Origin of the sequence: Pseudomonas sp. AM8, from assembly GCF_036346475.1 — a bacterium.
Taxonomy (GTDB): domain Bacteria; phylum Pseudomonadota; class Gammaproteobacteria; order Pseudomonadales; family Pseudomonadaceae; genus Aquipseudomonas; species Aquipseudomonas marginalis.
Genome location: NZ_JAOTNX010000013.1, coordinates 1 through 53,230 on the forward strand (window position 1 = coordinate 1; position 53,230 = coordinate 53,230).

Consider the following 53,230-nt stretch of genomic DNA (forward strand, 5'->3'; position numbering starts at 1 on the left):
TGTGCTCGGTATGAACGCTGCGATGATGGAAGACTATCTGAAGTTCATCGCTAACCGTCGCCTGTCGCAGATTGGGTTGAAGGAAGAGTATCCGGGGACGACCAACCCGTTCCCGTGGATGAGTGAAATCATGGATTTGAAGAAAGAGAAAAACTTCTTCGAAACCCGTGTGATCGAGTATCAGACCGGCGGTGCGCTGAGCTGGGATTGATTAAAAAACGGCCCCTTTCTGGGGCCGTGTTGTTTCACTTGTCGATGTTTTTTATGCCCAATCAAACCATCAAGACCCCCTGCGTCGGCCTGTGCTCCACCGTTTACGGCGACCTGGTCTGCCGAGGCTGCAAGCGTTATCACCATGAAGTGATCCAGTGGAATGGCTACAACGCCGAGGAAAAGCAGGCGGTATGGCTGCGCCTTGAGCAATTGCTGGTGCAGGTGATGGCCAGCAAGCTGGAAGTGTTCGACCCGCAGCGCCTGCGCCAGCAACTGGAAGATCGCAAGATTCGCTTTATGCCGCACCAGTCGCCGTATTGCTGGGCGTACCAGCTGATTGCCCGGGGCGCGCGGGTGATTTCCAGGCTGGACGCCTATGGCTTGGCGTTGTTGCCGGAGTTTCGCGAACGCAGCCTGGCGGATTTGCGCGATGCCATTGACCGGGAGTTTTTCCTGCTGTCCGAGGCGCATTACGAGCGGTATATCGCCCCGGGGTTTATACGCGAAGTGTTCGGTCAGCCCCTCATCGCCAGCAGCATGTGACCGTCGTAGCAGCTGCCGAGCTGCCAGCGAGGCTGCGTCAGGCGCGCTGCCGATTCAAGCTCGAGTCGCGGCCTACGCAGCCTCGCCGGGGCTCGACAGCTACGGATTTACGCGGTGTTGTATCTACGGGGGGAATCAGCAGGTCCAGGAAGCTGCGCGATCCACCTGCAAGCCATACCGCTCAATCGCCTGCTGGCACACCTGCCGCTCAAGACTGCCCTGCTCCACCAACGCGGTAAGCGCCGCCAGCACGATGTGATGCCGATCCACCTCAAAGAAATCCCGCAGCGCCGCCCGTGTATCACTGCGACCAAACCCGTCGGTGCCGAGCACGGTGTAGCTGGAGTCCAGATAGGACGCAATCATCTGCGGTACTGCGCGTACGTAGTCGGACACGGCAACCACTGGCGCACCTGCCGGCAAGCAGTCATTCAGGTGACTGACGCGCTTGCCGGCCTGCGGATGCAGGCGGTTCCAGCGTTCCACTTCCCGCGCCTCCCGTGCCAGTTCGCTGAAACTGGTGACGCTGTACACCTCGCTCGCCACGTGCCAATCCTCAGCCAGTAACCGCGCGGCGGCCTGGGCTTCACGCAGCAAGGTGCCCGAACCGAGCAGGCGTACCCGGGCGTCGGCGGCGCCTTCCAGGCGATACAGGCCCTTGATGACCGCCGCCTCCACGCCTGCGGGCAGGCTTGGCTGCGGGTAGTTTTCGTTCATCAGGGTCACGTAGTAGAACTCGTCCACATCCTGTTCCAGCATCTGGCGCATGCCGTGGTCGAGGATCACCGCAAATTCACCGGCAAACGCCGGATCGTAGGCGCGGCAGTTGGGCACGGTGGCGGCGGTGAGATGGCTGCTGCCGTCCTGGTGCTGCAAGCCCTCACCGCCGAGTGTGGTGCGCCCGGCCGTGGCACCGAGCAGGAAGCCACGGGCGCGCTGGTCGGCGGCGGCCCAGATCAGGTCGCCGACGCGCTGGAAGCCGAACATCGAGTAATAGATGTAGAACGGCAGCATGCGCAGGCCATGCACCGAGTAACTGGTGGCCGCCGCCACCCAGGAACTGATGGCACTGGCCTCGCTGATGCCTTCTTCAAGAATCTGCCCGTCGGTGGCTTCGCGGTAGCTGAGGATCGAACCGATGTCTTCCGGCTCATAACGCTGGCCGACACTGGAATAGATGCCGATCTGCTTGAACAGGTTGGCCATGCCGAAAGTGCGCGCCTCATCCGCCACGATGGGCACGATGCGCGGCCCGAGCGCCTTGTCCTTGAGCAGGTTGGTCAGCATGCGCACGAAGGCCATGGTGGTGGACATTTCCTTGCCGTCGGCCGCCGTGGCGAAACCGGCGTAACCGCTCACGGGCGGGACGTTCACCGGTGCTGCGGCCTGGCTACGGCTGGGCACATAACCGCCCAGGGCCGTGCGCCGCTGATGCAGGTAGCGCAACTCGAGGCTGTCATCCGTGGGTTTGAAGAAGCTCAGCGACTCGGCCTGTTCATCGCTCAGCGGCAACTGGAAACGGTTGCGGAACGCGAGCAGCGCCTCGCGATCGAGCTTCTTCTGCTGGTGAGTGGTCATCTTGCCCTGCCCGGCCTCGCCCATGCCGAAACCTTTTTTGGTCTGGGCCAGGATCACCGTGGGCTTGCCCTTGACCCGGCGAGCCGCGTGATAGGCGGCATGGATCTTGACCATGTCGTGGCCGCCACGCTTGAGGCGGTCGATCTGCTCATCGCTCATGCCCTTGACCAAGCTGGCCAGCGCCGCGCTCTGGCCGAAGAAGTGTTCGCGGTTGTAGGCCCCGTCCTTGGCGGCGAAGGTCTGGAATTGACCGTCCATGGTGCTCGACAACGTGTTGACCAGGGAACCGTCGGCATCCTTGGCAAGCAAGGCGTCCCAGTCCGACCCCCAGACCAGCTTGATCACATTCCACCCTGCCCCCGCGAACAACGCCTCCAGCTCGTCGATGATCCGCCCGTTGCCACGCACCGGGCCGTCGAGGCGTTGCAGGTTGCAGTTAACCACCCAGGTCAGGTTGTCGAGGCCTTCGCGCGCGGCCAGGGTCAGGGCCGACATGCTTTCCGGCTCGTCCATTTCGCCGTCGCCGAAGACACCCCACACGTGACGCTCGGCGGTGTCCTGCAGGCCGCGATGCTGCAGATAGCGCATGAAGCGCGCCTGGAAGATCGAACTGATGGGGCCAATGCCCATGGAACCGGTGGGGAACTGCCAGAAGTCCGGCATCAACCACGGGTGCGGGTAGCTGCACAGCCCACGCGCTCCGGCCTTGGCGCCACCGAGTTCCTGGCGATAGTGGGCCAGGTCGTCCGCGCTCAAGCGCCCTTCAAGGAAGGCGCGCGCATAAATGCCGGGGGCCGAATGGGGCTGGTAGAACACCAGGTCGCCGCCAAAGTCGTGATTGCGGGCGCGGAAAAAGTGATTGAAACCCACCTCGAACAAATCCGCCGCACTGGCGTAACTGGCGATATGGCCACCGAGTTCGCCATAGGCCTGGTTGGCCCGCACCACCATGGCCAGGGCGTTCCAGCGTACCAGTGAGGCCAGGCGTTCTTCGGTGGCCAGGTCGCCGGGAAACGCCGGTTGCTGCTCGACGCTGATGCTATTGATGTAGGGCGTACCGTGGCGGGGTTTCCAGTCGATGTGCGGGGCGCTGGCGTCGCGGGCCAGCAGGTCGAGGATCTGCCGTGCGCGCTCAGGCCCGGCATTGGCTACCAGCGACGCCAGCGCGTCGCGCCATTCGTCGAGCTCTGGTTGATCCAGGGCTGTGTGATTCACTGCACTCGCGAAACCGTTCATGGGCACCTCCGGGCTTTTTTTCCAGTTTATGTCGGTGCTGGAGGATTTTTTGCCTGTTATCAGGCGCGGTTTACAGAATTTTGAGCATGAATCACTGCCCATGGGCTTTTTCCCAGCACGTTGTGCTCAAACAACCAGAAACCTCACCAGTGTGTTTAAAATGCCGCCCGCTCAATGACTGACGCTCAACGATGAACCCAGACGCACTCGCTACCCTGCACGCCCACCTGCTCACCGCCCTGGCCAACCCGCCGGCTGAAACACGGCGCCTGTTCCATGGCCGTGGCCGCTGCTGGCCGGGCCTGGAGCAATTGACCGTGGACTGGCTGCAAGGCGTGGTGCTGGTCGCGCTGTTCAAAGAGCCCGAAGCGCCCCACCTGGAGGGGTTGAAACAGCTGTTGATCGACTTCGACTGGGCCCAATCCGGCGCCCACAGCGTGGCGCTGCAACACCGCTACCTGCCGCAAAGCACCACGGAATGGCTGGTGGGCGCAGCCATCGACGAGCTGACCATCACCGAAGGCGGCCTGCGTTACCTGATCGACCTTGGCAAAAAGCAGAACAGCGGGCTGTTCCTCGACATGCGCTACGGCCGCAACTGGGTGCGCGAACAGGCCAAGGGCCAGCGGGTGCTCAACCTGTTTGCCTACACATGCGGCTTCTCGGTCGCGGCCATCGAGGGCGGCGCCAGCCACGTGGTGAACCTGGACATGGCCCGTGGCGCCCTGAGCCGTGGTCGCGATAACCACCGCCTCAACGGTCATGACCTGAGCAAGGTCACCTTCCTCGGCCACGACCTGTTCAAATCCTGGGCCAAGGTCACCCACAGCGGCCCCTACGACCTGGTGATCATCGACCCGCCGTCCTTCCAGAAAGGCAGCTTCCTGCTGACCAAGGACTACCAGCGCGTACTGCGTCGCCTGCCGGATTTGCTCACGGCCCAGGGCACTGTCCTGGCGTGCATGAACGACCCGGCCTTCGGCGAAGACTTCCTGATCGACGGCGTCACCCGCGAAGCACCGGGCCTGCGCTTTATTGAACGGCTGGAAAACCCGCCGGAATTTCCGGATATCGACGCGCAAAGTGGCCTCAAGGCGCTGGTGTTTCGCCAAGGCTGATGCCGAAACGTCCTACGCTTGCTACGCTATGGGATGCGCCGGGCGGTGAACCTTATGACCCCCTTCCCGGTCGATACCTGCATTCCCCGGCCAGACTCGACAGCGTCACGTTGTCGGCTGCCCCGTTTCACCTTTTGGAGAACCGCCCGTGATATCGACCCTGCATGTAGCCAGAATCAAAGCCTGGGGCGCCCACGGCTTTACCGCCACCGGTGTGGTATTGGCCTTCCTGGCCACCCTGGCGCTGCTGGAAAACTCACCCAAGGCCTGCCTGCTCTGGCTGGGCCTGGCCCTGGTAGTAGACGGCGTGGATGGTTCCCTGGCGCGACGGGTGAATGTCAGCACGGTATTGCCCAGCTTTGACGGCTCGGTACTGGACCTGGTGATCGATTACCTCACCTATGTGTTTATTCCGGCACTGTTTATCTACCGCTATATCGACCTGCCGGACTTTACCCACCTGTTCACGGTGTCGGTGATCCTGGTTTCATCGCTGTTCTGCTTCTGCAACGTGAACATGAAGAGCAAGGACAACTACTTCGTCGGCTTTCCCGCCGCCTGGAACGTGGTGGCCTTGTGCGTATACATCATCCAGCCGGACGCCTGGGTCACCTTGCTGACCGTGATCGGCCTGGCCCTGCTGACCGTGACGCCGATGAAGTTCCTGCACCCGTTCCGGGTCAAGCGCTTCATGCCGATCAATATCGCAGTGACCACCATCTGGTTGCTGTGCAGCTTTTTGATGGTGGTGGATTATCCCAACACCAACCCGTGGACGTTTGGGTTGTGGTCGGTGATGTCCGCGTATTTCCTCGGGATCTGCGTGTGGCGCACGGCGCTGGAGTGGATGGGGACTCACAAATAGGCAACTGACACACCGTGGGCAAAATGTGGGAGGGGGCTTGCTCCCGATGGCGGCCTGACAGCCGACCAGGATGTTGGCGTGGAATGAGTACATATCCGTTGCTGCGGTAACGGCCGCCTATGGTTACGCCCTTACGGCTTGTCACTTTTGGAAAAGCGCCAAAAGTAACCAAAAACGCTTCGCCCCACCACTCGGCACCTCGCCCAGGCTCGGTGTGCCCGTAATCCGACAGTGATGTGGGGGGCCGCCGCCCCGCGCCATCCATGGCGCGGGGCGGCTAAACCGGCATCCCTGCCGGTTTACCCCCCAAATCACTATCGGATTCCGGCCAGCGTGGTTAACGGGGCGCCTGAGATCAAGATCAAGATCTAAAGCAAGATCAAGAGCGGCTCGCTTCGCATCTGTAAGCGCGCATCGGTTTTGGCACCACTTGACGCATCACTTGGCACCAGCGGCGCCTGCCAGAACCATCAAACTTTAGCGGAATATTTGGCACTTAATAGCCGGGCGCCTTCCCTATCGCCCGCCAGTGGATCGTTGCCCCGAAGTTCATCGTGTCGTTAAACAGTCTGAACTGCGTGTTGCTGATCGCGTAAGCGCCAGCAGAGTTGGCATCTCCGTCCTCAGAATTAGGAGTGATTTTGTTACCAAAGCAGTTGTAGACCTCTGCGAAGGGTGTCGGAAAGTCTATTGGGCCACTTATGCCATCACCTCCAACACTCCCTTGCCCCCACTGTTCCAAAAGCCCTGTGGCGTGGTCCAGACGCCATCCATTCACCCCCATCAACGCCGTGTTTTTGTCTTGCTTGTGAGACAGCAGCTCGTCGACCTGAGCCTCTGTGTAAGCGTCCTCGATGCCGTAACCAGCAAGGCTTACAGCCTTTGCGGCCTTCGTTGCGAGGATGTTCGTCATCGTCGTAGCAAAGTTCGGATCATCGCCTAAAGCGGTGGCAAGCTCCCTCAATGTGTCCAGGGTGCCCGGCGAAGAGTCGACCAGGGCGGCAATTGCAGCCTGGACGAACGCGGCATTCGCGATCTGCTTGGTGTTCGCCCCAGGTGCGGGGGTTGGTGCTTCCGGTATACCGGTCAGTTTTGGCGAGTTAACCGGTGCTTTGAGCAGTAGCAGTTCGTCGGTCTCAGGCTTGGTGTAGTAGTTCAAGACGAGCTGCCGGACTGCCTTGAGCAGTTGGGTATTATCTTCAGCATTCAGGTTTGGTAGGTAAGCCAGAATGAAGTTGCACAGCTCTTCCTGGATGATGTTCAGCCACTCGGCCTTTACCGGAGTGGGCGGCACACCACCGGCTTCAGTTCCATAGCGGAACAGGCCTGCGGCGGTGCATAAATCGGTAAACGCTGAGATTCTTTCCATTTCATTGTCCGGTGGCTACACAGAGTGGCAGAGGCATTGCGAAAGCGGCCTACGGAAAAGCTGATGCTGCTGTGAACGTGTCATCGGCAAACCGCCCACCCGCGCCGAATGCTGCACTCCACAACGCTTCATCCAGCGCCTCGACCTGGGCGTATGTACGGCCCGACACCGTGAGGTCTTCACAATAGGCGCGATAAAAGATGTCCGACGGACACTGGTTGACCAACGCGCCACCCGAGCCGATGTTGCCGAATACCATCGCTGATGCGGCCGCCGAAACGGTGTCAGCGGCCCCCGCCTGAGCAGTCATGGCACAGAACCGGTTCGCCACAGAGTTGATTCCCCCGACGATCTTGCTACTGCCTGCCACCTTCGAGGTCGGGCCGGTGGATGCGAAGTAGCCCAGGTAACTGCCACCGGTACCGATCTCCATGAAGCGGTGGCCAGCTAAGGACGCACGGGTGCGTCGTGCCCACACTGAGATGTAGAACAGGTGGGTCTTGTTGGCGATCATGTAATCGCGGATCGAGGTGGCCAGGTTGATTTGGGCGCCTCGGCTGTTGTTGCTGTTGTTCACCTGGCTATAAATGCCCTGGAGACCCTTTTTACTCGTGCGCTCAAACAACGCGTCTGCAGCCTGCGAGTTATTAAGAAACGAGCCCGCCAGCGATGCGGCCGAGCCGCCTCCCAAGATTACGGCTGCCTCCGCATAGGCGATGTTGGGAATAGGAGTGCCGGTGATCGGTACGCCGGTGACCTGGCCTAGGCTGTGGCCCAGGTCAAACAGGTAGAGCGAACCCGCACTTAGCACCCCGTCAGCACGCAGAATAGGGAGCGTTGTATCGGTAAAGGTGACGCCTTCCAGTACTGTTTTTTGCCCGGCCATTACCAGGACCTCCGGTTGATTTCATAGGCGATACGACGGGCGATATGCCCATTGCTGATGGTGGTGTTGTGAATGATGTCTAGCCGCAGAGAACGGGGAACAACCCCCTTGGCCACGTCATCTAGATCGTCGGCGCTGCCGTTGTTGAACTGCATCAGCCATTCGCGGATTTTGATTACACGGTCGCCATACTCGGTGGTCGCCCAGTCCTCCAGTGCCACGCAGTTGTTATAGGTGCTGGTACCTACACCCTCACCAGTGGAGGCACCGGGTGTTGGATTGCCTCCGAGCGGTGGTGTGATGATCAGATAGCGCTTCTCGGCGGTTTTCTGCACGCTGACCATGGCGCGGATGTCGGACTTGATTTGCTCGATGTTGTCGAGGTTGTTGCGGCCCATCCAGATGATCTGGGTATAGAAGCCTTCACCAGGTACATCGGGCACGAAAGGTGACCTGGGCGAGCTGTATCGGGCCTCTCCGGCCGCATCCCTGGTGAACGTGTAAGCGTCTGATTCGTCGCCTGCCTCGCTGTGCTCGCAGGTCAGCGTGCCGTGGATGCCGCCTAACGTACCTTTCAGCGTGAAGGTTCCCGAGTTGGTTGCGGGGGTAGACAGTGGCAAGGTGCTCAAGGCGGTGACAGCCACCGAACCCGATGCCGGGATCTGGTTGCCCGTTACGGTCAGCAATGCACAACCGGCACCGAAACGTGCGGCAATCTGGCGGGAGGTTTGCCCGCCAATCCCGCCGTTGACGATTGTCCGCGCACTGATCAGTGGCGCCAGTTGCTCGCGCCAAGTGACCTGGCTGCTGTTTGCTGTCAGAGAGTCCCCCACGCACAGCAGGTCGACCAGCGGCTTGAGATACTCGATACCCGTCACATCAGGAATGTGTAAATCAAAGTTACCAACGGTTTTTCCGGCGGTGGTGATGCCCAAAGCGATGCGACCTACTGAATCGACGACAGCCCAGACGTAGCCGGATTCAGGACTCAGTTGAACGGCAATGTAGCCAGATAGATCGGCCCCCAGAGCCGCACGGAGAACCGCGCCAGTGCCGAGTAAAAACTTCCCAGTGACAGTGCCGTCGAGGCGTAGAGCCAGGCCTATTCGCCCCTGGGTGTCGGTCACCGCCCAGACATACCCCGTCTCAGGGTCGAGGGCTTTCGCAATGAACCCATCTAGGTCGAGGTTCAGGGTTGTTCGATTAACCGTGCCGTCCCTGAGTACGAACTTACCAACCATCGAACCGTCAATTTTGCAGCCCAACGCCATCCGACCGGCAGAATCGACTAACGCCCACACGTAACCCGACTCGACGCCCAGGCGGATAAATCTCAACTCCAGCTCGCTGAACGTGCCGCTTTCCACCGCTGCTGTTCGTGTACCCAGTTCAGAGACAGCCCCTAAGGACGGATCGTCAGACACATGCCGAGCCTCGGCCGCGCTGACGCGCACGTAGAGGCTACGAGACATCGCTGCCGAGGTAGGTTCTACATAGAAAGATTGGCCGTTCGCTGTTGCAGCTAAGCCAAGAGCAACTGTGGCATATACCTTGCCATCCGCCATTTGCGCGCTGAGGTCAGCTACCGCGTCTGGCATCGCCTCTTGATAGAGTCGGGCCTGCTTGGCAAAGGTCGGCACTGGGCCTGATTCCGTCAGCACATCCGTCTGTGCATCACCATTTAAGATTTTGCGCTGCAGCTCCGAGGCGGCTTGAGCTTTTGCAGCGGCCTCTGAAAGTTCGCCAGCATAGGAAGCCAGTGCCTCAATGCTTGTTTGATCAGCCATTGGATGTACTCATGTTGAGAGGCAGAACGTAATTCACCGCGTTGAAAATCTGGTCGGCCGCTTTGGTCACGACATCGACTACCTCATCGCCATATCCAAAAATCACATCGGTGTTACCTGGTCGACGCGTAGTGATTTGCGCCTCCATGGCGACACTTTGATAGGCGGTGAGTGGAGCCTCCACGCGCCAGGTAAATGGCCAGTCACCCGAATAAATTGGATCGCCGGCATTCAGCAGTCCGACCACAGGAACCCTGAACATCACCACGTCCGCCTCAACACCGTAGAGCGCGGCCAGGCGGATGAAATAGGGGATGGATTGACCGCCCAGATCCGCCATAGCGGCCTCGACCGCCTGTACTCGATCATCCATCGTGGCGCCGTCAGCCGGTGTGAGGTTGTAAACACGCTCCCAGTCGGTGATGTAGTCACCGGCCGAGGCCGGAAAAATAGCGCTCCCAACCGCTTCCAGTTCTGTCAGTGCATCGCCCAGGGCATCACTTTCGGCGGTCAGCTGCGCCATCAACACTTTGCCATTCGGGTCATATGCGACAGGCGGAAGTAATGCCTGAAGCTGCTCGATCAGTACTTCGCTCATGTCATCGGCTCTAGAGTGACGGTACCCAGACGAACCCAACGGACCATTGACGGGTCTTCGGAGGCAGAGATATTGGCCGCTGGCGTTACCAGGTCGAAGTCAACAACGCCCGCGAGACTGCTAACGGCGGCGGTAAGACGGATGCGGTAAAGAGTTTCAAGCGGGAGCAATGGATCAATGACGCCGGCAGCGGCAGATTCAACCGGGCTTTGCAGGTTGGCCAGCGTATACCCGCTATCTAGTGCCAAACGTAGTGCCAAATTGACCGTCAATACGGCTGGGGTGAATACCCAAATATCCGCGCCGGCCGGTGCTACCGACTCAAGGTAGGCCTGGCAGGCGGCGATAATGACAGCCGACGAAGGGCCACCCGCAGAAGTGATGACAACGTCAATGGCGTTACCACCCCGTCGCTTGGGGATCACCAGGACCGTTGACACGCCATCCACGGACAATGCCCAACGCCGATAGTCCGCTAGGTTTCCACCGCTGGGTGGGTTGCGCAGCACATCCAGGTAACGAGCTAACAGACTCTCTTGCTTTTCGTCGTCGGTTCCACCCTTGAGCGCGGACAAGGAGCAGGCGCTGTTGATACCTAATGGCGGGCTGGTCAACGTTGCTGGCCCCTCCAGCCCGTTAAGCGCTGAGCCCGTAGCTGTCGTTGTCACCGGCGCGTCCGCAGTGCCGGCAACTCCGAGGGTGACAGCAGCGGTGGTGGTCAGCACTGTGCCGCTGGCGGTATGACGAATCTGTGATGAAGCAGGCAAGGTCTTCCCGGCCGTGCCGACCACGGCAACGGTGCTGTCAGCAGCGGTGGCGGACTTGGGGTACACACCACGGGTAGACGCATGTTTCTTGAGTTCGTCAAAGTCAGCGCTGTCGGGGAAAATTTGCCGGGCAGTCCAGGATCCCTGTTGGTGAATGCCTTCGGCGACCGCCGCCACGGAACTGATGCGCACGTAATTGTCGCTGTCGCTGCCAATATCGGCGTCAGGCAAGAGCGAACGGATCTCGCGCAGGCCGCGCGTGCGAATGGTTTCAAATGAGGGGGCGTCGTACGCCATCAGATCACTCTCACGGAATGTTCAAAGGTCTGTCTACCGGCCGGAGCGGTGACCTCGATCAGCAAGCGTAACCAGCCGTCGTGCAATTGCTCGACAGTGATCTCAATAGCTGTGGCTCGCCCATCGTCTATCAAACCCTGCAGCGCTTCCTGGGCGTACTGTTTGGCAAGGCGACCGACACGAGCCTTGTCCTTTTCGCGGCGCAGCTCATGCAGTCGCGAGCCCAATGATGGATCAGCCCAGTAACTGCCCAACGGAGTCATAAGGCGCAGGTATACAGCGTTTGCCAGCGTCGAAATGCGCTGGCCTGTCAAATCACCTGAGGTTGGGTTTATGCCTGCGTCCATAGGGCAGTAGATTGCCTCCCGTGCGCGCGCAACGCAGTTTCAGCTCGACGAATTATCGCTATTGCCAATGCCATCACTGCTGCTGAGTGGGTGTTGGGCTATTGCCGTGCTGGTGTCCGTTATAGATCTCGCGGTCGGCCTGCATGCTTCGGGTATGGTCGATGATCTCGCCTGCAGACAGGATGTTTCCATCCGCCTGGACTTCGCCAGTAGTCTCAATACGTGGCGTTTCAAACCGCACCTTAGTACCGGCTTTGACCAGAAGTGTCTGGGTTTCAACTTCGATCACGCGGCCGCGCTTGAGGTGCACGTGGTCGCCTTCGTCCGAGTAAAGTGCGACCTCTCCACCAAGCACCTTCAAACGATAACGGCCATCCTCTGTCGCGATGACAACCGTGTGATTACTGTTGCCACCAACAGGAATGGCGATGTATTCCGCCCCCGGCAAAGGGGCCGAGGTGAAGCCGTAGTGCTGGAACAATTCGCCGGAAACAGACTCGCCGGCCAGACCCTGCATCTCAACACCGGTTATCGCGCTCTGGGTATCGCCGACAGCCACAGCGCGAAACGCTTGCCGGAAATTTCGCCGTTCACTCGCCGCCTGAGTTTTCATCAACCGCGCCAAACTTCTCATTCAGATCCCCCGGTTAGAGCCCGCGAATGTATTCGATGAAAGCGGCATCGGGGTTTGCCTTACCCTTATGTTTCTTGACAGGATTACCGTCCAGCACCCACATTTTGTCTTCACGAAACCGCAGCTCGGTAATTGCACCCTCAGTGCGGCTCAGCCGCAGTGTTCTCGCCATTAGAAAGTAGATGCCATCCAGTTCATGTGGCTCACTGCGGATGATGACGCGCTGACCTGGCGTCCACACACGGCCGTTTCCCGTGCGATGTCCTGCAACAATGGCGCGAGCCTCGAACCCTTCCAGACGGCTGTCTGCCAATAGCTTGCGGGCACGAGTGGTGGCCATGTCCTGGTTTTCACTGGAACTGTCGATGACCACTTTGGGACGAAAGATGCCACGGCGAGTCAGGGTTTCGTCCTGGATCACTGAGCGAAGGTGGGACCGTGTGGTATCCAGCCCATCGTTGGCATATTGACCGTGCTGGCCCAGGACAGTGATCTGGCTATAACGTCCGGCAATAGATCGATGAACAGACAAACGCTCCATATTGTTGCCCTGGCCATCCTCTCGCATTACCAGGGTCGCAACAGGAGCCGAGGTGTAGTCAGGACCACCGACGACCAATAAACCGTCAGGCTCAACCCATGGCCACAGACCGTTCGCCTCGGCCACCTGCAGGAGGGCCTCCCAGGCGGACTGGCCTGGCTCGATTTGGATACGACGACGAATCTTGGCGTTTTCAGCCCGGATCTCGACACGGGTAATGCCCAACGGCTTTACAACCTCTTTCACGATGTCCGCCAGGGAGGCTTCGCGCATGGCAACGAAGGGCGTAGAGCAATCGACCAGACCGGCAGCCTTGTCTCGTCCGACCACCCGAATGAAGATGCCCCGGCGCGAGACATCATGTTCAAAGTCATCGACTTGCCCTGTCAGAACCCGGTCCTTACCCAGCGTGAGTTCACAACTCGCGCCCTCGACCAATACCTTGGGCAACTTGATGGTGTCGCGCGTGAACAACTCCAGCTCGAACCCATCAGAGGGCGTCAGCAAGTCGGACTCGACTGACCAGCCATTCCAGGTTTCGTGCGAGAGACCGCCAATGGAAAGGCGTATGGACGCTTCAGTTTGCATAAGCTCTCATCACTGTGCCTGCCGCGATGCCATAGGGCGTGCGCAATGTTGGGTTGAGGCGCAGCAGCTCAAGCGCACGCGAGTTGTCGCCGTACCAGCGGTGAGCCAGTAAGCGCAGACTGGAGGTACTTTCCACCGTCCGGCTGAGCAGCGGTGGCCTTTGTAGAATCACCTGGCGCGCCCTGACCTGGATCAACGCCGCGATAGTACGAAGGTCTTCGATGACCGGGAGTGCTGTTTCAATATCATAGAGTCGGCGATGCAGCAGAATGGCTGCCTGGATCAAACTACGTACCAGGTTAACCAGGCGCTCCAGCTCCTCTGGGCTCAAGGTCAGATCATCCGCCTCGGCCTCGATCACCACGCCGATGGCCTGCGCGTTGGCCAACGCCAATTCGGTGATCACCAGTACGACCAGGGCATAACCTAAGGCCTCCACGGGATCTGCCGGCATGGCATCGGGCACCGAGCTTTCTAACGGTTCCTCACCTTGGCGCGCTGTTACCAATAAGACTGTGGCCATGCGCCCGACATCGGGTGGCAATGAAGTGGTACCGGGCATACTCGACGGTACGCTCGACCGACTGAGTAGTTCAGCCGAAGTACTCGGCGTACTGCTTTGAATAGCGGCTCGAATTTCAGTGGGTGTGCGACCCAGATCGAGCAGTGGATCGAAAGCCGAGGAAGTGTTCCCCGCCATCGACGCAACGCCGGAGACAACGCCCAGGATTTGCGAGCGCATCTGCTGCAATCGTAAGGTGATGCCGGGCAGACCCAAGGCTTTTTCGATTAGTCCCGTCCATCCACCGCCGATCCAGGACTGTACCTCAGACACCAACGAGTCCAGGCGGCCAAACAGATCGAGCACACCATCTTGCCAATTGGCGCTGTCTTCAATGTCGAGAGTGCCCACGTCGACGAACTCAAACTGGCGGGCGAAAAATGGCTGGCCAGGTGTGTGTTCCAGGAACTTAAGCGCGACTTCAGCGTAGTCCGGCCTGCTGGCTTGGTGGCTAACTTTGTAACCGCCACTTACAACCGTAACGCTGCCGTAGACCGGATGGATCAGCTCCCCCGGTCCACGGGTATCCAGCACCCTGAGCAACGCTTGCAACTGCAGCAGGTAGTTGACACCGTTGAACACGGCCCGCACGTCGAACTGGCGCGCTCCTCGCCCCAGATCCTCGACATCATCACCATCTACGTAAGGAACACCGTGGGTTCCCAGCGCACGTGCGGCCTCCAGATCTTCGTCCATGACCTCGATGGCGACGCCCTTGTATGAGCAGTCGAGCAGGTCCTCCGCCCAGGTCATTGCCCGCGCCTCACCTGGATGTCAGCGCGGCGCTCAACTTCAGCCTGGATATAGTGCGAATCCGTTCGCAGCTCAATGACCAACGGCTTATCGAGTAGCTGGCTGAGCCGTTCAGCGGCCGCAATCGTGCCCATGCCCGCGTCAATCGCTCGGCCAGCCACGCCAGAGGCCCAATTGTTGGCGCTATCGACTGAGCCGCCAGCAGCGGTCAATCCAGTATCTTGTTGCGCCAATCGACGTGCCTGGGTCGAGGCCCAGTCAGAGGTCTGGTTGGGGTTTTGGTTGAGCAATGAAATTCGGTTGCGGTAAAAGGCTTCCTGATAGGTTCGCTGACCGTCATCGAGCAGCTTGTTCTTGGCCGCTAAAGCCAACCGATCCTCATCGGTATTCTGGCCTGTCGAACCTCCGAGCTGCGTGAACTCATAAGCGAGGGCCAGAGGAGCCAAAAACTTAGGAACTTGTGGCGCGCGGAATCTTCCCTTACCTTTTCCACTTCCCCCACCTATATCAGGCAGATCATTGGCGATACTACCGAAACCTAGCCCAGCCGTAGGCCAGTTAGTTACAAAAACGGAAGTTACGCCGGTTGCTTCCTCCAGTACCTTGCCTACGGCAATATTTTTTAGTGTCTCTGGTCCACCAAGGAACTTATTCATTAAAGCCCCTGCGCCAGCTTTGGCACCACGCCCCGCATAGTAGCCACTCACAGCTGCCGCTGCGCCGCCGAAGAGCAGTTGCTCGCCGGACATGTTTAGATCATCTAATAGATAGCTGCCCAGGTCAGCGAAACCTTTGTTGAGCGGTCTAGCCATACGGTCAATGGCCTGGCCAAGTGTGGCTTTCATACGACTACCAACAGCTGTGGTACTGCCCAGGTTATCGGCAAGGTCTTTCTCAATGACCCCTTTTGCGTTATCAATATCGCCCGTGCTCTTAGCAAAATTCGCCAGACGATCACCAGTGAGAAATGCGTTTACCCCCTTCTGAGTGTCTTGGTCCATCTTGCCGAAAACAACGCCCATGAATCGCGCACGTTGTTTATCGGTGGTCAGTGCCCGGTACTTTTTCTGCAAATCCATAAAGACGTCTTGTGTATTTCTAGTCCCGCCTTTTTTATCGAAAAATTCCACGCCAGTATTTTTGGTAACGTCCTTTCTATAACTGTCGTTGGTGAATGCTCGAAGGGTCGATTGTGCCAATGTGCCGAGTCGATCAGGTTCCAGTTCTATAAGTGATAGCGTTTCAACAAATGAAAGAGACTGGGCCATGGTCATCCCAGCTCGTTTTGCGTCTTGGCCAACCTTCGGAAAAATACTTGATAAGTTCTCTAATTCAGCATTCCCCAATCGACCAGCCACAACCATCTTCTGAAGAATATCGAGCGCCGCATTCGGTTGGGACAGATCAATGTCGAACGCGCTAGCACCAGTGACCAACGCCTTGGCTAAGATTCCCGAATCAGCACCTGTGACTGCTGTGGCCTGGGCGATTGCCCCGGAACTTGCTTTGGCTTTGTCATAAGAAAGGCCGCTCGCAATAAGGGTGTCGAAACCAGTTTGCACTTGCTCTGGCTCAACGCCGTACGTTCTTGCAAGTCGCCAACTTTCGTTGCGCCACTCTTCTCGTTGCGCAACTGTCATGCCCGCTGTCTGTTGAGTACGAATTAACTGTCGGTCTCGCCGGGCGCTTGCGCTGAGGCCTGAGACCACGCCCAAACCGACACCGAACCCAGCCAGTTGCCCTTGGGCTGAGCTACCCAGCCCTTTGAGGCGATTAAATTCAGCACGCGTACTGGCAGCAATCGTCTTTAACATTCGGAGGTTGCGTGCGCCGTTTTGCGCCATACGCCGCATGCTATCGTCCGTACGTTCAACACTTCGGCGCAGTGGTTCAGTCCCCTCGAGGGTAGTGCGTACAAGTTCAGCCTTGACCTCACGCGCTGCCTGGCGACCAATTTGCCCCAATTGCTTGAGTTCGCCCTGAGACTGAATTACACCTTGGCGAAACACGGCTGAGCCCTGAGTAGCAGTATCGCGCATTGCCTGGCGGATGATTTTATAACTGGCGGCACCGGCCTGGCCCGTTTTAGTCAGTGCGCCTGTGGCTTTGGCACTGTCATCGGCGAGCGCTTTGGCACCGTCTTTCCCGGCTTTGCGCAAGTCCCGTTCAAGCGCCTGAATTTCACGACGACTGTTACCCGCATTGGCCTGAATGCGAAGTGCGACGCGCAGATCAGAACTCATCAGGACGACTCCAAGTGATGTGATGGGCAGTGAGAAGGCCCTTTAACGGGCCTTGGATGATGGGGGCTTCCCTTTGTTCTTTTGGCGCTTGCTGATGATTCTTCGGCCTGTTTTTTTGCCCTCAATCAGGCCAATGCGAGCATCGACCTCAGCCTTTGACATACGCCGGATCTCATCTAGGCGGTAGCCTCGCCCGACAAGGGCGTGCTCGATGGCTCTCCAACTGGCGTTGCCGCGCTCAGCGGCGTGAGCTTTTTTTCCAGTTCTAGGTCCGCTTCGCCAATGATGGCCAAGTCGACTTCCGTCAACGCTTCTCGCAACAGCTCGACGGTCAGATGTTCAAGGGGAATTTCTCCCAGGGACAGCAACTGGCGGCGGTAAACTTCCAGCGCAGCCAGTTGAAAAGGTCCGTTGGGATGTATCTCGTTGGCTGCGATCCAGTCACCGGCCATACCTGTGCGAAGAACGAAATTCTTATGCCGGACACCAGCATAGTAAACGCCGTTGCTCAGCTCACGGCTGATGGTCAAACCTTCCCATTTCTTATCAATCTGACTCACTACATCACTCCTCGTAATAGTTCAGGGCGACGATGGTCAAGTCGCGGGTGGCTTCGCCTTCGACCTGGTACTTGCTGCCCATCTCGACCAGGGAACAGCCTGTCCAAGTTTCCCGCTTGCTACCCCCGTCCTGCGGATAGATGGTGAGTTTGGCGTCAACCAGGGCACGCCAATCAGGTTCGCCAGTTTTCGGGATCGCCACGGAAATGCGCAGGTCGTGCTCTTCCATGCCCTTTGCCGTGCCCAGTGGTCGGCCTAATTTGTTCATTGTCTTGACGACAGTACGGCCGGTCTTGAGGCTGGGCTCTACGCTCACCACCTCATACTCGGTCCCGTTGATCTCCAGAACAATCTGTCCAACGTAATCATCTGACATTTACAATCTCCCCTTACAAGAGCAGGTCAATTCGGGCGGCAAACACATGCAGGCCATTGACCACATCGGCTGGAATACTCGAATTGAGTCGGCTGGCACTTTGAGTAGAGCGCTCGACGACCAGGCCAGTGGCATTGGCGTCTACCTCTTCGACGATCTCAAGCTCTTCCAGCTTTTTGAGCACGTCCAGCAGTTCGCCACGAACTGCCGCCGGGGTTTTGCTGGACAACTTCGAGCGGGGAAACCGCTGGCGAATTCGGTCGCGGCAAGCTTGGCGCACGTAATAGAGAGTGCGAATGGTCGTCAGATCGAGCATGGACACATCGTCTGCGCCTGCTGCAGACGTTGTGTAGGTGGTGACTGACCGGACGATTTGCACCACGTCGCCGGCGCCGACCTCCAGAGGCGTCACACCGTTGGCCAACGCCGCTTCTTGCTCGGTTCGACCTAGGCGATTAGCCACGGGGGGAACCGTAATCCCTGCCAGTGCAAGGGTGTTGAGTGGCCGGGCCGGGTCTTCTTCTGAAGCTATCACCGCCGCGTAAGCCGCCGCGACCTGGCGGGCTGTCGAGGTAGTTCCCGGCAGCACCGCCAACGAGATGGCCCCGGCGTTAAGGCTTTCGGCCAACGTCGTCGCGGCTGACAACGTGGTGGTCAACGCGCCTACACCGATGATGCTTTGCTGTTCAATCGAATCGGTATAGGTGTTGATGTGCGTGCGCAGGGCTGTCAAAGCGGCCTGACTGAACCACGCCGGCACCAGAATGGTGAACCGGCCTTGTGCGGTTGAAGCGAGCGCCCCTGAAATATCTGGCTCCGCATTACCGACGACAACCACGCCGACAATGGAAATGGCCACATAGCGATAGGCTTTGATAGCTGCGGCAACCATTTCGCCGGCCACTGCGCCTGCCAATGTTTTGGCTTCGAGGTCACTGAACACCTGGGTCGGGACATTGGCAGCAAGCGTTGCGCCTTCTCCCAGGGGCACAATCAAACAGATGCTCTGGGCGTTGGTGGGCAAGTTTCGATTGGCCAGGCTGGTGTTGAACTCCATGTAAACGCCTGGTTTGCGGATCGAGGCCGGTATCGTATCGATGACGACGGTCATTCAGCGGACTCCTTAGCGGGCTGTTTGGCGCTGTTGGTTTTCTTCTTCACGGCCACCAGCTCACCCGATAACACGCGGCGCTGGTAGTACGAAGTGTCTAGAATCTCCACCGGTTCGGCCGGTGCGGGTTCGATGTATTGCCTTGGGTCTCCCTCGGTGGGCACCCTAAGGCCTGGAGCGGCGACTACGAACATCACAAGTTCCTCAGTTCAATGGTGTCGGTGGCCGCCGTTTCGGTACTGCCGGCCGGGCTGTGGTAAACCATGTCGATGCCTTCCAGATCCGGCAGGTCCTGCTCTGGCTTGGTCCAATCCAACTCAATCGAAAACGATTGCCCCAGGACCGACATGTAGTCACTTTGAAACTTGCCGTTAACCAGGTTGGATAACTCGGTTGGCTCAATGCGTGCTCGATCCGGCCAGGGTTGCCAGTCCACAAGCTGGTGCATGCAGGCCTCCCAAAGCGCATAGCTGCCAATATCTGTGGCAGTTGTCCCGCGCCTGGTCTCCCGTTCACCCCGTGGATGACGCGTAACGATCACCAGGCGAAACGTGATCGGAACGCCGTAACGGCTTTGACTGCGCTTACGAAACACGGCCCTTGGCACCATCAGCAGTACGGCCGGGCAGCGCTTGAGTAAGCCGTCTAGCAAGTCCGGATCGCCCAGTTCACCGCCGTAGCTGTCAACGGTAAGGCGGTGGACCTTCGGAACCAGCTCCCTCAGGCGAGCCACAATCAAGTCCTCCAGCTCGCCCAGCATTACAAGTTCCTCAACGTGGTACGGCTCATCAGACGAGGCTGGTGGCTGATCTGCAGGCGAGACTCGCCGCCGTCAGAAGCTCCACGTTCCTTGTCCTCTGCGGCCAATGTTTCCAGCCGCTTAAGCACGTCTTTGTAGAGCACGCGCACGGTCGACTCTTCCTTGCCCGCATCGTCGTACAGGTGATAGCGGGCGATCTCGGCCAGATCGGCAGTTACCCATTCGGGGGCCTCCTCACCGGCCGGGCGAAACCGCAGGTAAAACGACACCTCACTACGTGCCCGCGTTACGGCGTCGGCGATCCTGGCCAGCGTCGCAACGGCGATGGCCACGTCCTCAGGCGGCCATTCGTCCAAGGGCTGGCCAGCAGCAGCGGCCACCACTAGCGCCGGTTCGATAGCACGCTCGGTGTCCGGCACCGCCACTTCCGTGATGTCGCGGGCGCCGAAGCGGACAAGTAGCTGGCTGGCGGATGGCAGTGAAAGGTTCACTATTGACCTGCCTTGGCTTTGCGGGATTTCGCAGGTGGTTTCTCTGCCAGTGTCTTGGCCGCTTCACGCGTCTGATCTTCTTTGAGGGCGTCTTCCCAGAGAGAATCAAGTTCGCCGTCCGGCGCTTCTATCGCCTTGGCTAGTTCATATGCCCGATCCTCCATGAGGGCATCTTCCCAGAGGGCATCAAGTCCGATATTGCCCGCACCTGGGGCGACGGGCAGAAGCACTCCATCACCCAGAGCTGCAGTGTTTGCTTCAAGCGTCTGCGACTGAACGTTTTGTGCGGTGTTGGACGCTTCCGGTAGCGCGGTGGACGACGTAAGTGCATGGCGCGGCTCCCGCTCTGGCTTCAGATCTACTTCCACGCAGGTGACAATCAACTGAGGCTCTTTGACCAGGGCATGCCATTGCTCAGACGTGAAGTCGCCCGGTTGCCAGGTAATCGGCTGGTCGGAGTGGCCGACGCCGCAGCGACGAAAGCCATTTCGCCTGGCCGTAATAACGATGACAGTCGTCATGACGCCCCCTTAGGCCTCGCCAGTCGAGCCGAACGCCAGTTGCCAGAAGCCATAGCCACCAGCCGCCCGTGCTTCTGCCCCGAACTTGAATTTCTTGCGGCTGAACACATCGTCCGCTTCCGGGTCGGTCTGCTGGACGAAGACAGGTGCTTTACGCTCCTGGTATATGAACGGGCGAACGGGCTTGCTGGTGTCCAGCAGGAACCAGGCGGTATCGGAGATGATGCGAGTCGAGACCACCAGTTCGGCAGTGCCTTTGTAGAGGTTGACCTTGCCGTCTTCCAGGCGCTCACTGGTCAGCAACGCACGGGCGGTATCTTCCAGGCCAGGGCCGACCAGCAAGATTGTCGGCCGCACGTCCAATGGGCGCCCGTCATCATCTTTGAACTTGCCCATGGCAGTACGGGCCGCACCGTAACTGGCTTTCGCCGCCGCTTGCGTTGCGATGGAAAGTGCAGCCGTCCCTTTATTGCTGACACTGCCTTTGCCGACTGGGTGGTCCGTGTCGAAGAAATACTGCTCGTCATAGCAGAGGTTACCGAAGCCGCCATTGACCAACTCATAGACAAGTTCATCGGGCAACTGCTTGGCCGAGAATCCCGCCATCTGTGCCTGGGGCGCGTAGATCCCCAGTTGATCGTCTTCAATGTGGTTACGGTCGACCTGGACAGTGGCTTCGAAGTCTTCGTTTTCCACGGTGTAACTGTAAGCCTTCAGATTTTTGACGTGCTTTTCCCCGACCCAACGACGCATCTTTGGAAACGCCGACAACCAGGCGTAAATGTTGCTGCCGGTTGAGCTGGGCACCTTCATAGCGATCTTTTCCCAGGTACTGGGAGCAGCCGCAAAGGCGTTGTTAAACAGGGTTTTCAGGGCAACGAAGGCCAGCTGAATCGAGGCTTTGTTAACTAACATGCGCAATGCGCTCCTATATATAGAGGGAGTTACTCAACCCACACGCCGTCGGCATCAACACCGACGATGCGTCCAGCAGCGGATCGGGTGCCGCCTGCATCAGCAGCCGCAACGGTTTCGTCGTCGACGATGTAAGCGGGCTTGAACAGGTGCGCCTGGGTGATGGTGCCGTCATTGGCCCAAAGGAACGCCTTGCCATGGCGGATCTCGACCTGAGCAGCACCAGCCGCGCCGCCTCGGTTGTCGACAAACTCCTCGGCGCGGCCCAAGTAGGACAACCCGAGGGCAGTTGAACCAGGTGCAGCAAAGCCGGTGGCGGATGCGACCACCAGAGAGCCTGCGAAGATGCGGACGTTGGCGGCGACGGGCACCACCAGCACTTCGGTGGCCTTCATCGGCGTATTACGATCTTGAGTCAGCGGCACGGGTTACACCTCGCTCTGCTTGGTTTTGGCGAACTCGACCGGATCAACACCCAGCTGGCGGCACATGGCTTGCTCTTCGGAGTTGAGTGCGGTGGTGGTGTTTTCGGGTTTACGGCCACCCAGGTCAGTGGGGTCAGCAACAACCGGCGCGGCATCCACGAAGGCTTTGAAACGAGTCAAGCCCGCTTCGTCCTGGCACATGGCGCGGTGGTAATCCACGGTCGCCGGGGTGATCTTCCCGGCCTGAGTGGCAGCAGTAATGACCGCGTCGACGGCCTTGGAGTGTTCTATTTTCTTGTGCTCGGCGAGTGCCTGTTCGGCATTCATTGCGCGAGACTCCAGCGCGTTGTAATCAGCGCGAGGGACGAACCGCTCCAGGTTGCCCGACTCGCTGTTGAGTGCCTGGTTAGTGGCGTTGAGTTTGGCAGTGGTGGCCGTAAAGACCTGTTCTGCGGTCGCCGTCTCAGGCAAACCAAGCAGCTTTAAAAGCTCTGGTGAGGGTTTCACAGGGACATTCTCCAATTGCTCTTGGTTGAGAGCTGTCATGACGAGGTTGGGGATGTTGGTAAGGGCTGCGCTGACCATGCGCACGATGCGCTTGGTCTCATCGTCGTAATCGAAAACAGGGGAAAGGAAGCGGTACTCTTTGTTCTCAACCTGGAGTTCGCCGCGTGGCGTCCATTCGGCCAGGCCCCACAAAGCACCGTCGCGTATCTCCAACTGTTTGATCCATGCGCCGGCAGGTGCCTCCTGACCAAGAGGGGCGCGGCGCTGGGTGGCGTGCTCCCAGTCGATGGGCAAATCAATTGCCCGGCTGGAAAAGTTGGTTTGCACGAACTGATGGGCCACGTCGTCGAACAGCCAAGTGCGGCCGTCACGGCCAACAACTGTTGGGCCTGCGGGAATGAGTTCCACCCACTCGGGTGCTTTCCCATCGGAAAGCTCGACGGGGCTGTAGATCTCTGAATTAACGGCGAGTTGAGTTTTCATGCCGACAGTGTCGGCGGGCTATCGAAGGCGGGGAGTTTCGGCGCGGCGTAAGGTTTTAATTACAGCCGTTAGTACAAAGTCTTTGAGAAGTCTAGAAAAGCAGGCTTATGCTGTTTGACTAGCATACGACAAGCCCGCGCAATTCATATTAAACTCGGCCAGAACTACACAGCCGTCTAGTCAGGAAACCACGTCAGATAGATTTGGCTTTAGGTTTTCCACAAAAGATCGCCTGCACGTTACAGCTATTATGTGGGCCGATGTCAGGAACTCCGCTCCCTGTATGGCAATAGAGCTTCATTTCATAGCCGCGCTGAACGATCATGTTATTAGACTCTTCTAAAACTCGCAGTTCAGGTTTGTGTACCGACCAGCCTTTACCTCCACCCTCCGTTCCCGAAGCAATAATGAGTAAGCCGTTAGGAACGTCAGCGTCAGACATCACCGCATCTGCGGAGCCGCCGCTCCATCGGCCACTATGTTGAACATAGCTAGTATCTAATAAGAAGTTCTTTGGAAATTTAACTGTGGTCGCTATGGCTTGCACCTTTGCTTCCTGAAATCTAGCGGTTGCCTCTTGATAAGCCTCTCCAAGATCGGTAAATCCATTCGGACATCTCTCACCAGAAACGGCTGAGAGGGATATTGAAGAAAGAAAAGCCGCACTCACGAGCCCAAAGCGGACTGATTTTAACGTGATCATTTTCATGCTCCTCGTTTTATAACAATTATTAATTCGCTGCCCAGATGGGCAAACGAAAGGGTAGAGCACTGCTTCGTATATTGCGTAAGACAACGGAGGCGTTCAGCGACTATTTTTGAGAGTGCGAACAGAAGTGTCTCGGCTCCTTTACATATCTACACATGAGCGATCGTTGGAAGTGAATTTGACGAAGCAGGGTGCGGCACCACCTGACGGTGAACCACAAACCGTCACTGTTAGCCAATCTAACGCGGGTCTAACGCTTGTTGCCGGCCCCATGGGCGGCGGATGTACCGAGAGCAGCTCAGCACGCCACCAAAACGATTACAGACGGTCAACCTGTAAAGCCTTCTGTGAGGTAGTCGCCCACGATGGCCAGGATCTCGGTTTCATCCTCCGAAGACAGGCCAAGATATGGCCGGGCTTGCATTTCCGTAGAGCTTGCACCTCGGGTTGCCCACTGGGAAAAGTTGGATTTGTTCTTTTTCACGAAGCGATTGCCCACCGATCCATCTTTCCCCTGACGGAAGTAGACCTGCTGTGACCTGGCTGCATGCTCGATCTTGCCGCCCAACTGGTGGATAGCGCCGTACACACGATCAGTGCCAAACGCCAGTTCGTTGTTGCTGACGTTGTGGCGCAGGGTGTCCTGCAGCGTGCCTTTCTCACGCAGGATGCGACCACCTTTCTTGCGGGCCAGGGTCGACGGCGCAAGCGGCGCCCATGGCGAGCCGTCCGGGGCGACCTGCTGGCGAAAGCGGTCATCCGTGGATTGATGCAGGTATTCGGCTATGTCGTTGAGTGGCGTCGTCAGATCGCCCAGGCGCTCGATCAGGTCATCCAGGCTCTTGCCCACCGACGTTGTATCAACGGATACCTCAAGCATTGAACCGGCCATGTGTTGCTCCTATTCGGTACGCCGATAAAGCAGAACGCCCAGGCGCAACGCCTCAAGGTACTGCTCACTGTCATCTACAAACCCGGTGACACCGGTCCAGCCGTCCGCGCCTTGGTCGAACACGGCCACGGCAGGTTCGGCCTTACCCTTTACCTGGACGTGCGCCAGGAAGCGGCGGCGCAGTACCGCCTTGCCCTGGTCGGGTTGCCATTCCAGACGTGCCCAGATCTCGTCGGGCGTCTTGATGGCTTCAGCCAACAAGGCGAGTTCGCGTGCTTTGATTTGCTGGGGCAACGCTATTGCGCCGTTTTTTGCACCGCTGAACATCTCCCGGCCGATGACCAGGGCATCACCAGTCACATCGCGGAATACTGCAGGTGCCGCATCGGTGGCGCCGAACTCGCCCAAGAACTGGGTCAAAGCGTTTGCTGCAGGCACTTTGGCAGGGAGCAGGCGCTTTGCTGGTACCTGGCGAGGTTGCGGTAAAGAGCCACTCGGCTGGCGGTTGGGCAACCCTTGCCCAGGGGCTGGAGCTGCTGACGGCGCAGGCACAAGGTCACGGGTGCGCAGCTGGGGCACGGAGTTCGCCAGTCGGGACTGTCCTGGTGAGTATTCGAAGCCTGGATCAATCCCCTTAGGCACTCGTACAGTGCGCGGGCCGTTGGGGCTATTCGTGCCAATAACCCGATCCTCCCACTCAACGGCGGGCGCCGGGCCAATCGTCAGGCCCTGGCGCTCCACGTCCCTGGCCGAGAGCATGAACTTCTTGCACTTGCAGCCCCAGCCGTTTTGTGGCGTATGGGTTTCCCACCAAGGATCATCGAGCGGCAGTGTGATGCCGTTCCAGGACAAGTGCATCGGGCGTGGGTGGGCACTGTCGCCATGGCGGTAAACTGCGTAGGGGCGGCGCTTGCGCAATTCCGGGTCTGCCATCTGGGTTTCGCGCCCAGCGTTGTAGGACTGGCGCAGATTGGTTTCCCAGATGACATTGGTCCGCCAACCGCGTTCGCCCTGGTACTGCCAACCGTGTTTGCCGACGACCTGGTCAAAGTCTTTTCGGAACTGCTCCAGGGTGGTCCCGCTGGCGATGGACCTTTCCACCGCACCGCGTAGATCGGTCAGCAGATCGCGTTTTACCGCACCGGCCACGACAAAGGCGTAGTCATGCTCAGCGGCGTAAACGTCCGTCCAGGCGCGGGTTGGCAGGTCGACCTTGCTACGGAAGTAGTCGATCTGTTCCTTGAACGGTAGCGAACCATGGGAAACTGACATTTATTGTCCTCTACTACAGACAAACGCAAACAAGCATATGCACGGGGGAATCATGGAAAGACTAGAATTCGCGAGCGACCAACCTATACCTGATGAGTATCTCCTCGAGCTAGGCCGAATGACTGCTACATGGACACGCCTAGAGTTCGGTTTGAATTTTGTCATTAGTAGACTCATGGGGTTTGATCGCTACGATGTAAGGCCTGTAATAGCCTTCGCGCATGCCAATTTTCAGCAGCGAGTAGAAGTTTTCGCAGCACTCTGCGACAGAATGCAAGCGAACCATAGCCAGTTGGCACTTTACCAATCGGTACTCACTAAGATTAAGGGCGCTCAAAAGGGTAGAAACAAATACGCCCATAACGTCATCACGTCCGATGGTTCTGGAAAGATTTTTGTCACGTTGATCACGGCAAAAGGGTCTTTCAAAATCAAGCCTGAGACCATCTATCTGAACGATATAAAGGAAGTTACAGCTAAAATAGTTGAGGCTGCACATGGTCTTAACTCGTTGATAGTTCAGACACAGGAAGTAGATTTAGACCCAGAGAGTTAAAACTCAGAGTCCTCTTAATATGTCATCACGGCCAGCCAAGCTAGCAGCCACGAGCCCGTCAGCGATGGCGTCTGCTAATTGGCTGCTCGTTAAGGTTGGATAGGCTTCAATCAGTCGATCTCGAAACTCTTCCAGGCTGTGGACCGTGTCGAGCAGTTCTTTGAGCTGCTCGACCATGTCATCCATGTACACCCCCACTGACCGCTCCATCGTCCGCACCTGGTTATCCACGATGTCCGGCGCTACCTTTGGCTTGGCGGGCGTCTGCTCACTGTTAGCCGCCTGAGCCAATGCCTTAGAAGGCACAGCCACAGGTGCCCCCAGCACCTCCGCGCCTGCAGCCGGAGCTGGGAGATTGAGCTTGTCGCGAATGACCGACTGTTCGACCTTCAAACCTAGCGGGACCAGCTTCTCCAGGGCAGAGATTAGAATTTTTAAATCTTCGGGCTGAGGCACATCAAGAATCAGCCTTGGGTAATTTCGACCTGGTGCAAAGTTCAGGTCGCACCAAGGCCGCACAAAGTAGCGGTTCAGCGTATTTGATTCGGCCTTGGCATCAGCCTGCAGCAGATCCAGTCGTACCTCGTTGTGGATCGTCGCCTGGGCCTGGCTGGAGCCATCATCAGTGGACATCGTCTGCCCGACTACCGCCTTGCTGACCTGCTTATCCCACCACTCAGCCAGGCCTTTGAAGAAGTCCCCGGCACCGGCGACATTGGCCGCTTGGGTGAAGTCGATACGCATACTGTCCGGGATCACCGCTGCAGCATCGCTGCCGAGGTTGGCCACCGCCGACATGAGGGTCGCAATATCGTCCTTGCTGGCACCTGGTCCGTATCGCCCAACGCGCATGGGCATCCCGAAGATGTCGGCGAAACCCATCCAATCCTTCCAGGTCCAGGCTTTGCACATGTAACCCACAGCGGCCAGTCGTGCCAGGCCACCCCGGATCGGTAGGCCTGATCGGATGCGCGGCAGGTGGACAATGAACTTGTAAGGCGCCAAGGCCACGCCGTTGACCATGTCAGCCTCATCGAGCAGGCGAAGTTCCCGGCCGGTGTCGCGGTCGAACTGGAAGAAGCGTTGGTCCCTTGGTTCAAAGCGCGCAGGATTCCAGGTCTTGCCGCTGCGGTCCCACATGATTTCGGAGACAGCATAGGCTTTGCCCATGGCGTCGGTCAGGTCGGCCTGCAGCTCACCAAACTCCGGGGAGTCGACTATTTCCTTGAGCTGGTCAGCTCGGCGTACGTCTTCTGCGTCGTCGCTAGCGGCTTCGACACGAATAGCCAAGCCCGATATTGCCAGTTTGCGGGTACCTAACACCGAGGCGTAATGCAGATCCCGCTCCTCCATTTCCTCGGCAAGTGTCAAATAGTCGTGGGCATTACCCTCGGTGGCGGCTTGCAAGATGGCGGCGAGGCGACCTGGAGTCAGGCCGCTGGCCACTGACTGATGCCAAACCTGACGTATACCGGTGGTCTGGGCAGCGGCCAACTCCTCGGTGAGTTTGTCGTACTGGATCGGTCGACCGTATTGGTCGACGATTTTGGATTCAGCCATTACCAAATGCCTTTTTTGGAGCGCCAACCGGCGCCGATCTGGATCTCGCGATCATGCTGGGATGCAGGCTGGACTCGGTGATATTCGATGATCTCGACTTCCTGGCGGGACGCGTAGTCGGCCAGGACAGCAGCGATACCGGCGTCGCCGTGACGTTTAGGTCCGGCCTTTTCGCCTTTCTCGTTGGTCCGCTTTTCCGGGATGCGGGCGACGCCCTTGACCATGCGGAAGGCGCGAACGTCGCTGACCACATCTTTGTCGGCCGGGATGTCGTAGAAGGTGTCGTCTTCCAGGGATGCCTTGAACGGGGGCATGTTGTCGCGATACCAGCCCTCGGTGAGCATCACCCGCTCAATGCGGTTGAACCCAAACTCAATGGCCGTTTCCTCCGACAACTGCGAGCCGTTGCCCCTGGCATCGTCGGCGCCCTTGAGGAAATTGGGTAAGCGACGAATGATGTAGAACTTGATTTGGGCCTGTTGCTTGAACGGGACGTTGCGCAACTCGACCACAAAGGGGGTGCGCTTGCGTAGATTCTGCTCTTTGAGCAGTGGCCAGAAGACCGATAGGTCACCGGAGCGAGCGAAGTCCATGCCATAAAAACTCTGAACATCCAGAGGGATCGCCGATAGCAGCGGGAGCAAATGCTCCTCGCACCACTCCAGTGATTCGGCAAGGCGTAAGTGTTCGGCAATAGTTTCGTAACCCTGCGGATACGCCAGGCGCAGCACCGGCACGTCGCGGTTACTGCGCTGTTCGACCAGGGCCATACTGAGAAAGGCGCCGCCGCCCTGTGAGGGGACGCAGTCAAGTTCCTCCTCAGCAGCTTCGCCGTAGAAGTCATATACATCCTGAACCCAGGCCGCTTCTTCCTCAGGCTTGTACTCAATACCTTTACGCAGGCAAACCCGGTGGTAAAGGCCATCGGCCACAGCTTCACGAAACGAACAGCGGAACAGCTTGCCCTTGCGCTTGCCTGCTCGAATATCGTTGATCAGTTCATTGAAGGCGTTTTCCGTGCCGTCGTGGGTGCTGATTACATGCACTTCGCCGCCCCAGATCAACAGCGCCAGAGCAGCTTTTAGCAATTCGGCCAAGTCCTGATGGAATGCGGCTTCGTCGATCACGACAACACCCTGACGGCCTCGCAGGTTGGATGGGCGACTGGTCAGCGCAACGATGCGGTGCCCGCTGGGAAAGCCGATGGTGTAGGTCTTGATGTGCTTGTCTGGGTCGCTGTCGGGCCAGATGCCTTCTTCGATTTGTTCTGCTGCGTAGTTGTAAGCTCGCGCCCACATGGCGCACGCCTGGATGTACTCCACGGTCATGTCCTGGTTGTAGCCCAGGTAGTAGACGGTCTGACCTCCCGCCGACTTTTCGGATGCTGCGACCAAGACGTTATCTGCCGCCTCGGCCCAGGTGAGACCGATACGCCGAGATTTCTCACCGACCTTGAGTGGGGCACGGATGCCGATCCACTCTTTTTGGTAGTCGAGCAGCACTGCCGGGGCAACCAGGGTGGCGGTACTGTCCAGGATAAGGGGGACACTCACGATGCCATCCCCAGGATTTCGCGCCGGATTTCGTCAGCTGTCGACTGAGTCATGCCGCCTTTCTTTGCGATCTTGTCAACGCGGGCCGCTGCTGTTTCGACCTTCTCCCGCCACTCGGCCTGCCATTTCTTCTGCACCACCGAGGCCTTGCCCAGTTCCGCGACGGCCTTGGCCACCTTGGGCAAGTCCATTTGATCGCCATCACTCATCAGCAGCTTGAACAGGTGTTCCTGGACCAGACGCATCAACGCTTCATTGACGGCACCTTCTTCATCTGGGGCAGCGGCCACCACAGCGCGAGCCTGCTCGCTGGCCATCTTCAAAGCGGAGAGCTTGGACTCGAAGTCCTGACCGTAACGATGCAGTGCCGACTTGCTGATCGAAAAACCCTGGTTCGACAGCTCGTTGGCCAGGGCTTCGTAGTCGCTGAAATTGTTCTCGGCCAACGCCTTATCGAGCCAGTTTTTGACCGACTTGGGCAGGCTGGCGACTTTGCTGCGCGGAGGCATGGCGTCAGCTCCAGTATTTTTCTGGTCGTGCGATACCTGGATTACAGTCGATGGTGTACTCGGCCACGTCGACGCCATAGTGGGTCAAGCCGCAGATCCATGCTCCGCTGGATTGTTTCTTCAAGGTCGCCAAGCTACGGTCGGCCAGATAATCCAGTTCGCGCCGTAGCTCCAGGCTGGTGGCGTCGGGGAAGATGCCTTGGATAGTCGACAGCACCACAGCTTCATGAGGATCAACGGGCCTCGACGTGTTGAGGGTGAGAATGATGTACCAACGCAGGGATTCCCGGCGCACCTTGGCTGGATCGATGTTCATCAACGTAGTCCTTTGAGCTGTACGTTTTCTAACTTGAGTGCCAGGCCGTCGAGCTTGGCTTCGATAATGGATTGGTTGCGTACCCAATCCTCGCGGCGGACGTAGTTCAAAGGCATTTCTCCGCGCAGGCGTTCTAGCCCGATCTCAACCTGACGCAGCCGTTCACTGTCCTTGTCGACCACGGCAAACCGTTGATCTAGGCGCCGCTCCATTTGCACCAGGAGCATTTTCATCACACCGACAAAGGCGCCGAGAATGGTCACAGCGATACTGATCATCTGCCACACAGGCATTTCAAAGGTCGCCATCAAGCCTTGCTCCTTTCGCGACGTGTTTGGCACTGCGCGCAACGTTGCACACCAGGTATGGCCTGGCGCCTTTCTTCTGGGATCGGCATGTCGCAATCAGCCACCTGGCAAAACTCGGCCGAGGGGCCTGTTAAAACTTCTTGCTGTGCCAAATGAGTCGCTAAAGCGCTTTCGTTGTGCAGAGCTTCGAGTACGCTCGCGTAGTCACTTGCTTTCATTGCGCGTCCAATTGATCAGGCTTGTGAGCTGCGCCCGGCAAACGCCATGCAGCTCGGCATTACGCACCTGGTTGGTCAGGAGTTGTTCCTGGGTGACGCCTGAGTCGAGGTCATCAGTGGTTCCGGTTCCGCTGGCAGGCGCAGGAGTTCGGCCGGAGCTGTTCGGGGTTTGCACTGGGGGAGTGGCGGTAATTCCGTTTGCTGTGTTCCACACGCGGACAAAGCCAGTGGTGAACACAGCAATAGGCAGCGGCTCAGTTTTCGCATCCAGGGCGCGACGGTAGAGAGTGGTAACACGGGCAATATCTCCTTTGAGTCGGTCGGTGGTTTTGCGCAGGTTTTCTTTCGTGTCGGAGAGCTGGATAGCCAATTGGTCATTCTTGACCTGCTCTTTAAGCAGCTCTGCATTCGCCTGTTGCGCAGCACTGGTCGCCGCTTCGGCGTCGCTCTGCTTTTCCTTTGCACGCGCTTGCTCTGCCTTCGCCAGTGTCCTGTCTCCCTCAGACTTTGCTAAGGCATAACCGGCGTCGTATCTGGACTGGCCAAAGTCATCGAGCACTTTAATTGCCATGCCAAGGACGAAAAGAATGGCCAGGATCGGCAGGGATTTCAGGAACAGGCTTTTCATAGGCAGATACCTTTTCCCCAGCCGGCGTCTTCATACAGCCGTTCCCAGCGCAACAGGATCAGACGGGGGTATTGACGGTTTTCCTTGAAGGCAGCGGCAGAGCGGCCGTTGTTGAACCGCTCGACAGAATTGAACCAAGTCAGCGGATCGGCCCCCTTAGCCGATGCCAACTTGCGGTCTTTAATCACCCAGCCCAGACCGCCGTTGTATGCAGAAAGCATCATGGCTCCCTGATCACAGGGCGTGCGTGCCTGTACCCGATCCCCCAGCCAGCGGTCATAACTGACCAGTGCTTGCATAGACCAAACCGGGTTATACGGCTCAACCTTGGCGAGAGCTTTGGGGAATAACTTGGCTAGCCAAGTGGCGGTCGAGGGCATCACCTGGCCCAAGCCTTGCGCACCGACAGGCGATTTCGCGTCGAATTTCCAGCGGCTTTCCTGGTGGATCTGTGCGGCAAATGTAGCCACCGGGGCATCCAGGCCCCACTCGGCCTGGGCGATACGCGTTAAGTCACGGCGGTAATGCTCTGCCTCGGCAGGGATTTCCGCACGCGCAAAAGTGGATAAGGCAAGCCCGACAATCGTGGCGAGGCACCCGGCGCCTATATATAGAAGAACTCTGCGCATATTCAGAGCCCCAAGGTCAGGCCGAGAACGCAGGCCAGCACGACCAGTGCGCGACGGATACCGGCCAGCGGTTGTGCGGTGCGCATTACTTTGTTCGGACGGGCATAGGGAAACAACGCCCGGTCAATCCAGTAGCCGAGGACACCGCCCAGGGTTACCAGGCCAGCCTTGTAGAGGACTACCGGCAGTTTTGTCGGAGCCACCAATGCCAAACCGATCAAGAGAATCAGCGTGATGATGGTCCAGTCGGTCATACGTGGCGCACGGGGACGCCGCTTCAAGAAATAAGGAGTCATGGGTTCGCTCTTGAGGAATTGAGGGATGCACGCAAAGCATTCAGGTGCTGTGCGGCGATAACGGCATTGCCAGGGATATGCGCAGGTTCGCGGTAGTCGGCGATAGCTGGACCAGCAGGCGCTCCAGATGGGCGAAGTTTCTCTTGCTCGCGCACGTGCTGCTGGATATGCGCTTCACCCTGGGAAACATACGCCTGCACCAAGTCCAGCCAGTCGAAGGGGACTTTACTTAGGAGGACATCACGAGCAAGGTCATCCCCAGCGGCAAGGATGAGCCGTGCATATTGGCGCGGCCGATTGGGCCGGAAGGCTTTTGGGGAAGCGGGATCTGTGCGCATGGTGCGAGCCTGCCGTCATGGGGAACGGAGCTAGCTTCGCGCGTAGTGGGGAGTGTTGGAGTTTCGTCGCCGCGTAAGAAACCGTGTCAGATGGTACGGTAAAGCGGTAACTCACTTAGGACCGAGGATCCCAATATCTCTACCTGCCTGAATAGCTTTGTATGCGTTGATATGAGTAACCCCTGGCTCCCCGTCGCCCGGGGTTCTGAGCACCAGATACATCGCCAAAATTGAAGCGCAGTTCCAGTCTTTCTGTCCGTCACCCAGCGTGCTATAGACAACATCTAATAGGTCATAGTGTGTTATGTAGATCTGAACGTCTTCTAATTGCTGGTGTGTAAAAACCACCATATTCGCAATATTTTCGGCTTCCTTACCCCGCTCTAAATTGTTATGACATTGCTCTGCGGTCCTACGCACCATTTGAAGCAGCTGTTCCTTCCTTTCTTCTGTGACAATAACGCCACTGGACTGATCCTTCCGAGCGAACAAGTCTGCAATAAAAGATGCTGTATAGTTCTGAGCCATCGCAACTGGGCCAAAGCTAAGCCCCATTGCTAGCGCTGCTATTTTCCATTTCATCAGTGGATTTTCCCTTCGTCAATGTTCTCAAAGCCGAATAGATCTGGCTCACTCTTGCGATGCAAGGCTCGCTGTTTGGCGATAATGTCATAGATGGTTTGGTTAACGAGCCGGTACTTCCTGGCTAATTCTAACGGTTGGAGTCCTTTTTCTTTCCAGTCATGAAAGATCGCGGCGTCCCGCATTCCCCGCTTCAACGAGTCGCCCCGAGGCAGGTAAATTACGGAGCCGCCCAGGGCATCGCAGATCGCAAACACTACGTGCCGTGCCAGTTCAGCAGCCGTAGCACCTTCTTTCATCTCCCCGTTTAGCTTGGCTTCGGCGATTTCTACCATCTCTCTCAGCGTCCCTTCCCAGCGGTTCAGGACTGTTGGATCTTGCATGTGAGCCAGTACTTTGTTCGGGTCGAGCTTATCGGAGTCATCCGGGAACAGTTGGTCAGTCATTGCGTCGGTCTCCCGTGCCGTTTGGCATCGTATGTGAGGGCAGCAACCAGTTTTCTAAGTTGCTCTGAATCCAGCCAATCGACACGCTCTACCTTGAACATGCGTAATGCCATGCCGTCCGCGTAGGCCCAGGTACGTTTGGCCTCAGCCAGAAAAGCGCCAACCTTGCTCATCAATTTCTGGCGATCAACTGGCGTAACTGGCGACTTGCGGCCCGCCTTACTGGCGCGTTTGGGCTTCCATCCAAGACGCTGCAGCTCAGCCAGCACGGCCCCGATCTGCAAAGGCTTCAAGTCTTTCGCCGATTGAACACCACTAATCCGGTCCAGCAACGCACGGTAGGTTTCGTCGTCCAGGCCGAGGTCTTTTTTAGCGATATGAATTTTGCTGAGCTGGGTGTTTCGTGTGTTCATTGCGTTCCCCTTCGCTAACACGGTGCTCGCTGAGCGCTAGTTGAGTGCAAGCTGTTCTTGTCCGTTGACCCCATGGTTCAGACGCACATCACCTGCTGCGAGGATGCCGTGCATCGCATCGGTTAACGAACGTACGCCGTTGCCCTTGCTGGCATTGCGGTCTCGTCCGCAGGACTGCACAGTTTCGGGGTGATGTTTGAGCATGTACTCCACTGCGGCTGGTGATGGTTCATCGTTACCGGCAAAGGCCATAACCTGTTGGCGAACACCCCACACCCAGGCTCCGCAGAACACATCAGCGCGCTTGGTCTTGGTTGCGGATTTACATCGCTTCAACTGAGTGTTGATAAAGTCGCGTCGGGACTGGCGAACCTGGCGCAGTAACAGCGTCATGGTGTAGCTGGCCAGCTCTGCTAACTCACCGATAAAGCGCCATTCACCCAGGCCCGCCATGAACAGCACTTTGCAGGCATAGGCCTTGGTGACCGCACTGGCCAGGTTGGCCTCCCATTGCGTTGGTTTGATCTTCGAGCCGCTACGGGCTGCGCACTCGTACACCTCGGAGAGTTGTATATCTGACTCCTCAAGGCGGTACTTTTCCATCAAGGCACGAGCTTGCCGCATGGCTGCTGCAGCTTCGTGCGGGTTGTCGCTCGCTGCCAGGCGCAGGAGTTTCTTGATTTTTTCCAAGGCTTTGCTGTGATCCATATTTTCCTCGGCTGCTCATCAGTACCGGACCACCACGTCCGGCAGACCAACCCGGCAAGCCGGGTGGTTTCGCATCAGTGAATCGTAGGTTTGTCATCCGAAAGCTCACGGGCGGCACGGCATTTTTCGCAGTCACAAGGCGTTCCGCGAATGAGCCCCGGTGCAAGGGTTACTAACCCAAGAGCAAGGCGTGCCGCTGGGCCTTCTAAGCCTGACGGGCCAGAGAGATTTACGGCGATGCCAAAGTCATCGTCATCTTTGATTGTGATGGTGTACTCAGCCATGGGTGTCTCCTCAGCGTTGCTTGTGAAATGTGATGTGGTAATCGCGGGCAATTTGGCGCACGTACTTCTCGCTCATGTGGTGCTTACGGGCTATCCACCTAGGGGAGTTACCCATGGCTGCATCAGCCATAATCAGTCCCGCATGCTTGTCGGCATCGACTGGCGGGGCTTCGGGCTCTTTAGGTACGAAAACCTCCGGGGCTGCTGCTGGGGCGGTCGGTGCAAACAGATGGGCATAGACCGGGGAGCGCTCCGGGTTGATGGTGAAGGTCGCCGGGGCGCTGCTCATCTTGTGGCCGACTTCCTGAATCTTGCCGCCACGCACCACGAACTCCGCTGTCAGGCGTTCAAGGTTGGCGCGCTCGATCTCGTGTTGCGCCGAGTGGATCGGCAGCGGATCGCTCCGGGTATCGTGATAGCGCTCCATGATCAGACCCCCAGCGCACGAAAGCCGGATTGATTGTTTTCGCCTAAGAGCTGTATGAACTGCGCGATGGCGGTAATGCCCTCGCGTTGCCCCTGAGCGTTGCGTACACCAGGAACAAACATTGTTGTCTTTTCCCAGTCAGCATTGGTCGCTAGGATCTGGCGGACAGTCTTGTCCTCACCCTCGGCCAAGCCAAATGCCCCTTCTGGGACATAGCCCCCAAAATCGATGTGGCCGGAAATGAAGCAATAAGCGGTGACGGTCTTTTTCATTTTAAACTCCCGCAATATCAAGGCTGATCGCTTCGTATTGGTCGGTATCACCGACACGCTGGTACACGCGGATGTAGGACTTGGAGCCAATGACCTGGCACGCGTCGCCAATAGCCTGCATCGCCCGCTGCCAGCGTTCATCCTTGATTTCGAGGCGACGTAGCGCCAGTACTCGAGCGGTGCGGATGTCACCTTTCTGGTCAGTACGAAAGGCGTCATTTACCAGCGTGACTACCTCAGGGCGTGCCCCTGTCGTCCAGTCACGCAAGCATTCGTCAATCAACGCTCTTGCAGCCTGTAAGCGCTCGTCGAAGGCGATGCTTTCCTGGACTGCACGCATGATCTTGTAACGACCGTCAAAGCTGATCAGGCTGACATTGCCCTTCTTGCCGCCGATCTGGGCCCCGTACTGCTCGGCGCTGAGTTCCACGAACGCCTCAATATCGCCAAACGCCGCAGCCTTAAACTTTGCCAGTACGGAGTTGGCGTTCCGGGCTTGCTCAACCAGGGCGAGTACCAGGGCGTCCCGTTCCAAGTCGATGGGTTTGATCATCGCCTCGGGGATCAGGCGTTTTTGCGCGTCAACCCGGTAGCCTTCGGGAATGGTTTGTTGTTGGGTCATTGTCAGTTCCTCAATGGACGGTGCTGTAGGCCCAGTCTTCTGGACGTGTGGCGCTGATGGGCTCGCGCCATTCCAGGGTCACGCCCTGGAACTGCACGACGTAACGAGTGCTACCGGCGCTGGGGTGCCGTTGGTAGCCAGTGACTGGTTGAGTGCCGACAATCTTGAATCCAGCAGCAGGTTCGATAGTCAGGCTGTTTTCCATAGGCTCAATGCGTAGCAGGCGAACGCCCATCTGTTGCAACGTCCGTGCGCACTGATTGAACACCCGCAGGCGGTCGGCCAGGCGCGGGGTCAAGACTTTCAATGGGGTACAACTAGTGGAGGCGAGCATGGGCATTCTCCTGGTTGCAGCAGTCGGGGTTGATCGGGCAATGCTGGCAGGCACGCCACCGCTGCATGGCCTGTGGGTTATGGGTCGGTGCCGGTTTTTCGCGATAGCTTTGGCACTGATCGCTGGTGACGCTGTCGTTGAGGGCGACACATTCAATGCGGCCCAGGGTTTCCATTACCCGCCGCTCAACACCAGCAGTACTGGGTGATGAATAGCGGTTGGATAGAACCAGGCTGACAGCTGTACGGCTCATGCCGATGCGCTGACTGGCCTTGGTCTTGTTGGTGGCGGCAACTTCGGCGGCAAGTAGGCGCACGAACAACGGCGCGTCCTGGCCCCAGGCGGTGAGATTAACTTGGTTCATTCGGCCACCACCTGGTCAGCCTTACGCCACACCACTTGATCTAGGTTCGGGTCGTAGACCTGGTCGAAGTCACGCTGGTAGATGGGATGTTTGGGGCCGGTATACCGCGACCGCACCAGACAAAAGCGCGTTTTAACGCCTGGTGTTCCGCCTGTTCGAGTCACGTAGCCAGCCTTTGCCAGGCCCGACAAATAAACCTGAGCGCCAAATTCGCTTATGGATACGCCGTTAACGCTGGCAGCGACTGCGGCCTCCGCTGCGGTGAACTCGCCAAGGATGCGCAACGCTCGCCAGATGTTTTCTACACCACCTGCGTGGGTCGAACGCTTGCCGTGATGGTTGACCCGTGGAGCTTCGACGCCTTCGTCTTTGAGTAGCGTCCATTCGGAATCGCGGCGGTCGATGTTGCGGATTTTGCTGACAATCCCGGCCTTTTCCATATCTCGGAAATAGGCACGTACGGCCTGATCGTCTTGGTTAGATTTGCGCGCAACAGTGTAGATTGTCAGTGCTTTAGGTCCGGCGTTGACAGCGCGGATAGCTTCCCAAATGTATTGGCGAGGGGACTTACCGCCCACCATCACCAAATCGGCTCTGATCCTTGGCATCCCTCAGGCCCTCCGCGACGGCGCTTCGCCGGTAAACCAGCCGCGTGTGCCCCATCCGGCAAGATCAATGCTGTCGATGGCCTGCGCTTGAGTTTCGCTGTAGACCTTGTAGAGGTTGACGGCAACACGGCGCAGGCATCCGCTGACCTTAACTCGCAGATCCTCTAGCAAATCGTCGGAAAAACGCAGCTTCGGATAGCTGGCCTGGGCCAAAGCACGCAGATCGTCGAGGGTGGCGCGCTGCGCGGGTACCCATTCCAACACTCGGTTGTGCAGGCGCTCCAACTTGGCCAGGCTGGCGGGCACGCGCTCTTCACCGATCAGAACGATGGTGCCTTCGCTGGCGTTATAGATGTCGGTCAGAACGTTGGCAACTGCCTTCTCGAGCAGGTATTGCACGTCGTCAATCAGCAAAGGTCGACCGCTGCGGGACAGCTGTTCGGCGACCTGGTCAACCATCACCGACAAAGTGGTACCCGGTACGATGCCCATTTCTCGCAAGATGGCTTGAAGAAAGGCCTTCTTACTCCAGGTATCTCGGCACTCCACGTAATAGGCTCGATGCTGGTTTGCGGCGAAAGCGGCACCCACGCTTTTGCCCAGGCCGCTTGCTCCATACATGACCACCACCCCAGGCAGTCCCTCCGGGCGATTATGGGTACGGGAGATAGCAGCGGATAAGAGTCCGACGTTGGTCAAAGGTACGATTTTATTAACACTCATAATTCGACTCCTGGAGGTTTCGGGTTAAGCGCGGGCTTGTTCGGCGAAAGCAAACATCTGCTGAATCGACGTGAAGTCCGAGTGCTGCGGGTAACGTGAATGCCACTGCGTTTCTTCGGGCGTCAGCGATTCGCCGCTGGTGAGGCGGGCGTCGAGTTGATGCCAGAATCGGTAGCGAGCGATGGGGTCGCCTGGCAGTTCGAAGGGCGGCGCCTGCGGTGCCGACAGTTGGGCAAATCGCTGGGCCTCGGCGAGTTGCTCAGGTGACAGGTCGTACTGGCTTGAATGGCCGGGGATGACGCGCATTTCAACGTCTTGCCCGGTGATGGTTTTGGCTTTTTTAACCAGGCGGCTCAGTTGGCCGCGTTCGCGTTTGTCGCTGGCTTTTTCCAGCATCGTTTTCGGCATGGCCGGGCTGGCGTTGCCATCTAGCAGCGCTTCGCCGATCAGATCGCCCTCAAGGGAGTGGACCCAAACACGGCTAGCGTCACGGAAGTCATAGGCGACGCGGACCTGTTCCCCATGGAAACCGTCCAGGTCTTTGAGAAAGTAGGTGCCGCTGTTCCATTGCACCTGGCAACGGTGGACCGTGCGTTCAACTTGAGGCCGGGTCAGGCTTTCAACGATGTCGGCACTCGCTAACAACGGCTCCCAGCCTTCGGCCTCTGCTACTTTCCAGGCTTCCATGGGGCTTTGATGGCGCTTACGCATGGTCTGGAGGTCACGAAACCTCGGCAACCCACGATGTGGGCGACGGTTGTAGTCGTCGAGCGCTTGTTGCAATGCAGCAAAGAACACCGAAAACTCCGGCACGACCGTTGGCGCCATGCCCAATGCAAGCTGTTTGCGGGAGAGTTTGTGGGTTTTGGTGGCGGCCTCTTTATCCATGTCGGCGCCGATGTAGCTGTCGAAGGTTTTTGCGAGTCTGACCAGGATGGTTTTGTGGGGCCGCTCGATCACGCCACGTGCCTGAGAGTTGTAGGGCAGTGAGTGCGTAATGGTGCCGCCCAGGCGGTCGTTTACTTCGTAAACAACGGCGTTGTCAAAGCCGCTGCCGTTGTCGACGTAGAACACTTTGTACATGCCGCACCGACTTACACCGTCGCGCAAGGTATCCAATGTGGCCAAAGTCGACTCGGCCAAGTTGACCGAGAAGCCGACGATGCGTCGAGTCCCCCAGTCAATGACCATGGTGATTTCAGGGCGGAAGATTTGCCCTGTCAGTGGGTTCATGACCTCCGCATCAAAGGTGTGACCGTCGGCCACCCATACGTCATTTGGCCAGAGCATGTCGGCTTGGCGACGGTTGTACGCTTTCAGAGCGTTCAACTCGTGCGGCCCCATACGGCCACGTTCACGGACTGACGGACTGAGCTTTTTCAGCCAGCGGCGCACTGCATGAATACTGGGGCAAACACTGGACTGGGTGCCCTGGTGTACCTGTTTGAACTGTTCGTATGCCGCCTCGACACTCGGCTTTTGCGGACGCTGGTAGTGTTTGAGGAATTCCTCTGCCCAGGTTGGAACGCTCATGTCTTTTTGACGGCGGGCGGGGGCCAGGCCTATTTCTCCATGGGCGCGGTAGTCGGCCAACCAGCGTTTGAGCGTGCGCTCCGACAGCGTGCGGTCTTCTGTCTTGCGGTCGTTGGCGCGGATGACTCGCTCGTTCAGGTAGGGGCTGAGGTCGCCGCTTTTCGCCAGATCGACCAAGGTCGATATAGCGCGGTTTTGGCTTACGACCTTGCTCATGCGTTCGATTTCACGCACGAATGAAAGACGGGCGCTCATCACAGAAGACTGTGAATCGTTCAAACGTGAAGGAGTTTCTGATTCACGCAATGTAAGTGCCGGAGTGGGATTAGCCACTGGCTCCGGTGCATTATTGACGACTGCTACCGCAATAAGCGCAACCTGCGTTTCCTTGGGAAGGATCGCAAAGGGATATTCCATTGCCTTACTACCAAGGCGCCGCTGTCCTTGCCAGCACTCGCGCTGGGCGAGCTTACGAAGCCCTTGCACAGTCCCCGGCATACTGGGCAGGCCCACAAGCTCCTGAGGCGAATACCAGTTACGCATTGTCGTCACCCAGCATTTTCTTCAGATCACGAACTTTGCGTGTTGCATCGTGGGCAACCCGTGATAGCCGGCCAATTTCTGCGTCTAATGCTTCGCGCCCATATGCGACGCGACCACCCCGTAGGTGCACCTGCCAATTGGTGAGGATGTGGCTCGCACAAACTTCTTCCAGCAAAGCTGCTCTGTAGAGGGGAAGGTTGTGATCTGCACGAGCGGGGCTAGACCAAGCGTCTAACATGTTCTTGCTAACATCGTCGCCCGAGAGTCGAGACATCCGAGCGGCTATCTCGTATCGGTCCATATCGGACTCTTTGAGGATCTGGCTCACAAGCTCACTCACCTGAGCGGCGTAGTTGCCAAGGCCTGGTATAGAAAGCACCGGTTGAGGAACAGCGAAGATGTCTAATGTTCTGTCATCTTTTTGGTTGCGCATGTTTAGGCACTCCTTGCTGCTTTACGGTGTCCAACTTGGTGCAGTCCGGTATCCTTGCTAAAAGACGTGTTCACCTCTGACCGGGTAGGCCGTTGTCGGTGTGGGGTCCCATCGCTGTTCCAGCGTTCCGGCCAAATATCAGCAGGCTCAAGGCTCAGTGCAGCAGCGAGGGAGCGCTCTATACGTGGATAGGGTGTGTTTTTGGCAATGCGGATAGCGCGATCAGTAACCTTCAACTGGCGCGCAATCTCGGCCATGGAAGTACCCTGGAGGCGTAGCTGGTATTTGATCCACTCCCATCTACGCACTGGGTCTGTGGGCATGTCGATGACGCTCATAGTTACGAACCATCTTCACGGGTGGTTTTTTTGGGACGTCTAACGTCCTGTTGCGGATAAACATATCTCGAAAAGAGGACGCGGTAAACCCTTTTTCGAGAGTTTCTATTCCCTTTTTCGGCCTTCAGTCCCGAAAAATAGATCTAGAGCATGTAATTCAATGACTTACGTCGATAAGAAACAAAAGAAACCGGCTGAAAAAGACGTTTCCTTTCCAAATTCAGGATTGGAAACTCGAATTGCGGCCGTGGCTGACCTTTATGAGTCTCGAAAACAGGCTGCCCAGACAGCCGACGCAGCTCTGTCGTCGCTTCAGCGCTGGATAGCAGGCGACGGGATGCCCGCGTTTGATTCCGTTGCCCTTTTGGCTAAGGCTAAGGGGGTTTCTCTGGACTGGATTGCTACTGGTAAGGGAGAGATGTTTGTTGGAGGAGCCGGGCACGCGAGGCCTAAGGACGATCAGGACGATCAGTTGTACAGTTACATTCCGCTGTTTGATGCTAAGTGCAGTGCCGGACATGGGGCGTGGAACGATAATGCTCGCATTCTGACCCGCCTTGCATTCACCACCTACTCTCTGCGAAAGCAAGGGCTGAGCGCGGCCAATCTTTCAGCTATACGGGTCGATGGCGACTCTATGGAAGACTTGCTAAGCGATGGAGATACCGTCCTCATCGACCACAGCCGTACCACCTTGGAGGGCGAGGCCGTGTACGTGATTCGGCTTGACGACCACCTCTATGCCAAACGCCTGCAACGTCAGATAGGTGGAGGAGTCGCCGTGATCAGTGCGAATACCGCCTACCAAATGATGTTAGTAACAAAGGAACACCTTGATGATCTAGAGATCATTGGCAGGGTCGTCTGGGCTGGTGGTTGGATCTGAGGTGATTCGTTGATGCCAAAGAGCGCGCAAAACTCTCGCTCTTAAATTACTTTTCTCTTTTTTTCCGTTTGCAGTTCTTTGGCACCGTTTCTCTGGAGTTGACGATATGACACCACGCGCAAGGCCACGTATTGCCTAGCGCGTCGCGGCTTGTCCTGCTTAATCCCAGTTCTTCCCATCGACTTCCCCCCGGTGCCAAAGCTGTCACTAACTCACAGCATCGTGGTTACCGTTGACGGCTAAAACGTTGTGTAGATACCTATCAAACTAAAGTCTTGGGTCTTACCTAAACAATTTCAGTCGACCGCATCCTTGTGGTGAGCGGGCTTGTCCCGCGCTGGGCTGCGCAGCAGCCCCCAAACCAGGCGCCGCGGAGTGCCTGATACACCGCATTCGTCTTCATCAGGGGCGCTTCGCACCCCAACGTTCAGTTAAGGCTTTCTGTAGGAGCGAGGGGGACGCCTAGTTCTTGCTCGCTCCTACAAAAAATCACTTTCGTTTAACTGACTGGCATTGACAGCGCTAAGTCAAAGAAGTAGTGGGACCTCCCATATGTGGTTCTACGGACATTCGGCAGGTAAGATGGCGCCCTTTCGCACAGCCCTTCTGCTGCGCACTGCCAACCATAAGCACTCCCCCATGCCCTTCGAACTCAGCGTAGACCTCACCACCCTCGCCATTCTCGCCGTCGTGGCCTTTATCGCCGGCTTTATCGACGCCATCGCCGGCGGCGGCGGCCTGCTTACCACCCCGGCGCTGCTCACCGCCGGGATGCCGCCCCACCTGGTACTGGGTACCAACAAGCTCAGCTCCACCTTCGGTTCGGCCACGGCCAGCTTCACCTTCTACCGTCGCAAGCTGTTCCACCCGCGCCAGTGGGTGCATGCGATCATCGGCACGTTGATCGGTGCGCTGGCCGGTGCGGTGGTTGCCCACTACCTGCCCGCCGAAACCCTGAACAAAATGCTGCCGGTGATCGTATTCGCTTGCGGCGTGTATTTGCTGTTTGGTGGCACGCCCAAGGCGCCACTGGACGCCGACGCGCCGATCAAGAAGAAATGGCAAGGCACCCAGGGTTTCGGCCTGGGCTTCTACGACGGCGTGGCCGGCCCCGGTACCGGTGCATTCTGGACCGTGAGCACCATGCTGTTGCACCCCATCGACCTGGTGAAGGCCAGCGGCGTGGCGCGCAGCATGAACTTCGTCAGCAACGCGGCGGCGCTGTCGGTGTTTATCTTCAACGGCTCGGTGGATTGGATTGTCGGCCTGGCGATGGGCGTGTCGGTGATGTGTGGCGCGTTCTTTGGCGCGCGCAGCGCGATCAGCGGCGGCGCCAAATTCATTCGCCCGGTGTTTATCACCGTGGTTCTCGGCCTGACCGTGCGCCTAGCCTGGCAGCACTGGTTCAGCGTGGCCTAGGCGACGGGCCAGGTAGAGGTCGATCAGGTAACGCGCAATCGAGCGTGACGCCGGCAACGGCGGCAGGTCGTGGATGCTGAACCACTGCGCGTCCTCAATCTCGTCGGCCTGGGGCACGATGTCGCCACCGGCGTACTCGGCATGGAAGCCCAGCATCATCGAATGGGGGAACGGCCAGCACTGGCTGCCCATGTACTGGATGTTCCTGACCTCCACCTGCACTTCTTCACGCACCTCGCGGATCAGGCAGTCTTCGGCCGACTCCCCCGGCTCGGCAAAGCCCGCCAAGGTGCTGTAGACCCCGGTGACAAACCGCGGCGAGCGCGCCAGCAGGATCTCGTCGCCACGGGTCACCAGCACGATCATGCTCGGCGAAATCCGCGGGTAGCTGCGCAGGTCGCAGGCCTGGCAATACATCGCCCGTTCCCGTGGCACCTGGACCATGGCCTGGCCGCAACTGCCGCAGAACCGATGCTCCCGCGCCCAGGTGCCGATCTGCGCGGCGTAGCCCAGCACTTTGTAGAGGGTGTGATCACCTTGCAGCATGAAGCCGCGCAGGCCCTGCCAGCTGCAACCAGGCACTTCGCCCGCCGAGTCGAGTTCCAGCAGATACACCGGCTCACCGTCGAGGTGGCCGATGCCATGTTCGGCAAACACCGAAAGCTCCTGGCGCTTGAGCCATTCCCGAGGGAACAGCGGGCCGTTGGCGTCATGCAAAAAGCCGTCGCGGCTGCGGGCGACGGCCCAGCCGCCGGGGGCGTCGTTGTCCAGCAGCGTTGTGGTAATCCAGCCTGGGGTCATGTCAGTCAATCCACGAATTCGGGTTTCTGCTTGCTCATATGGGCCGCGATGGCCACGCGCAGGTCGTTGGATTGCAACATAGCCGAGTTCCAGGTGGCAACGTATTCCAGACCGTCATTGACCGTATGGTCACGCATGTAGCTGATCATGGCTTTGGTGCCAGTGACCGCAATCGGCGATTTGGCCGCGATTTCATGGGCGATCTCGAACACGCCGGCCAACAGGCTTTCCTGGTCGGCATACACGCGATTGACCAGGCCGATGCTGCGCGCCTCCTCGGCACCGAACGGGCGGCCGGTGTAGGCCAGCTCACGCAGCATGCCGTCGCCGATGATGCGTGGCAGGCGTTGCAGGGTGCCGACGTCGGCGGCCATGCCGATGTCGATTTCCTTGATCGAGAATTGCGCGTCTTCAGCCGCGTAGCGCATGTCGCAGGCGCTGATCAGGTCGATGGCGCCACCGATGCAGTAACCCTGGATCGCTGCCAGTACCGGCTTGCGGCAGTTGTCGACGGCATTGAACGAGGCTTGCAGCTCGAGGATCTTGCGGCGCAGCAGGCGTGCATTGCGGCCCACATCCTTGCCGAAGTCGTTGGCCACCGAAGCCAGCATCATCAGGTCGATGCCGGAGGAAAAATGCTTACCGGCACCGCTGAGCACCACCGCGCGTACGGCGTCGGTGTCTTCGACCCATTGGAAGATGTCGATGATCTCGGTCCAGAACGCGGCGTTCATCGCGTTGATCTTTTCCGGGCGGTTGATCTGCACATGGGCAACGTTGCCGCTGAGTTCGACGACGAAAGCTTGGTATTCGGACATGGCAGTGATCCCTGGCTGGCGAGTGATAAGGCCCGAACTATAACAAGGCTACGTAACGGCGCATCGGCCAAAAGCGGGACTGGCAACGGCGATGGAAAAGACACTGGATAAAAGCCCCCGCACACGCCATCCTTCGCGCTTTGAGCCGCCCCGTCAGCGGCGTTCGACGTTTAAAGGATATGCCCATGCACGCCCAACCCCTCGCCCCCGCCGATTTCGAATTCATCGAAGAAACCCTGTTGAAGTACGGCGACGACCATTCGGTGCTGAACCTGGCCGAGCTCGACGGCTACTTCACTGCATTGGTGTCCAGCCCCGCGCAGGTGGATATTGCAGAGTGGTTCCCGGCGATCTGGGGTGGGCAGAACCCGGAGTGGGAAAGCGCCGAAGAGGCCAAGCAGTTCCTGGACCTGTGCGTGCGTCATATCAACCTGCTGGCCGGACAACTGGCGACTGACGCCGAGGGCTTCAAGGCGCGCTTCGATGAAACCGAACACCAGGACCAAGTCGTGACCCTCGCCGAAGAATGGTGCTTTGGTTATATCCGTGGCGCCGCTATCGGCAATTGGCCTGAGTTGCCCGCGGAGCAGGCAGCGAACCTGGATAAAATCTCCTGGTGCGCCGAGCAGGACAACTTCGAGTTGCCCGCCGACCTGGATGTGAAGCTGCATCAGCAACGGGTCAGCGCTATCGAACCGGCGGCACGGGCACTGCACGATTACTGGTTGAGCAAGCGCTAGACCTCGACAAGCACCGCACCTTTGGCCGATTATTCGGGTCCGCCCGTCGGCCACTCCGTACCACCTTGCCTTGATCAGGAGCCTTGCACCTTGAGTTCGCAGAAAACCGTGACCGTTACACCGCCCAACTTCCCCCTGAATGGCAAGGTCGCGCCCCCCGGTTCCAAATCCATTACCAACCGCGCCCTGCTGCTGGCGGCGCTGGCCAAGGGCACCAGCCGCCTGAGCGGCGCCTTGAAGAGCGACGACACCCGGCATATGTCGGTGGCCCTGCGCCAGATGGGCGTGACCATCGACGAGCCGGACGACACCACCTTCGTGGTCACCGGCACCGGCAAGCTGCAATTGCCGGCGCAGCCGTTGTTCCTCGGCAATGCCGGCACCGCGATGCGCTTCCTGACGGCCGCCGTGGCTACCGTGCAAGGCACGGTGGTACTGGACGGCGACGCGTATATGCAGAAACGTCCGATCGGCCCGCTGCTGGCCACCCTCGGCCGGAACGGTATCCAGGTCGACAGCCCGACCGGTTGCCCGCCGGTGACGGTGCACGGCGTGGGCACGGTCCAGGCCAAGCGCTTCGAGATCGACGGCGGCTTGTCCAGCCAGTATGTATCGGCCCTGTTGATGCTGGCCGCGTGCGGCGAAGCGCCGATTGAAGTGGCACTGACCGGCAAGGACATCGGTGCCCGTGGCTACGTGGACCTGACCCTGGACTGCATGCGGGCCTTCGGCGCCCAGGTCGATGTGGTCGACGACACCACCTGGCGCGTGGCCCCCACCGGCTACACCGCCCATGATTACCTGATCGAACCCGACGCTTCCGCCGCCACCTACTTGTGGGCTGCCGAAGTGTTGACCGGTGGCCGCATCGACATCGGCGTGGCCGCCCAGGCCTTCACCCAACCAGACGCCAAGGCCCAGGCCGTGATCGCGCAGTTCCCGAATATGCAGGCCACCGTGCTCGGTTCGCAGATGCAGGACGCGATCCCGACCCTGGCGGTCCTGGCTGCCTTCAACAACACCCCGGTGCGTTTCACTGAGCTGGCCAACCTGCGGGTCAAGGAATGCGATCGCGTACAGGCCCTGCATGACGGCCTCAATGCGATCCGTCCGGGCCTCGCCAGCATTGAAGGCGATGACCTGCTGGTCGCGGCCGACCCGGCGCTGGCCGGCACGTCGTGCAACGCCCTGATCGACACCCATGCCGACCACCGCATCGCCATGTGCTTTGCACTCGCGGGGTTGAAAATCGCGGGAATCCGCATTCAGGACCCGGACTGCGTGGCCAAGACCTATCCTGGGTACTGGAAGGCCCTGGGCAGCCTTGGGGTCGCGTTGAGCGACTGACTCAACGGCGTCGGAATGGGGAGGTAAGGATCATGACCATTCGCCAACCCTGCCCACCCGGTGCCTGTGTCTGCGACCGTGAACAACTGCTGGAAGCCCCCGGCGCGGACCTGCGTATCCTCAGCCTGACGCGGCAGGAAGAGAAACGCCTGGTCGAGCGCCTGGAAAACCTGCAAAGCCTGCAAGACCTGGAGCGCATGCAACAGCGGATGCACGAGCTATTGGGCATCCGCGTGCATATCGCGCCGGGGCACAACGAGGTCAAGAGCATGCGCGGCATCCAGATCGTCATCGACGAGCTGCCAGGCATGTGCCGCAAGACCCGGCAAGCGATCCCGGCGGCGATTCGCCGGGGCCTGGAGAAAAATCCGGAAATTGCCTACCGCCTGCTGGACGCCCACGACCTGTTTCGCGAAGGTTGAATCAACCGGCGACCGTCTCGGCCTCGAACAGTTTCTGCCCTACCGCCCTGGCTGTTTGCAGATGCGCGGTCGCCGCGCCATCTTCCGACTCCAGCAACAACGCCGACGTCACCACTTTCGCTCCACAGTAATCAAAAATCCCGTAGTCGATCTGCGTGCGCATCGCCTTGGCGTAGCCGTGTCGGTCAAACGCGCTTTCATCGGCCGCCCCCAGGGCCAACAGGTGCACGTGCAAGTGCCGCAGTTTTTTCACCACGGGCATGTCCGGGCCGTAATCGATCGCCCAGCCGTTGACGAACACGCGGTCGACCCAGCCCTTGAGCAGGCCCGGCAGCGACCACCAGTAGATCGGGAACGCCAGCACCAGGGCATCGGCGCGGTCGATGCGTGCCTGTTCCGCCAGCACGTCGGCCGGGGGCGTGGCGCGGGTGTGGTGTACGAGGTGGTCGGCGGCGGTGTAGCGCGGGTCGAAGCCTTCGGCGGCGAGGTCGGCGATTTCGAAGGTGTGGCCCTCAGCAGTCAGCCCGGCAGCCACCTGCGCGGCCACGGCGCGGGTGAGGGATTGTGGGTCGTGATGGGCAACGACGATGAGTGCGTGCATGACTTTGACTCCCTTTGGGTTTAATCTACTTTTGGTAAGTTAACACCAACAAGTTACTTTTGGTACATAAGCATGTCAAGCCCTGAATCCCCTGCCCCACGTCGTCGCCTGTCCCGTGAAGATCGCCTGCGTCAATTACTGGAGGTGGCCTGGCAACTGGTGCGCGAGGAAGGCACCGAAGCCATGACCCTGGGCCGCCTGGCGGAACTGGCCGGCGTCACCAAACCGGTGGTCTACGACCACTTCGTCACCCGTGCCGGGCTGCTCGCCGCGCTGTATGAAGACTTTGACGCGCGTCAGACCCAGGTGTTTGCCGAAGCCCTCGACGCCAGCAGCGCGACCTTGGAAGAACGTGCCTGGGTGATCGCCTCGTGCTATGTCGATTGCGTGTTATTGCAGGGCCGGGAAATTCCGGGGGTGATTGCCGCACTGAGCAGCTCGCCGGAGCTGGAAGCGCTCAAGCGTAAGTATGAGGCGATTTTTCTCGACAAATGCCGCGCCGCGCTGGCGCCCTTTGGCCAGGTTTCACAGCCAGGATTACGGGCGATGCTGGGGGCGGCGGAAGCGTTGTCCGATGCTGCGGCGAGCGGCGAGATCAGCCGGGAAGAAGCGCAACAGGAACTACTGGCAACCATCCTGGCGATGGTCAATCGCGCACAGCGTTGAAGACTGAAGAAGCTTCTGTGGTGAGCGGGCTTGTTGTGGTGAGCAGGCTGGCCCCGCGCTGGGCTGCGAAGCAGCCCCAATAAGAGCACTGCAGTGTGCCAGGCAGCTCAGGGGCTGTTTCTGGGGCCGCTTCGCAGCCCAGCGCGGGGCAAGCCCGCTCACTACAGAAGCACTACAAAAAAGCCAAGCAGGCCAGGCTAACGCCCTGCCACAAACAGCTGGACCTTGCGTGCCAGTTGATCGAGGTGCCGGTCCCGCTGTTTCTCGGCATCCACCATCGCCCGCTTGCCGTGTTTTTGCAGCAGGTAGGTATGGATCTGGCGTACCTCCAGCGAACTGTAGATTGCCGCCACATCCAACACGCCCATCAAGCCATCGGTGCCGTAGGCCCGGGTATTCATCAACACCTGGGTGCCCCGCGCACCCCGCACTTGAAAACCCATGGCCTCGAAGGCCGCTACCTTCTCCACGGCACATGCCAACTCGGCATGAGGATAGCGCGCCACCACGTCCGCCATCATCCCGCGCGCCACACCCTGACGCCGGAAACCGGCCTGTACCGCCATAAAGGCGATGCCACAGGCTTCAGGATCATCTTTCACCGGCAGGTACAGGCAAAAGCCAATCACCTGCTCCTCGAGCATCGCCACGATCAACTCAACGGCAATCCCCTTCGACCCGCCCAATGCCTCCAGGTACAGGTGCACCTCAAAGCCGATGGCATATTGGTAGATGTTGTAGAGCAGGTTGCTCGGCGGCAGTGCGACGCTGCTGATGTCGGTGAGGTTGTCCACCACCATCTGCAGAATCTGGGCATTGATGGGCTCGGGGCACGGTGTGGTGTAGCGGGTAAGGCTGAACATGCAGATTCCTGGGGTTTCGCGTCAAGGCAGCGGCGATTGTACCTGTTGCAGGCCGTTCAGTGTCCGCACACCTCACGCACGCACCCGCGCAACCAGCGGTGGGCCAGGTCGGCATCCAGCCGCGGATGCCAGAGCATCGCCACGGTGAACGGTGCCAGCGTCAACGGCAACGCAAAGCTGTACAGGCCTTCGCGCTGATGGGCGGTGTAGCGTTCGGGCACGCAGGCAATCAGGTCGGTGTCGCGGGCCAGGGCGATGGCCGTGGCGAACCCGGCGACGATGGTGCCGATCTGCCGCGTCAAGCCCAGGGCTTCAAGCCCATCGTCGATCTGGCCGCGCTCCTGCCCGCGCCGCGAGACGTAGACGTGGCGCCCCTGGGCAAACCGCTCGGCACTGATGTCGCCCTGGCTCAGGGGATGGCCGCTGCGCACCACGCCAATCAAACGGTCGCGAAACAGCGCCTGGGTCAGCACTTCGGGGCTGGCGTCAGGGTCGACCACGCCGGTTTCCAGGTCGACGCTGCCTTGGCGCAGTAACGTGCTGTCCTTATCGGTCTTGCTGACGAAACGCAGGCGTACACCGGGCGCCTCCCGTGCGATGCGCGCCAGCAACACGGGACCGAAGTTTTCGACGAACTCTTCACTGGTGCGCAAGGTGAACGTGCGCTCCACCTGGGCCAGGTCCAGGGCGTGTGCCGGGCGCAGCACCGCATGGGCGTCCTGCACCAGGCGGCTGACCTGCTCACGCAACGCCTGCGCCCGCGGCGTCGGCACCAGCCCGCGCCCGGCGCGGACCAACAGCGGATCGCCGGTAGTCTCGCGCAAGCGCGCCAGCGCCCGGCTCATGGCCGAGGGGCTCAACTGCAAGCGTTTGGCCGCTCGGGCGACACTGCCTTCGGCCAGCAAGACATCCAGGGTAATCAGCAGATTAAAGTCGGGCATGGGCGCTCCTTAGCAGGCGTTTGACGCAGGTATTAACTGCAAACCCTGCGTCTTCCGCCATGTTAGGCCAGGCCGTAGATTTGTGACAGTTGCGTCCACCCAAGGAATCTTCCATGCATACGTCTTCACGCGGCGGCCTTGCCAGCCTGTCGCTGTCCATGTTGCTCGCCGCCCTCGGCACCAGCATCGCCAATGTCGGCCTGCCCAGCCTGGTACAGGCATTCGATGCGTCGTTTCATGCCGTGCAGTGGGTGGTGCTGGCCTACCTGATGGCGATCACGGCGGTGATTGTCATGGCCGGCCGAATGGGCGATCGCCTGGGCCGTCGCCGGCTGTTGCTCGCCGGGCTGCTGTTGTTTGCGCTGGGCAGTGGGCTGTGTGCGGGCGCGCCCTCGCTGGGCTGGCTGATTGCCGCACGCCTCCTGCAGGGCTTGGGCGCGGCGAGCATGATGGCCATGGCGCTGGGGATGGTCGGCGACACGGTGCCCAAGGAACGCACCGGCCGGGTGATGGGCCTGCTGGGCACGATGTCAGCCGTCGGTACCGCCATGGGCCCCGCCGCTGGCGGGTTATTGCTCAGTGTGTGGGGGTGGCGCGCGCTGTTTCTGGTGGGCATGCCCTTGGGGTTACTCACGGCCAGCCTCGCGTGGCGCTACTTGCCGGTTGATCGACGCCAAGCAGGCTCACCTTCCAGCGTCTGGTCACCGTTGAAGGAAGCGCCCTTGCGCACGAGTCTCGCGATGAGTGCGTTAGTAGCGGCGGTGATCATGGCAACCTTTGTGGTCGGCCCTTTCTACCTGTCCAAGGGGCTGGGGCTGGACCCGCAATGGATGGGCCTGGCCATGGCCGTCGGGCCCTGTGTCGCGGCGCTCAGCGGTGTACCGGCGGGGCGCCTCACCGACCGCCAGGGCTGGCGCCTTATGACTTTCGCCGGGTTGGGCATCCTGTTTTGCGGCGCATTACTGTTGTCGTTGGCCTCGGGATTGATCGCCTACCTTGGGGGGCTGGTGATTCTGACGACGGGCTATAGTCTGTTCCAGGCCGCCAACAACACTGCGGTGATGTGCGATGTAGACGGTGCGCGCCGAGGTACGGTCGCAGGCTTGCTCAACCTGTCACGCAATATCGGGCTGATCTTCGGTACCTCGGCCCTGGGGGCGGTGTTCGCCTGGGCGACCCCGGATGTCACCCGCGCCAACGCGCAATCCGTGACCAGCGGCCTGCATGCGACTTTCACCGTCGCCGTGGGCTTGATCCTGCTGGCCACCGCGATGGCAACGGGCCGCATCCGCGCCGTGAATGCCCCACAGAATACCCGTTGAGGCAAAAAAACAAAAAAGGCGTTGCGCCAGACGGGGTTACATCGCGCATCATGGGCACTTTCAAGCTCAAGGGTAACGTCCATGCGCGTTCTGTCATTGATGATGGGTCTTACGACGCTGGCCGCCAGTACGGTGTTCTGCGCCAGCGCGATGGCGAATGAAGAAAGTCAGTTGGTGCAACAGATCAACGAGTACCGCAGCCAGGTGCAGCGCTGCGGCGACCAGGGTTCCCAGGAACTGCCACCGTTGGCCAACGATACACGGCTGGTGCTGCCGGCCAATAACGTCGGCGACCTGCAGCAGGCCCTGGCCCGGGCCGCGTACCCGATGGTCAATGTGCAGGCCATCAGCCTGTCCGGGCCCAAGGACGCCCAGGCAGCCATGAAAGCCGTGCGCGAGAGTTTCTGCCGGGTGGTGCTGGACCCGCAATTCGTCGACATCGGCGTGAGCAACAGCGGCCAGGACTGGCGCATCGTGCTGGCCCGCCCGTTGCTGTCCAGCGGCCTGGGCGATTGGCAAACCGAAGGCCGCAAGCTGCTCGACCTGATCAATGCCGCCCGTACACAACCGCGCCAGTGCGGCACCCAGGCGTTTACCGCGACCACACCATTGTCGTGGAACGAGGCGTTGGCCGGGGCCGCCAACAGCCACACGCGCAACATGGCCAACGGCAATTTCTTCGACCACCTGGACCACGACGGCCGCACGCCTGGCGACCGCGCGGAACTGGCCGGGTATATCGCGAAGAACATCGGCGAAAACATCGCCGCCGGCCTGGACACCCCGCGCAAGGTGGTCGACGGCTGGCTCGCCAGCCCGGGTCATTGCGCCAACCTGATGAACCCGCAATTTCGCGAATTGGGCGCAGCCTATGCCATGGACCCGAAGAGTGACGCGGGCATCTACTGGACCGCTT

The 53,230-nt window shown here is 58.9% G+C and carries 66 protein-coding genes, 1 other RNA gene and 1 pseudogene (1 of these 68 cut by a window edge); 13 read left to right on the forward strand and 55 right to left on the reverse strand.

Translation table 11 applies throughout. From position 1 onward, the window contains the following. A pseudogene (locus V3W40_RS26525) lies at positions 1–211 on the forward strand (ribonucleotide-diphosphate reductase subunit beta); the annotation flags it as partial. A 53-nt stretch (positions 212–264) separates the two neighbouring features. Then, positions 265–756 carry a DUF1289 domain-containing protein gene (locus V3W40_RS26530; protein WP_065948623.1) on the forward strand — a complete coding sequence of 164 codons (492 nt, stop codon included), beginning with the start codon at positions 265–267 and terminating at the stop codon, positions 754–756. A 135-nt stretch (positions 757–891) separates the two neighbouring features. Here the strand turns inward: V3W40_RS26530 and mdeB are convergent, their stop codons facing one another. Beyond that, on the reverse strand, positions 892–3,570 hold the full coding sequence (gene mdeB / locus V3W40_RS26535; RefSeq protein ID WP_330215949.1) for an alpha-ketoglutarate dehydrogenase: 2,679 nt from the start codon (positions 3,568–3,570) through the stop codon (positions 892–894). A gap of 191 nt (positions 3,571–3,761) precedes the next feature. Here mdeB and V3W40_RS26540 point away from each other — a divergent pair, with 191 nt between their 5' ends. Both V3W40_RS26540 and pcsA read left to right on the forward strand, forming a co-directional pair. Then, complete coding sequence (locus V3W40_RS26540) at positions 3,762–4,688, forward strand: class I SAM-dependent methyltransferase (protein WP_330215950.1); 927 nt, start codon at positions 3,762–3,764, stop codon at positions 4,686–4,688. 148 nt (positions 4,689–4,836) lie between these two features. Beyond that, on the forward strand, positions 4,837–5,553 hold the full coding sequence (gene pcsA / locus V3W40_RS26545) for a phosphatidylcholine synthase (RefSeq protein ID WP_027606368.1): 717 nt from the start codon (positions 4,837–4,839) through the stop codon (positions 5,551–5,553). A gap of 496 nt (positions 5,554–6,049) precedes the next feature. Here pcsA and V3W40_RS26550 read toward each other — a convergent pair whose 3' ends face one another. The 23 genes from V3W40_RS26550 to V3W40_RS26660 all read right to left on the reverse strand — a co-directional run bounded on the left by V3W40_RS26550 (position 6,050) and on the right by V3W40_RS26660 (position 25,947). After that, the gene (locus tag V3W40_RS26550) at positions 6,050–6,922 is read right to left on the reverse strand and encodes a gp53-like domain-containing protein (RefSeq protein ID WP_330215951.1); all 873 of its coding nucleotides are present in this window, start codon (positions 6,920–6,922) and stop codon (positions 6,050–6,052) included. 49 nt (positions 6,923–6,971) lie between these two features. Continuing rightward, the gene (locus V3W40_RS26555; protein ID WP_330215952.1) at positions 6,972–7,808 is read right to left on the reverse strand and encodes a hypothetical protein; all 837 of its coding nucleotides are present in this window, start codon (positions 7,806–7,808) and stop codon (positions 6,972–6,974) included. Then, positions 7,808–9,595, reverse strand: a complete 1,788-nt coding sequence (locus tag V3W40_RS26560) for a hypothetical protein (protein WP_330215953.1) — start codon at positions 9,593–9,595, stop codon at positions 7,808–7,810. The genes V3W40_RS26555 and V3W40_RS26560 overlap by 1 nt, the downstream gene beginning before the upstream one ends. Continuing rightward, the gene (locus V3W40_RS26565) at positions 9,588–10,193 is read right to left on the reverse strand and encodes a putative phage tail protein (protein ID WP_330215954.1); all 606 of its coding nucleotides are present in this window, start codon (positions 10,191–10,193) and stop codon (positions 9,588–9,590) included. The genes V3W40_RS26560 and V3W40_RS26565 overlap by 8 nt, the downstream gene beginning before the upstream one ends. Next, complete coding sequence (locus tag V3W40_RS26570; protein WP_330215955.1) at positions 10,190–11,257, reverse strand: baseplate J/gp47 family protein; 1,068 nt, start codon at positions 11,255–11,257, stop codon at positions 10,190–10,192. Before V3W40_RS26570 ends, V3W40_RS26565 begins: the two co-directional genes overlap by 4 nt. Further along, positions 11,257–11,604: a phage GP46 family protein gene (locus tag V3W40_RS26575; protein ID WP_330215956.1), complete on the reverse strand. Its 348-nt coding sequence runs from the start codon at positions 11,602–11,604 to the stop codon at positions 11,257–11,259. The genes V3W40_RS26570 and V3W40_RS26575 overlap by 1 nt, the downstream gene beginning before the upstream one ends. A 73-nt stretch (positions 11,605–11,677) precedes the next feature. After that, positions 11,678–12,217 carry a phage baseplate assembly protein domain-containing protein gene (locus V3W40_RS26580; RefSeq protein ID WP_330215957.1) on the reverse strand — a complete coding sequence of 180 codons (540 nt, stop codon included), beginning with the start codon at positions 12,215–12,217 and terminating at the stop codon, positions 11,678–11,680. Between the two features lie 34 nt (positions 12,218–12,251). Next, positions 12,252–13,367 carry a phage baseplate assembly protein gene (locus V3W40_RS26585; RefSeq protein ID WP_330215958.1) on the reverse strand — a complete coding sequence of 372 codons (1,116 nt, stop codon included), beginning with the start codon at positions 13,365–13,367 and terminating at the stop codon, positions 12,252–12,254. Next, the gene (locus V3W40_RS26590; RefSeq protein WP_330215959.1) at positions 13,357–14,682 is read right to left on the reverse strand and encodes a DNA circularization protein; all 1,326 of its coding nucleotides are present in this window, start codon (positions 14,680–14,682) and stop codon (positions 13,357–13,359) included. Before V3W40_RS26590 ends, V3W40_RS26585 begins: the two co-directional genes overlap by 11 nt. Further along, positions 14,679–16,925 carry a phage tail tape measure protein gene (locus V3W40_RS26595; RefSeq protein ID WP_330215960.1) on the reverse strand — a complete coding sequence of 749 codons (2,247 nt, stop codon included), beginning with the start codon at positions 16,923–16,925 and terminating at the stop codon, positions 14,679–14,681. Before V3W40_RS26595 ends, V3W40_RS26590 begins: the two co-directional genes overlap by 4 nt. A gap of 176 nt (positions 16,926–17,101) precedes the next feature. Further along, entirely contained in the window at positions 17,102–17,485 is a 384-nt protein-coding gene (locus V3W40_RS26600) for a hypothetical protein (protein ID WP_330215961.1), read from the reverse strand. Positions 17,486–17,489: 4 nt separating this feature from the next. After that, complete coding sequence (locus tag V3W40_RS26605; protein ID WP_330215962.1) at positions 17,490–17,861, reverse strand: phage tail protein; 372 nt, start codon at positions 17,859–17,861, stop codon at positions 17,490–17,492. 13 nt (positions 17,862–17,874) lie between these two features. Next, positions 17,875–18,972, reverse strand: coding sequence for a phage tail sheath C-terminal domain-containing protein (locus V3W40_RS26610; protein ID WP_330215963.1), 1,098 nt, complete (start codon positions 18,970–18,972; stop codon positions 17,875–17,877). Continuing rightward, positions 18,969–19,166, reverse strand: a complete 198-nt coding sequence (locus V3W40_RS26615; RefSeq protein ID WP_330215964.1) for a hypothetical protein — start codon at positions 19,164–19,166, stop codon at positions 18,969–18,971. Before V3W40_RS26615 ends, V3W40_RS26610 begins: the two co-directional genes overlap by 4 nt. Next, complete coding sequence (locus V3W40_RS26620) at positions 19,166–19,732, reverse strand: phage protein Gp37 (protein ID WP_330215965.1); 567 nt, start codon at positions 19,730–19,732, stop codon at positions 19,166–19,168. Before V3W40_RS26620 ends, V3W40_RS26615 begins: the two co-directional genes overlap by 1 nt. Further along, positions 19,732–20,223 (reverse strand): phage protein Gp36 family protein, encoded by a 492-nt coding sequence (locus V3W40_RS26625; RefSeq protein ID WP_074846220.1) that lies wholly within the window; start codon positions 20,221–20,223, stop codon positions 19,732–19,734. Before V3W40_RS26625 ends, V3W40_RS26620 begins: the two co-directional genes overlap by 1 nt. Beyond that, on the reverse strand, positions 20,223–20,744 hold the full coding sequence (locus tag V3W40_RS26630) for an HI1506-related protein (protein WP_330215966.1): 522 nt from the start codon (positions 20,742–20,744) through the stop codon (positions 20,223–20,225). Before V3W40_RS26630 ends, V3W40_RS26625 begins: the two co-directional genes overlap by 1 nt. Positions 20,745–20,753: 9 nt before the next feature. After that, on the reverse strand, positions 20,754–21,659 hold the full coding sequence (locus V3W40_RS26635; protein WP_330215967.1) for a Mu-like prophage major head subunit gpT family protein: 906 nt from the start codon (positions 21,657–21,659) through the stop codon (positions 20,754–20,756). Between the two features lie 29 nt (positions 21,660–21,688). After that, positions 21,689–22,084, reverse strand: a complete 396-nt coding sequence (locus V3W40_RS26640) for a hypothetical protein (RefSeq protein WP_330215968.1) — start codon at positions 22,082–22,084, stop codon at positions 21,689–21,691. Positions 22,085–22,087: 3 nt separating this feature from the next. Beyond that, a complete protein-coding gene (locus V3W40_RS26645; RefSeq protein ID WP_330215969.1) occupies positions 22,088–23,074 on the reverse strand; it encodes a phage protease in 987 nt (328 codons plus the stop codon). Positions 23,075–23,267: 193 nt separating this feature from the next. Continuing rightward, the gene (locus V3W40_RS26650; protein ID WP_330215970.1) at positions 23,268–23,777 is read right to left on the reverse strand and encodes a hypothetical protein; all 510 of its coding nucleotides are present in this window, start codon (positions 23,775–23,777) and stop codon (positions 23,268–23,270) included. Positions 23,778–24,111: 334 nt separating this feature from the next. Further along, a complete protein-coding gene (locus tag V3W40_RS26655) occupies positions 24,112–24,675 on the reverse strand; it encodes a phage virion morphogenesis protein (RefSeq protein ID WP_330215971.1) in 564 nt (187 codons plus the stop codon). Positions 24,676–24,684: 9 nt separating this feature from the next. Further along, entirely contained in the window at positions 24,685–25,947 is a 1,263-nt protein-coding gene (locus V3W40_RS26660; RefSeq protein WP_330215972.1) for a PBECR2 nuclease fold domain-containing protein, read from the reverse strand. A gap of 52 nt (positions 25,948–25,999) precedes the next feature. Between V3W40_RS26660 and V3W40_RS26665 the strand changes: the two genes are divergently transcribed. After that, on the forward strand, positions 26,000–26,503 hold the full coding sequence (locus tag V3W40_RS26665) for a hypothetical protein (protein WP_330215973.1): 504 nt from the start codon (positions 26,000–26,002) through the stop codon (positions 26,501–26,503). A gap of 3 nt (positions 26,504–26,506) precedes the next feature. Here the strand turns inward: V3W40_RS26665 and V3W40_RS26670 are convergent, their stop codons facing one another. The 26 genes from V3W40_RS26670 to V3W40_RS26790 form a co-directional block, all read right to left on the reverse strand. Further along, positions 26,507–28,063 (reverse strand): DUF935 domain-containing protein, encoded by a 1,557-nt coding sequence (locus tag V3W40_RS26670; RefSeq protein ID WP_330215974.1) that lies wholly within the window; start codon positions 28,061–28,063, stop codon positions 26,507–26,509. After that, the gene (locus V3W40_RS26675) at positions 28,063–29,616 is read right to left on the reverse strand and encodes a hypothetical protein (RefSeq protein WP_310169711.1); all 1,554 of its coding nucleotides are present in this window, start codon (positions 29,614–29,616) and stop codon (positions 28,063–28,065) included. The genes V3W40_RS26670 and V3W40_RS26675 overlap by 1 nt, the downstream gene beginning before the upstream one ends. After that, the gene (locus V3W40_RS26680) at positions 29,613–30,125 is read right to left on the reverse strand and encodes a DUF3486 family protein (protein WP_269132489.1); all 513 of its coding nucleotides are present in this window, start codon (positions 30,123–30,125) and stop codon (positions 29,613–29,615) included. Before V3W40_RS26680 ends, V3W40_RS26675 begins: the two co-directional genes overlap by 4 nt. A 4-nt stretch (positions 30,126–30,129) precedes the next feature. Continuing rightward, positions 30,130–30,441: a hypothetical protein gene (locus V3W40_RS26685; RefSeq protein ID WP_074846187.1), complete on the reverse strand. Its 312-nt coding sequence runs from the start codon at positions 30,439–30,441 to the stop codon at positions 30,130–30,132. Continuing rightward, on the reverse strand, positions 30,441–30,749 hold the full coding sequence (locus V3W40_RS26690; RefSeq protein ID WP_074846184.1) for a hypothetical protein: 309 nt from the start codon (positions 30,747–30,749) through the stop codon (positions 30,441–30,443). The genes V3W40_RS26685 and V3W40_RS26690 overlap by 1 nt, the downstream gene beginning before the upstream one ends. After that, positions 30,749–30,967, reverse strand: a complete 219-nt coding sequence (locus V3W40_RS34925) for a TraR/DksA C4-type zinc finger protein (protein WP_074846182.1) — start codon at positions 30,965–30,967, stop codon at positions 30,749–30,751. Before V3W40_RS34925 ends, V3W40_RS26690 begins: the two co-directional genes overlap by 1 nt. Then, a complete protein-coding gene (locus tag V3W40_RS26695) occupies positions 30,954–31,595 on the reverse strand; it encodes a DNA-packaging protein (RefSeq protein WP_330215975.1) in 642 nt (213 codons plus the stop codon). The genes V3W40_RS34925 and V3W40_RS26695 overlap by 14 nt, the downstream gene beginning before the upstream one ends. Further along, entirely contained in the window at positions 31,592–32,224 is a 633-nt protein-coding gene (locus tag V3W40_RS26700) for a transglycosylase SLT domain-containing protein (protein ID WP_330215976.1), read from the reverse strand. Before V3W40_RS26700 ends, V3W40_RS26695 begins: the two co-directional genes overlap by 4 nt. A gap of 2 nt (positions 32,225–32,226) precedes the next feature. After that, positions 32,227–32,520: a putative holin gene (locus V3W40_RS26705; protein WP_330215977.1), complete on the reverse strand. Its 294-nt coding sequence runs from the start codon at positions 32,518–32,520 to the stop codon at positions 32,227–32,229. Next, the gene (locus tag V3W40_RS26710; protein ID WP_330215978.1) at positions 32,517–32,858 is read right to left on the reverse strand and encodes a hypothetical protein; all 342 of its coding nucleotides are present in this window, start codon (positions 32,856–32,858) and stop codon (positions 32,517–32,519) included. Before V3W40_RS26710 ends, V3W40_RS26705 begins: the two co-directional genes overlap by 4 nt. A gap of 111 nt (positions 32,859–32,969) precedes the next feature. Beyond that, positions 32,970–33,440, reverse strand: coding sequence for a hypothetical protein (locus V3W40_RS26715; protein WP_330215979.1), 471 nt, complete (start codon positions 33,438–33,440; stop codon positions 32,970–32,972). Continuing rightward, positions 33,440–33,886, reverse strand: coding sequence for a Mor transcription activator family protein (locus V3W40_RS26720; RefSeq protein WP_330215980.1), 447 nt, complete (start codon positions 33,884–33,886; stop codon positions 33,440–33,442). The genes V3W40_RS26715 and V3W40_RS26720 overlap by 1 nt, the downstream gene beginning before the upstream one ends. Then, positions 33,883–34,299, reverse strand: coding sequence for a gp16 family protein (locus V3W40_RS26725; protein WP_074846165.1), 417 nt, complete (start codon positions 34,297–34,299; stop codon positions 33,883–33,885). Before V3W40_RS26725 ends, V3W40_RS26720 begins: the two co-directional genes overlap by 4 nt. 36 nt (positions 34,300–34,335) lie before the next feature. Beyond that, entirely contained in the window at positions 34,336–35,007 is a 672-nt protein-coding gene (locus tag V3W40_RS26730; protein WP_330215981.1) for a DUF2786 domain-containing protein, read from the reverse strand. Between the two features lie 5 nt (positions 35,008–35,012). Next, positions 35,013–35,082: hammerhead ribozyme type II (locus V3W40_RS26735), an RNA gene on the reverse strand. Next, positions 35,082–35,291, reverse strand: coding sequence for a hypothetical protein (locus V3W40_RS26740; protein WP_330215982.1), 210 nt, complete (start codon positions 35,289–35,291; stop codon positions 35,082–35,084). Before V3W40_RS26740 ends, V3W40_RS26735 begins: the two co-directional genes overlap by 1 nt. Positions 35,292–35,301: 10 nt before the next feature. Then, positions 35,302–35,718, reverse strand: a complete 417-nt coding sequence (locus tag V3W40_RS26745) for a hypothetical protein (RefSeq protein WP_330215983.1) — start codon at positions 35,716–35,718, stop codon at positions 35,302–35,304. A gap of 2 nt (positions 35,719–35,720) precedes the next feature. Beyond that, complete coding sequence (locus tag V3W40_RS26750; RefSeq protein ID WP_330215984.1) at positions 35,721–35,990, reverse strand: host nuclease inhibitor protein; 270 nt, start codon at positions 35,988–35,990, stop codon at positions 35,721–35,723. Position 35,991: 1 nt separating this feature from the next. Further along, positions 35,992–36,612 carry a DUF3164 family protein gene (locus tag V3W40_RS26755; protein WP_330215985.1) on the reverse strand — a complete coding sequence of 207 codons (621 nt, stop codon included), beginning with the start codon at positions 36,610–36,612 and terminating at the stop codon, positions 35,992–35,994. 10 nt (positions 36,613–36,622) lie between these two features. Beyond that, positions 36,623–36,946, reverse strand: a complete 324-nt coding sequence (locus V3W40_RS26760) for a hypothetical protein (RefSeq protein WP_330215986.1) — start codon at positions 36,944–36,946, stop codon at positions 36,623–36,625. Next, entirely contained in the window at positions 36,930–37,310 is a 381-nt protein-coding gene (locus V3W40_RS26765) for a hypothetical protein (RefSeq protein WP_330215987.1), read from the reverse strand. The genes V3W40_RS26760 and V3W40_RS26765 overlap by 17 nt, the downstream gene beginning before the upstream one ends. Then, complete coding sequence (locus V3W40_RS26770; protein ID WP_330215988.1) at positions 37,307–37,918, reverse strand: hypothetical protein; 612 nt, start codon at positions 37,916–37,918, stop codon at positions 37,307–37,309. Before V3W40_RS26770 ends, V3W40_RS26765 begins: the two co-directional genes overlap by 4 nt. Positions 37,919–37,921: 3 nt before the next feature. Continuing rightward, positions 37,922–38,641, reverse strand: coding sequence for an ATP-binding protein (locus V3W40_RS26775; protein WP_330215989.1), 720 nt, complete (start codon positions 38,639–38,641; stop codon positions 37,922–37,924). 24 nt (positions 38,642–38,665) lie between these two features. Next, a complete protein-coding gene (locus V3W40_RS26780) occupies positions 38,666–40,717 on the reverse strand; it encodes a Mu transposase C-terminal domain-containing protein (protein ID WP_330215990.1) in 2,052 nt (683 codons plus the stop codon). Beyond that, positions 40,710–41,150 (reverse strand): hypothetical protein, encoded by a 441-nt coding sequence (locus V3W40_RS26785; protein ID WP_330215991.1) that lies wholly within the window; start codon positions 41,148–41,150, stop codon positions 40,710–40,712. Before V3W40_RS26785 ends, V3W40_RS26780 begins: the two co-directional genes overlap by 8 nt. A 2-nt stretch (positions 41,151–41,152) precedes the next feature. Then, positions 41,153–41,488 carry a helix-turn-helix domain-containing protein gene (locus V3W40_RS26790; protein ID WP_330215992.1) on the reverse strand — a complete coding sequence of 112 codons (336 nt, stop codon included), beginning with the start codon at positions 41,486–41,488 and terminating at the stop codon, positions 41,153–41,155. Positions 41,489–41,648: 160 nt separating this feature from the next. Here V3W40_RS26790 and V3W40_RS26795 point away from each other — a divergent pair, with 160 nt between their 5' ends. Both V3W40_RS26795 and V3W40_RS26800 read left to right on the forward strand, forming a co-directional pair. Further along, complete coding sequence (locus V3W40_RS26795) at positions 41,649–42,374, forward strand: LexA family transcriptional regulator (RefSeq protein WP_330215993.1); 726 nt, start codon at positions 41,649–41,651, stop codon at positions 42,372–42,374. 639 nt (positions 42,375–43,013) lie between these two features. Next, entirely contained in the window at positions 43,014–43,793 is a 780-nt protein-coding gene (locus V3W40_RS26800) for a TSUP family transporter (RefSeq protein ID WP_065927824.1), read from the forward strand. On the opposite strand, the gene nudC is transcribed toward V3W40_RS26800, so the two are convergent. Beyond that, positions 43,761–44,594 (reverse strand): NAD(+) diphosphatase, encoded by an 834-nt coding sequence (nudC, locus tag V3W40_RS26805; protein ID WP_065927825.1) that lies wholly within the window; start codon positions 44,592–44,594, stop codon positions 43,761–43,763. The two genes, V3W40_RS26800 and nudC, sit on opposite strands and share 33 nt — an antisense overlap. 5 nt (positions 44,595–44,599) lie before the next feature. Continuing rightward, a complete protein-coding gene (locus V3W40_RS26810) occupies positions 44,600–45,412 on the reverse strand; it encodes a crotonase/enoyl-CoA hydratase family protein (protein ID WP_330215994.1) in 813 nt (270 codons plus the stop codon). Positions 45,413–45,597: 185 nt separating this feature from the next. Here V3W40_RS26810 and V3W40_RS26815 point away from each other — a divergent pair, with 185 nt between their 5' ends. The 3 genes from V3W40_RS26815 to V3W40_RS26825 all read left to right on the forward strand — a co-directional run bounded on the left by V3W40_RS26815 (position 45,598) and on the right by V3W40_RS26825 (position 47,921). Then, positions 45,598–46,152: a UPF0149 family protein gene (locus tag V3W40_RS26815; RefSeq protein WP_330215995.1), complete on the forward strand. Its 555-nt coding sequence runs from the start codon at positions 45,598–45,600 to the stop codon at positions 46,150–46,152. Positions 46,153–46,242: 90 nt separating this feature from the next. Continuing rightward, a complete protein-coding gene (gene aroA / locus V3W40_RS26820; protein ID WP_330215996.1) occupies positions 46,243–47,499 on the forward strand; it encodes a 3-phosphoshikimate 1-carboxyvinyltransferase in 1,257 nt (418 codons plus the stop codon). A 32-nt stretch (positions 47,500–47,531) separates the two neighbouring features. Continuing rightward, on the forward strand, positions 47,532–47,921 hold the full coding sequence (locus V3W40_RS26825; RefSeq protein ID WP_065927828.1) for a hypothetical protein: 390 nt from the start codon (positions 47,532–47,534) through the stop codon (positions 47,919–47,921). Position 47,922: 1 nt separating this feature from the next. On the opposite strand, the gene V3W40_RS26830 is transcribed toward V3W40_RS26825, so the two are convergent. Continuing rightward, complete coding sequence (locus V3W40_RS26830) at positions 47,923–48,522, reverse strand: NAD(P)H-dependent oxidoreductase (RefSeq protein WP_330215997.1); 600 nt, start codon at positions 48,520–48,522, stop codon at positions 47,923–47,925. Positions 48,523–48,594: 72 nt separating this feature from the next. Here V3W40_RS26830 and V3W40_RS26835 point away from each other — a divergent pair, with 72 nt between their 5' ends. Next, the gene (locus tag V3W40_RS26835; protein WP_074846485.1) at positions 48,595–49,188 is read left to right on the forward strand and encodes a TetR/AcrR family transcriptional regulator; all 594 of its coding nucleotides are present in this window, start codon (positions 48,595–48,597) and stop codon (positions 49,186–49,188) included. 197 nt (positions 49,189–49,385) lie between these two features. On the opposite strand, the gene V3W40_RS26840 is transcribed toward V3W40_RS26835, so the two are convergent. Further along, positions 49,386–50,051 (reverse strand): GNAT family N-acetyltransferase, encoded by a 666-nt coding sequence (locus V3W40_RS26840; RefSeq protein ID WP_065927831.1) that lies wholly within the window; start codon positions 50,049–50,051, stop codon positions 49,386–49,388. 56 nt (positions 50,052–50,107) lie between these two features. Continuing rightward, positions 50,108–50,992: a LysR family transcriptional regulator gene (locus V3W40_RS26845; RefSeq protein WP_065927832.1), complete on the reverse strand. Its 885-nt coding sequence runs from the start codon at positions 50,990–50,992 to the stop codon at positions 50,108–50,110. Positions 50,993–51,105: 113 nt separating this feature from the next. Here V3W40_RS26845 and V3W40_RS26850 point away from each other — a divergent pair, with 113 nt between their 5' ends. Both V3W40_RS26850 and V3W40_RS26855 read left to right on the forward strand, forming a co-directional pair. Next, complete coding sequence (locus V3W40_RS26850) at positions 51,106–52,314, forward strand: MFS transporter (protein ID WP_330215998.1); 1,209 nt, start codon at positions 51,106–51,108, stop codon at positions 52,312–52,314. Between the two features lie 81 nt (positions 52,315–52,395). Then, on the forward strand, positions 52,396–53,230 hold the 5' portion of the coding sequence (locus V3W40_RS26855; RefSeq protein WP_027606380.1) for a CAP domain-containing protein. The gene runs 17 nt beyond the window's last position; only the first 835 of its 852 coding nucleotides appear in the window; its start codon is at positions 52,396–52,398; its stop codon lies off the right edge, out of view.

What these genes read in the sequence shown, in the direction of transcription:
- V3W40_RS26755 (WP_330215985.1), bottom strand. Translation starts at nt 36,612, where the DNA reads ATGACCCAACAACAAACCATTCCCGAAGGCTACCGGGTTGACGCGCAA.
- mdeB (WP_330215949.1), bottom strand. Translation starts at nt 3,570, where the DNA reads ATGAACGGTTTCGCGAGTGCAGTGAATCACACAGCCCTGGATCAACCA.
- V3W40_RS26635 (WP_330215967.1), bottom strand. Translation starts at nt 21,659, where the DNA reads ATGTTAGTTAACAAAGCCTCGATTCAGCTGGCCTTCGTTGCCCTGAAA.
- V3W40_RS26630 (WP_330215966.1), bottom strand. Translation starts at nt 20,744, where the DNA reads ATGACGACTGTCATCGTTATTACGGCCAGGCGAAATGGCTTTCGTCGC.
- V3W40_RS26720 (WP_330215980.1), bottom strand. Translation starts at nt 33,886, where the DNA reads ATGACTGACCAACTGTTCCCGGATGACTCCGATAAGCTCGACCCGAAC.
- V3W40_RS26790 (WP_330215992.1), bottom strand. Translation starts at nt 41,488, where the DNA reads ATGAGCGTCATCGACATGCCCACAGACCCAGTGCGTAGATGGGAGTGG.
- V3W40_RS26575 (WP_330215956.1), bottom strand. Translation starts at nt 11,604, where the DNA reads ATGGACGCAGGCATAAACCCAACCTCAGGTGATTTGACAGGCCAGCGC.
- V3W40_RS26715 (WP_330215979.1), bottom strand. Translation starts at nt 33,440, where the DNA reads ATGAAATGGAAAATAGCAGCGCTAGCAATGGGGCTTAGCTTTGGCCCA.
- V3W40_RS26780 (WP_330215990.1), bottom strand. Translation starts at nt 40,717, where the DNA reads ATGCGTAACTGGTATTCGCCTCAGGAGCTTGTGGGCCTGCCCAGTATG.
- V3W40_RS26700 (WP_330215976.1), bottom strand. Translation starts at nt 32,224, where the DNA reads ATGCGCAGAGTTCTTCTATATATAGGCGCCGGGTGCCTCGCCACGATT.
- V3W40_RS26595 (WP_330215960.1), bottom strand. Translation starts at nt 16,925, where the DNA reads ATGAGTTCTGATCTGCGCGTCGCACTTCGCATTCAGGCCAATGCGGGT.
- V3W40_RS26645 (WP_330215969.1), bottom strand. Translation starts at nt 23,074, where the DNA reads ATGAAAACTCAACTCGCCGTTAATTCAGAGATCTACAGCCCCGTCGAG.
- V3W40_RS26825 (WP_065927828.1), top strand. Translation starts at nt 47,532, where the DNA reads ATGACCATTCGCCAACCCTGCCCACCCGGTGCCTGTGTCTGCGACCGT.
- V3W40_RS26730 (WP_330215981.1), bottom strand. Translation starts at nt 35,007, where the DNA reads ATGGATCACAGCAAAGCCTTGGAAAAAATCAAGAAACTCCTGCGCCTG.
- V3W40_RS26530 (WP_065948623.1), top strand. Translation starts at nt 265, where the DNA reads ATGCCCAATCAAACCATCAAGACCCCCTGCGTCGGCCTGTGCTCCACC.
- V3W40_RS26565 (WP_330215954.1), bottom strand. Translation starts at nt 10,193, where the DNA reads ATGAGCGAAGTACTGATCGAGCAGCTTCAGGCATTACTTCCGCCTGTC.
- V3W40_RS26690 (WP_074846184.1), bottom strand. Translation starts at nt 30,749, where the DNA reads ATGGCGACCTTTGAAATGCCTGTGTGGCAGATGATCAGTATCGCTGTG.
- V3W40_RS26615 (WP_330215964.1), bottom strand. Translation starts at nt 19,166, where the DNA reads ATGTTCGTAGTCGCCGCTCCAGGCCTTAGGGTGCCCACCGAGGGAGAC.
- V3W40_RS26775 (WP_330215989.1), bottom strand. Translation starts at nt 38,641, where the DNA reads ATGAGTGTTAATAAAATCGTACCTTTGACCAACGTCGGACTCTTATCC.
- V3W40_RS26540 (WP_330215950.1), top strand. Translation starts at nt 3,762, where the DNA reads ATGAACCCAGACGCACTCGCTACCCTGCACGCCCACCTGCTCACCGCC.
- V3W40_RS26550 (WP_330215951.1), bottom strand. Translation starts at nt 6,922, where the DNA reads ATGGAAAGAATCTCAGCGTTTACCGATTTATGCACCGCCGCAGGCCTG.
- V3W40_RS34925 (WP_074846182.1), bottom strand. Translation starts at nt 30,967, where the DNA reads ATGAAAGCAAGTGACTACGCGAGCGTACTCGAAGCTCTGCACAACGAA.
- V3W40_RS26710 (WP_330215978.1), bottom strand. Translation starts at nt 32,858, where the DNA reads ATGCGCACAGATCCCGCTTCCCCAAAAGCCTTCCGGCCCAATCGGCCG.
- V3W40_RS26605 (WP_330215962.1), bottom strand. Translation starts at nt 17,861, where the DNA reads ATGTCAGATGATTACGTTGGACAGATTGTTCTGGAGATCAACGGGACC.
- V3W40_RS26830 (WP_330215997.1), bottom strand. Translation starts at nt 48,522, where the DNA reads ATGCACGCACTCATCGTCGTTGCCCATCACGACCCACAATCCCTCACC.
- V3W40_RS26620 (WP_330215965.1), bottom strand. Translation starts at nt 19,732, where the DNA reads ATGCTGGGCGAGCTGGAGGACTTGATTGTGGCTCGCCTGAGGGAGCTG.
- V3W40_RS26580 (WP_330215957.1), bottom strand. Translation starts at nt 12,217, where the DNA reads ATGAAAACTCAGGCGGCGAGTGAACGGCGAAATTTCCGGCAAGCGTTT.
- V3W40_RS26740 (WP_330215982.1), bottom strand. Translation starts at nt 35,291, where the DNA reads ATGGCTGAGTACACCATCACAATCAAAGATGACGATGACTTTGGCATC.
- V3W40_RS26815 (WP_330215995.1), top strand. Translation starts at nt 45,598, where the DNA reads ATGCACGCCCAACCCCTCGCCCCCGCCGATTTCGAATTCATCGAAGAA.
- V3W40_RS26840 (WP_065927831.1), bottom strand. Translation starts at nt 50,051, where the DNA reads ATGTTCAGCCTTACCCGCTACACCACACCGTGCCCCGAGCCCATCAAT.
- V3W40_RS26680 (WP_269132489.1), bottom strand. Translation starts at nt 30,125, where the DNA reads ATGCCTCCGCGCAGCAAAGTCGCCAGCCTGCCCAAGTCGGTCAAAAAC.
- V3W40_RS26785 (WP_330215991.1), bottom strand. Translation starts at nt 41,150, where the DNA reads ATGCGCAACCAAAAAGATGACAGAACATTAGACATCTTCGCTGTTCCT.
- V3W40_RS26845 (WP_065927832.1), bottom strand. Translation starts at nt 50,992, where the DNA reads ATGCCCGACTTTAATCTGCTGATTACCCTGGATGTCTTGCTGGCCGAA.
- V3W40_RS26555 (WP_330215952.1), bottom strand. Translation starts at nt 7,808, where the DNA reads ATGGCCGGGCAAAAAACAGTACTGGAAGGCGTCACCTTTACCGATACA.
- V3W40_RS26770 (WP_330215988.1), bottom strand. Translation starts at nt 37,918, where the DNA reads ATGCCAAGGATCAGAGCCGATTTGGTGATGGTGGGCGGTAAGTCCCCT.
- V3W40_RS26655 (WP_330215971.1), bottom strand. Translation starts at nt 24,675, where the DNA reads ATGGCCGGTTCAATGCTTGAGGTATCCGTTGATACAACGTCGGTGGGC.
- V3W40_RS26570 (WP_330215955.1), bottom strand. Translation starts at nt 11,257, where the DNA reads ATGGCGTACGACGCCCCCTCATTTGAAACCATTCGCACGCGCGGCCTG.
- V3W40_RS26835 (WP_074846485.1), top strand. Translation starts at nt 48,595, where the DNA reads ATGTCAAGCCCTGAATCCCCTGCCCCACGTCGTCGCCTGTCCCGTGAA.
- V3W40_RS26610 (WP_330215963.1), bottom strand. Translation starts at nt 18,972, where the DNA reads ATGACCGTCGTCATCGATACGATACCGGCCTCGATCCGCAAACCAGGC.
- V3W40_RS26810 (WP_330215994.1), bottom strand. Translation starts at nt 45,412, where the DNA reads ATGTCCGAATACCAAGCTTTCGTCGTCGAACTCAGCGGCAACGTTGCC.
- V3W40_RS26685 (WP_074846187.1), bottom strand. Translation starts at nt 30,441, where the DNA reads ATGAACATCGATCCAGCCAAGGTGCGCCGGGAATCCCTGCGTTGGTAC.
- V3W40_RS26750 (WP_330215984.1), bottom strand. Translation starts at nt 35,990, where the DNA reads ATGAAAAAGACCGTCACCGCTTATTGCTTCATTTCCGGCCACATCGAT.
- V3W40_RS26850 (WP_330215998.1), top strand. Translation starts at nt 51,106, where the DNA reads ATGCATACGTCTTCACGCGGCGGCCTTGCCAGCCTGTCGCTGTCCATG.
- V3W40_RS26585 (WP_330215958.1), bottom strand. Translation starts at nt 13,367, where the DNA reads ATGCAAACTGAAGCGTCCATACGCCTTTCCATTGGCGGTCTCTCGCAC.
- V3W40_RS26650 (WP_330215970.1), bottom strand. Translation starts at nt 23,777, where the DNA reads ATGATCACGTTAAAATCAGTCCGCTTTGGGCTCGTGAGTGCGGCTTTT.
- V3W40_RS26660 (WP_330215972.1), bottom strand. Translation starts at nt 25,947, where the DNA reads ATGTCAGTTTCCCATGGTTCGCTACCGTTCAAGGAACAGATCGACTAC.
- V3W40_RS26695 (WP_330215975.1), bottom strand. Translation starts at nt 31,595, where the DNA reads ATGAAAAGCCTGTTCCTGAAATCCCTGCCGATCCTGGCCATTCTTTTC.
- V3W40_RS26800 (WP_065927824.1), top strand. Translation starts at nt 43,014, where the DNA reads ATGCCCTTCGAACTCAGCGTAGACCTCACCACCCTCGCCATTCTCGCC.
- V3W40_RS26725 (WP_074846165.1), bottom strand. Translation starts at nt 34,299, where the DNA reads ATGAACACACGAAACACCCAGCTCAGCAAAATTCATATCGCTAAAAAA.
- V3W40_RS26670 (WP_330215974.1), bottom strand. Translation starts at nt 28,063, where the DNA reads ATGGCTGAATCCAAAATCGTCGACCAATACGGTCGACCGATCCAGTAC.
- V3W40_RS26560 (WP_330215953.1), bottom strand. Translation starts at nt 9,595, where the DNA reads ATGGCTGATCAAACAAGCATTGAGGCACTGGCTTCCTATGCTGGCGAA.
- nudC (WP_065927825.1), bottom strand. Translation starts at nt 44,594, where the DNA reads ATGACCCCAGGCTGGATTACCACAACGCTGCTGGACAACGACGCCCCC.
- V3W40_RS26705 (WP_330215977.1), bottom strand. Translation starts at nt 32,520, where the DNA reads ATGACTCCTTATTTCTTGAAGCGGCGTCCCCGTGCGCCACGTATGACC.
- V3W40_RS26665 (WP_330215973.1), top strand. Translation starts at nt 26,000, where the DNA reads ATGGAAAGACTAGAATTCGCGAGCGACCAACCTATACCTGATGAGTAT.
- V3W40_RS26760 (WP_330215986.1), bottom strand. Translation starts at nt 36,946, where the DNA reads ATGCTCGCCTCCACTAGTTGTACCCCATTGAAAGTCTTGACCCCGCGC.
- V3W40_RS26795 (WP_330215993.1), top strand. Translation starts at nt 41,649, where the DNA reads ATGACTTACGTCGATAAGAAACAAAAGAAACCGGCTGAAAAAGACGTT.
- V3W40_RS26745 (WP_330215983.1), bottom strand. Translation starts at nt 35,718, where the DNA reads ATGGAGCGCTATCACGATACCCGGAGCGATCCGCTGCCGATCCACTCG.
- V3W40_RS26765 (WP_330215987.1), bottom strand. Translation starts at nt 37,310, where the DNA reads ATGAACCAAGTTAATCTCACCGCCTGGGGCCAGGACGCGCCGTTGTTC.
- V3W40_RS26590 (WP_330215959.1), bottom strand. Translation starts at nt 14,682, where the DNA reads ATGACCTGGGCGGAGGACCTGCTCGACTGCTCATACAAGGGCGTCGCC.